This window comes from Candidatus Pantoea gossypiicola, assembly GCF_008632075.1.
In the GTDB taxonomy this organism is placed as follows: Bacteria; Pseudomonadota; Gammaproteobacteria; order Enterobacterales; family Enterobacteriaceae; genus Pantoea; species Pantoea gossypiicola.
The window spans coordinates 114,060-171,730 of sequence record NZ_VWVM01000007.1 but is presented as its reverse complement, the minus strand read 5'-3'; the positions used below and the strand labels follow the sequence as shown (position 1 = coordinate 171,730).

General features: G+C 55.0%; 51 protein-coding genes (2 of these 51 cut by a window edge). 28 read left to right on the top strand and 23 right to left on the bottom strand.

The window, feature by feature from the left end:
• The 6 genes from F3I20_RS11400 to rsmJ all read left to right on the top strand — a co-directional run.
• Positions 1–357 carry the 3' end of an MrpH family fimbial adhesin gene (locus F3I20_RS11400; RefSeq protein ID WP_150011249.1) on the top strand. 486 nt of this gene lie to the left of the window's left edge, so the window shows 357 of its 843 coding nt (coding positions 487–843); the start codon falls outside the window, past its left edge; its stop codon occupies positions 355–357.
• Entirely contained in the window at positions 296–2,410 is a 2,115-nt protein-coding gene (locus F3I20_RS11395) for a PglL family O-oligosaccharyltransferase (RefSeq protein ID WP_150037567.1), read from the top strand. Before F3I20_RS11400 ends, F3I20_RS11395 begins: the two co-directional genes overlap by 62 nt.
• 95 nt (positions 2,411–2,505) lie before the next feature.
• The gene (locus tag F3I20_RS11390; protein WP_150037566.1) at positions 2,506–3,063 is read left to right on the top strand and encodes a YuaE family lipoprotein; all 558 of its coding nucleotides are present in this window, start codon (positions 2,506–2,508) and stop codon (positions 3,061–3,063) included.
• Positions 3,060–4,550, top strand: a complete 1,491-nt coding sequence (locus F3I20_RS11385; protein WP_150037565.1) for an FKBP-type peptidyl-prolyl cis-trans isomerase — start codon at positions 3,060–3,062, stop codon at positions 4,548–4,550. Before F3I20_RS11390 ends, F3I20_RS11385 begins: the two co-directional genes overlap by 4 nt.
• A gap of 257 nt (positions 4,551–4,807) precedes the next feature.
• Positions 4,808–6,850: an oligopeptidase A gene (gene prlC, locus F3I20_RS11380; RefSeq protein WP_150011241.1), complete on the top strand. Its 2,043-nt coding sequence runs from the start codon at positions 4,808–4,810 to the stop codon at positions 6,848–6,850.
• Positions 6,851–6,858: 8 nt separating this feature from the next.
• The gene (rsmJ, locus tag F3I20_RS11375; protein WP_150011239.1) at positions 6,859–7,617 is read left to right on the top strand and encodes a 16S rRNA (guanine(1516)-N(2))-methyltransferase RsmJ; all 759 of its coding nucleotides are present in this window, start codon (positions 6,859–6,861) and stop codon (positions 7,615–7,617) included.
• 189 nt (positions 7,618–7,806) lie between these two features.
• Here the strand turns inward: rsmJ and F3I20_RS11370 are convergent, their stop codons facing one another.
• Both F3I20_RS11370 and uspA read right to left on the bottom strand, forming a co-directional pair.
• Entirely contained in the window at positions 7,807–8,049 is a 243-nt protein-coding gene (locus F3I20_RS11370) for a hypothetical protein (RefSeq protein ID WP_147789622.1), read from the bottom strand.
• A 434-nt stretch (positions 8,050–8,483) separates the two neighbouring features.
• Positions 8,484–8,921: a universal stress protein UspA gene (uspA, locus tag F3I20_RS11365; protein ID WP_003852123.1), complete on the bottom strand. Its 438-nt coding sequence runs from the start codon at positions 8,919–8,921 to the stop codon at positions 8,484–8,486.
• A gap of 415 nt (positions 8,922–9,336) precedes the next feature.
• Between uspA and uspB the strand changes: the two genes are divergently transcribed.
• Entirely contained in the window at positions 9,337–9,672 is a 336-nt protein-coding gene (gene uspB / locus F3I20_RS11360) for a universal stress protein UspB (protein ID WP_150011237.1), read from the top strand.
• Between the two features lie 37 nt (positions 9,673–9,709).
• On the opposite strand, the gene pitA is transcribed toward uspB, so the two are convergent.
• Positions 9,710–11,212 (bottom strand): inorganic phosphate transporter PitA, encoded by a 1,503-nt coding sequence (pitA, locus tag F3I20_RS11355; RefSeq protein WP_150011381.1) that lies wholly within the window; start codon positions 11,210–11,212, stop codon positions 9,710–9,712.
• Between the two features lie 243 nt (positions 11,213–11,455).
• On the opposite strand from pitA, the gene F3I20_RS11350 reads away from it, so the two are divergent.
• A complete protein-coding gene (locus F3I20_RS11350; protein WP_150011235.1) occupies positions 11,456–12,640 on the top strand; it encodes a BaiN/RdsA family NAD(P)/FAD-dependent oxidoreductase in 1,185 nt (394 codons plus the stop codon).
• Between the two features lie 7 nt (positions 12,641–12,647).
• On the opposite strand, the gene F3I20_RS11345 is transcribed toward F3I20_RS11350, so the two are convergent.
• Positions 12,648–13,634 (bottom strand): aldo/keto reductase, encoded by a 987-nt coding sequence (locus F3I20_RS11345; protein WP_150011233.1) that lies wholly within the window; start codon positions 13,632–13,634, stop codon positions 12,648–12,650.
• Between the two features lie 293 nt (positions 13,635–13,927).
• Here F3I20_RS11345 and F3I20_RS11340 point away from each other — a divergent pair, with 293 nt between their 5' ends.
• On the top strand, positions 13,928–14,125 hold the full coding sequence (locus tag F3I20_RS11340) for a hypothetical protein (protein WP_013359382.1): 198 nt from the start codon (positions 13,928–13,930) through the stop codon (positions 14,123–14,125).
• A gap of 1 nt (position 14,126) precedes the next feature.
• Positions 14,127–14,951, top strand: coding sequence for a hypothetical protein (locus tag F3I20_RS11335; protein ID WP_150011231.1), 825 nt, complete (start codon positions 14,127–14,129; stop codon positions 14,949–14,951).
• A 57-nt stretch (positions 14,952–15,008) separates the two neighbouring features.
• On the opposite strand, the gene F3I20_RS11330 is transcribed toward F3I20_RS11335, so the two are convergent.
• A complete protein-coding gene (locus F3I20_RS11330) occupies positions 15,009–16,028 on the bottom strand; it encodes a LacI family DNA-binding transcriptional regulator (protein WP_150011229.1) in 1,020 nt (339 codons plus the stop codon).
• 227 nt (positions 16,029–16,255) lie between these two features.
• Between F3I20_RS11330 and F3I20_RS11325 the strand changes: the two genes are divergently transcribed.
• Positions 16,256–16,933: an SDR family oxidoreductase gene (locus F3I20_RS11325; protein ID WP_150011227.1), complete on the top strand. Its 678-nt coding sequence runs from the start codon at positions 16,256–16,258 to the stop codon at positions 16,931–16,933.
• Positions 16,934–16,948: 15 nt separating this feature from the next.
• On the opposite strand, the gene F3I20_RS11320 is transcribed toward F3I20_RS11325, so the two are convergent.
• Positions 16,949–18,337 (bottom strand): sugar porter family MFS transporter, encoded by a 1,389-nt coding sequence (locus F3I20_RS11320; protein ID WP_150037564.1) that lies wholly within the window; start codon positions 18,335–18,337, stop codon positions 16,949–16,951.
• Between the two features lie 271 nt (positions 18,338–18,608).
• On the opposite strand from F3I20_RS11320, the gene F3I20_RS11315 reads away from it, so the two are divergent.
• Positions 18,609–19,268, top strand: coding sequence for an epoxyqueuosine reductase QueH (locus F3I20_RS11315; RefSeq protein WP_150011223.1), 660 nt, complete (start codon positions 18,609–18,611; stop codon positions 19,266–19,268).
• Here the strand turns inward: F3I20_RS11315 and F3I20_RS11310 are convergent, their stop codons facing one another.
• The gene (locus F3I20_RS11310; RefSeq protein ID WP_150037563.1) at positions 19,269–19,769 is read right to left on the bottom strand and encodes a helix-turn-helix domain-containing protein; all 501 of its coding nucleotides are present in this window, start codon (positions 19,767–19,769) and stop codon (positions 19,269–19,271) included.
• A gap of 345 nt (positions 19,770–20,114) precedes the next feature.
• On the opposite strand from F3I20_RS11310, the gene F3I20_RS11305 reads away from it, so the two are divergent.
• A complete protein-coding gene (locus F3I20_RS11305) occupies positions 20,115–21,137 on the top strand; it encodes an alpha/beta fold hydrolase (protein ID WP_150037562.1) in 1,023 nt (340 codons plus the stop codon).
• Positions 21,138–21,163: 26 nt separating this feature from the next.
• On the opposite strand, the gene F3I20_RS11300 is transcribed toward F3I20_RS11305, so the two are convergent.
• The 5 genes from F3I20_RS11300 to uxuA form a co-directional block, all read right to left on the bottom strand.
• Complete coding sequence (locus F3I20_RS11300; protein WP_150011217.1) at positions 21,164–22,132, bottom strand: GGDEF domain-containing protein; 969 nt, start codon at positions 22,130–22,132, stop codon at positions 21,164–21,166.
• A 103-nt stretch (positions 22,133–22,235) separates the two neighbouring features.
• Positions 22,236–23,213 carry a porphobilinogen synthase gene (gene hemB / locus F3I20_RS11295; protein ID WP_033734324.1) on the bottom strand — a complete coding sequence of 326 codons (978 nt, stop codon included), beginning with the start codon at positions 23,211–23,213 and terminating at the stop codon, positions 22,236–22,238.
• Positions 23,214–23,340: 127 nt separating this feature from the next.
• Positions 23,341–24,846, bottom strand: a complete 1,506-nt coding sequence (gene proP, locus F3I20_RS11290) for a glycine betaine/L-proline transporter ProP (RefSeq protein WP_150037561.1) — start codon at positions 24,844–24,846, stop codon at positions 23,341–23,343.
• 424 nt (positions 24,847–25,270) lie between these two features.
• The gene (locus F3I20_RS11285; RefSeq protein WP_150037560.1) at positions 25,271–26,878 is read right to left on the bottom strand and encodes an EAL domain-containing protein; all 1,608 of its coding nucleotides are present in this window, start codon (positions 26,876–26,878) and stop codon (positions 25,271–25,273) included.
• A 286-nt stretch (positions 26,879–27,164) separates the two neighbouring features.
• Positions 27,165–28,349: a mannonate dehydratase gene (gene uxuA, locus F3I20_RS11280; RefSeq protein WP_150037559.1), complete on the bottom strand. Its 1,185-nt coding sequence runs from the start codon at positions 28,347–28,349 to the stop codon at positions 27,165–27,167.
• Positions 28,350–28,496: 147 nt separating this feature from the next.
• On the opposite strand from uxuA, the gene F3I20_RS11275 reads away from it, so the two are divergent.
• Entirely contained in the window at positions 28,497–29,180 is a 684-nt protein-coding gene (locus F3I20_RS11275; RefSeq protein ID WP_150037558.1) for a FadR/GntR family transcriptional regulator, read from the top strand.
• Here the strand turns inward: F3I20_RS11275 and F3I20_RS11270 are convergent.
• Positions 29,169–30,224 (bottom strand): AI-2E family transporter, encoded by a 1,056-nt coding sequence (locus F3I20_RS11270; protein WP_150011207.1) that lies wholly within the window; start codon positions 30,222–30,224, stop codon positions 29,169–29,171. The genes F3I20_RS11275 and F3I20_RS11270 overlap by 12 nt on opposite strands.
• 276 nt (positions 30,225–30,500) lie before the next feature.
• On the opposite strand from F3I20_RS11270, the gene F3I20_RS11265 reads away from it, so the two are divergent.
• Positions 30,501–31,724, top strand: a complete 1,224-nt coding sequence (locus F3I20_RS11265) for an MFS transporter (protein ID WP_150011205.1) — start codon at positions 30,501–30,503, stop codon at positions 31,722–31,724.
• Positions 31,725–31,799: 75 nt separating this feature from the next.
• Here F3I20_RS11265 and F3I20_RS11260 read toward each other — a convergent pair whose 3' ends face one another.
• Entirely contained in the window at positions 31,800–32,615 is an 816-nt protein-coding gene (locus F3I20_RS11260) for a TIM barrel protein (RefSeq protein ID WP_150011203.1), read from the bottom strand.
• A gap of 420 nt (positions 32,616–33,035) precedes the next feature.
• On the opposite strand from F3I20_RS11260, the gene F3I20_RS11255 reads away from it, so the two are divergent.
• Positions 33,036–34,541 carry a CoA-acylating methylmalonate-semialdehyde dehydrogenase gene (locus F3I20_RS11255; RefSeq protein WP_150037557.1) on the top strand — a complete coding sequence of 502 codons (1,506 nt, stop codon included), beginning with the start codon at positions 33,036–33,038 and terminating at the stop codon, positions 34,539–34,541.
• Positions 34,542–34,653: 112 nt separating this feature from the next.
• Complete coding sequence (gene iolB, locus F3I20_RS11250) at positions 34,654–35,472, top strand: 5-deoxy-glucuronate isomerase (protein ID WP_150011198.1); 819 nt, start codon at positions 34,654–34,656, stop codon at positions 35,470–35,472.
• 74 nt (positions 35,473–35,546) lie between these two features.
• Here the strand turns inward: iolB and F3I20_RS11245 are convergent, their stop codons facing one another.
• Positions 35,547–36,389 carry a MurR/RpiR family transcriptional regulator gene (locus F3I20_RS11245; protein WP_010253340.1) on the bottom strand — a complete coding sequence of 281 codons (843 nt, stop codon included), beginning with the start codon at positions 36,387–36,389 and terminating at the stop codon, positions 35,547–35,549.
• A 561-nt stretch (positions 36,390–36,950) separates the two neighbouring features.
• Positions 36,951–38,864, bottom strand: coding sequence for a bifunctional 5-dehydro-2-deoxygluconokinase/5-dehydro-2-deoxyphosphogluconate aldolase (locus tag F3I20_RS11240; RefSeq protein ID WP_150037556.1), 1,914 nt, complete (start codon positions 38,862–38,864; stop codon positions 36,951–36,953).
• 544 nt (positions 38,865–39,408) lie between these two features.
• On the opposite strand from F3I20_RS11240, the gene iolD reads away from it, so the two are divergent.
• From iolD to iolE, 3 genes are all read left to right on the top strand, one after another.
• Positions 39,409–41,349 (top strand): 3D-(3,5/4)-trihydroxycyclohexane-1,2-dione acylhydrolase (decyclizing), encoded by a 1,941-nt coding sequence (iolD, locus tag F3I20_RS11235; protein ID WP_098052131.1) that lies wholly within the window; start codon positions 39,409–39,411, stop codon positions 41,347–41,349.
• Positions 41,350–41,411: 62 nt separating this feature from the next.
• Positions 41,412–42,422: a bifunctional inositol 2-dehydrogenase/D-chiro-inositol 1-dehydrogenase gene (iolG, locus tag F3I20_RS11230; protein ID WP_150037555.1), complete on the top strand. Its 1,011-nt coding sequence runs from the start codon at positions 41,412–41,414 to the stop codon at positions 42,420–42,422.
• A 46-nt stretch (positions 42,423–42,468) separates the two neighbouring features.
• On the top strand, positions 42,469–43,365 hold the full coding sequence (iolE, locus tag F3I20_RS11225) for a myo-inosose-2 dehydratase (protein WP_150011190.1): 897 nt from the start codon (positions 42,469–42,471) through the stop codon (positions 43,363–43,365).
• A 307-nt stretch (positions 43,366–43,672) separates the two neighbouring features.
• Here the strand turns inward: iolE and F3I20_RS11220 are convergent, their stop codons facing one another.
• The gene (locus tag F3I20_RS11220) at positions 43,673–44,227 is read right to left on the bottom strand and encodes a DcrB family lipoprotein (protein WP_033734745.1); all 555 of its coding nucleotides are present in this window, start codon (positions 44,225–44,227) and stop codon (positions 43,673–43,675) included.
• A 262-nt stretch (positions 44,228–44,489) separates the two neighbouring features.
• Positions 44,490–45,155: a 7-cyano-7-deazaguanine/7-aminomethyl-7-deazaguanine transporter gene (locus tag F3I20_RS11215; protein WP_150037554.1), complete on the bottom strand. Its 666-nt coding sequence runs from the start codon at positions 45,153–45,155 to the stop codon at positions 44,490–44,492.
• A 204-nt stretch (positions 45,156–45,359) separates the two neighbouring features.
• Here F3I20_RS11215 and tusA point away from each other — a divergent pair, with 204 nt between their 5' ends.
• Positions 45,360–45,611, top strand: a complete 252-nt coding sequence (gene tusA / locus F3I20_RS11210; RefSeq protein WP_010253330.1) for a sulfurtransferase TusA — start codon at positions 45,360–45,362, stop codon at positions 45,609–45,611.
• A gap of 52 nt (positions 45,612–45,663) precedes the next feature.
• Here tusA and F3I20_RS11205 read toward each other — a convergent pair whose 3' ends face one another.
• Together F3I20_RS11205 and F3I20_RS11200 are read right to left on the bottom strand one after the other, a co-directional pair.
• Positions 45,664–47,940 (bottom strand): zinc/cadmium/mercury/lead-transporting ATPase, encoded by a 2,277-nt coding sequence (locus F3I20_RS11205; RefSeq protein WP_150037553.1) that lies wholly within the window; start codon positions 47,938–47,940, stop codon positions 45,664–45,666.
• A gap of 93 nt (positions 47,941–48,033) precedes the next feature.
• On the bottom strand, positions 48,034–48,663 hold the full coding sequence (locus F3I20_RS11200; RefSeq protein ID WP_150011184.1) for a lysoplasmalogenase: 630 nt from the start codon (positions 48,661–48,663) through the stop codon (positions 48,034–48,036).
• A gap of 136 nt (positions 48,664–48,799) precedes the next feature.
• On the opposite strand from F3I20_RS11200, the gene F3I20_RS11195 reads away from it, so the two are divergent.
• Positions 48,800–49,156 (top strand): DUF2500 domain-containing protein, encoded by a 357-nt coding sequence (locus tag F3I20_RS11195; protein WP_150011182.1) that lies wholly within the window; start codon positions 48,800–48,802, stop codon positions 49,154–49,156.
• A gap of 24 nt (positions 49,157–49,180) precedes the next feature.
• Here F3I20_RS11195 and F3I20_RS11190 read toward each other — a convergent pair whose 3' ends face one another.
• Together F3I20_RS11190 and rsmD are read right to left on the bottom strand one after the other, a co-directional pair.
• Positions 49,181–49,453, bottom strand: a complete 273-nt coding sequence (locus tag F3I20_RS11190) for a DUF1145 family protein (RefSeq protein ID WP_003852192.1) — start codon at positions 49,451–49,453, stop codon at positions 49,181–49,183.
• A complete protein-coding gene (gene rsmD / locus F3I20_RS11185; protein WP_150011180.1) occupies positions 49,443–50,042 on the bottom strand; it encodes a 16S rRNA (guanine(966)-N(2))-methyltransferase in 600 nt (199 codons plus the stop codon). The genes F3I20_RS11190 and rsmD overlap by 11 nt, the downstream gene beginning before the upstream one ends.
• Before the next feature lie 231 nt (positions 50,043–50,273).
• Here rsmD and ftsY point away from each other — a divergent pair, with 231 nt between their 5' ends.
• The 4 genes from ftsY to rpoH all read left to right on the top strand — a co-directional run bounded on the left by ftsY (position 50,274) and on the right by rpoH (position 54,710).
• Positions 50,274–51,959: a signal recognition particle-docking protein FtsY gene (ftsY, locus tag F3I20_RS11180; protein WP_150037610.1), complete on the top strand. Its 1,686-nt coding sequence runs from the start codon at positions 50,274–50,276 to the stop codon at positions 51,957–51,959.
• A 5-nt stretch (positions 51,960–51,964) separates the two neighbouring features.
• On the top strand, positions 51,965–52,633 hold the full coding sequence (gene ftsE / locus F3I20_RS11175; protein ID WP_128086063.1) for a cell division ATP-binding protein FtsE: 669 nt from the start codon (positions 51,965–51,967) through the stop codon (positions 52,631–52,633).
• Positions 52,623–53,612 carry a permease-like cell division protein FtsX gene (ftsX, locus tag F3I20_RS11170; protein WP_150011178.1) on the top strand — a complete coding sequence of 330 codons (990 nt, stop codon included), beginning with the start codon at positions 52,623–52,625 and terminating at the stop codon, positions 53,610–53,612. Before ftsE ends, ftsX begins: the two co-directional genes overlap by 11 nt.
• A 240-nt stretch (positions 53,613–53,852) precedes the next feature.
• Positions 53,853–54,710, top strand: coding sequence for an RNA polymerase sigma factor RpoH (gene rpoH / locus F3I20_RS11165; RefSeq protein ID WP_003852201.1), 858 nt, complete (start codon positions 53,853–53,855; stop codon positions 54,708–54,710).
• 60 nt (positions 54,711–54,770) lie between these two features.
• On the opposite strand, the gene panM is transcribed toward rpoH, so the two are convergent.
• Positions 54,771–55,166: an aspartate 1-decarboxylase autocleavage activator PanM gene (gene panM, locus F3I20_RS11160; protein ID WP_013359346.1), complete on the bottom strand. Its 396-nt coding sequence runs from the start codon at positions 55,164–55,166 to the stop codon at positions 54,771–54,773.
• Positions 55,167–55,561: 395 nt separating this feature from the next.
• Here panM and F3I20_RS11155 point away from each other — a divergent pair, with 395 nt between their 5' ends.
• Positions 55,562–56,674, top strand: coding sequence for a branched-chain amino acid ABC transporter substrate-binding protein (locus F3I20_RS11155; protein ID WP_150011174.1), 1,113 nt, complete (start codon positions 55,562–55,564; stop codon positions 56,672–56,674).
• A 134-nt stretch (positions 56,675–56,808) separates the two neighbouring features.
• Positions 56,809–57,671, top strand: the 5' portion of a protein-coding gene (gene livH, locus F3I20_RS11150) for a high-affinity branched-chain amino acid ABC transporter permease LivH (RefSeq protein ID WP_009087789.1). The gene runs 64 nt beyond the window's last position; 863 of the gene's 927 nt are visible here — the first part of the coding sequence; the start codon lies at positions 56,809–56,811; the stop codon falls past the right edge of the window.

The following is a 57,671-nucleotide window of genomic DNA, read 5'->3' as shown; positions in this document are numbered from 1 at the left end:
CCCACAACGATTGATTTTGGCACGCTCAACAGCTGGCAAGTTGCCGGGCAAAAGAAGACGATTACCGGCACGATTACCTGCAAGCTTTCCACAACGTTGCTTGTTACTGCAACGTCTAAAAATAGCCAAAAACCTGGCGTTGTTTCCTTCAGTCTGGATGGCGGAGGATCGTTTGTTGATTCACTGACAGGAAAGGCCGAAATAAATGGTAAGGATGCGTTCACCGGTGTTGAGGTGCCTATCACCGGAAAAAATATTGCAGATAGGTTCAATTTTTCAGTGACGCTGCAAAAAAATGGCCGCATCGATGCCGGGGATTACTCAGCGACTGAAATTATTATCGCCTCTTATGAATAAGCTAAGCCGCATCAGCAAAGGAACTGAACAGTTGACACCGAAAACATTCTCCAGCACGCAACATTACTGGGACCGTTTTTTAATTTTTACTTTAATTTTTATAGTGGCGGTGTATTTTCTTTTGCTGAACCATATTTATATTAAAAATATGGGAGGGTCCGGGCTATTATTACCCCTAAATATAATAACATGGAGTGTAATGTTACTGATAAGTGCATTGCTGATGCTAAGCACTGCACTGCGTAATAAAAAAATCCTGTTCAGTACACAAATCTGCACAGGGGTGCTGGCCGCGCTATTAATGACGCTGCCCTTATGCTGGACGCCAGCCGTTAATTACAGCAATGCCATACCGCGGCTGGCGGCAATCTGGGGGGCGTTAATTTTCAGTTTGTCGCTGTATCAGATACATCTGAGTACTCATGCAAAGCGCGCAATATTGATGCTGATTATAGTTTCCGCACTGCTGGAGTGCCTGTTAAGTTTATTTCAGTGGGGCTGGCCGTCGCTGGCACAGCAATTAATGGAATACAATATCAGCCGTGTGGCGGGTAAACCCTACGGTATTTTTCAGCAATCTAATTTGCTAGCCAGTTACGTTGCCACAGGATATGCGGTAACAGTTTACTTTTTTTATCGACAGGTAAAGCTATACCGTTGGTCGGCTGCCCTTTTATTGTTCCTGCAGGGTGTCATGTTGTGGGTATTACTGCTGTCGGGAAGTCGTGTCGGCCTGTATGGCGCATTGCTGGCGCTTTTCCTGCTGAGTGCATTAACCCCTGAATTACGACAACGCAATGATCACGCTCCGCTGACTTTCCGAAAATACCTGTCGGTACCGATTCGCTGGCTGGTGCTCCTGCTATTAATCCTTATGGGTTTGATGGTCAATGTTACCGGTGGATTAATGCAACGAGCGGGAAGTACCATGACTGCCTCATTATTTCTGATCGCGAGCGGCATGCTGTGGTGCCTGCTGATAACGAATAAAGATCGAGCCGCACTGATCAGACAAGTATGTTGTTTTATGGTGATAATTGTCTGTGCTGCAGGGTTCTTTTTACCACTAACGTTCTTCTCCCCTGTCGCGTCCGTTGCTGCTGACACTCTGCATCAAACGGGTGTATCCGGGCCGGATTTACTTCATGCTGGCTCAAGCTCTGAGCGTTTAAATATGTTAAAGGGATCTTTATCGCTGATCCTTCAGCATCCCTGGACAGGCGTTGGGTTAGGCGGTTTTGAAGCGTCTTTTGCGGCAGTACGCCAAAACTTTGGCACCGGCATCGCCAGCTATACCATCCGGCACCCACATAATGAATTGCTGTATGTGCTGGTTGAGGGCGGACCGCTGGCACTGAGCGGCTTATTGCTTGCCGCTGTAGCCTGCTTCTTACCGGCTTTAAACGTACTGAGAGCAAGTAAAAAAAGGCATATGACTGCGCTGACCAATGAGCACACTCCCACACTCGCTGTGGCTGTACTCTTACTGCCCATTAGCCTGCACGTCCTGCTGGAGTATCCCTTCTATCAATCAGCATCTCATCTGCTCGTATTTTTATTGCTGGTCAGAATTAGCCAGCCTGAAATGCTGTATCAGCACCGGACGATCTTTGTTCAGCCTCGTCGGATGTGTGTCATTAAGGTTTTGCTGATTGTTTTATCTGTCGGGTTATTACTGACAGCCTGTGATTTTCTGGCCGGGCTAAAGATTCAGCAGCAATTAACCTTAGCAGAACGTTACAATCTGCAGTCAATACCACCAGCTTTACCTTTGAGCATGTCGCTGACGCAGTATGAACGTTATGACTTCGATCGTCATACTCAGGAGTTATTAAGATACAACCGGGATCATAATTCACAACTTCTGGAGGAATATGCGCGTTGGGCGCAGGCTTATCTGGCGGTTCATAATGATGCCGGTGTCTACGATTCGGCTATTCGTATTGCTCGTTACCAGGGCAATCAGACGCTGGCAAATAAACTATCCGATCAGGCGCGCTTAAGTTTTTATGCTGACAGTCGTTTCAAACCTAAGCAGGTAAACCTGGAATAACGTCCTGTCAGTTCCGGGTGGAACCGGCTGTTATTCAGCCGTCATTTTGCCCTTCTTCGGGGATATTTCGTTAATTGAGTGATGAGGCTGACATAATGAAATTATTTAATAAAAAAGAGCGAGAGACTAGATTCGTTTTGTTATTTTCTTTTCTTCAGATGCTGATTGTCAGAAAAATAGTTGCAGTCAATATTTCCGCTAAAAAGAGTGACAAGAGCCCCGCAGGTCAGTTTCTTATATGCAGCATGATGATTGCTGCAGGAGTCATTTTGACAGGATGTCAGAGTATCAGGTCAGAACGAATGAGCAGTTATAGCGGAGCAAAAAAGGAACTAGCCGTAAATGTGCAGGATTCATCCAGGTCTGTTAATGCCGTCCAGCCTGTAATTAAAACAGAGGGTCCGGTAGAGCAGTGCCAGCGCGAGTTGATCGCTCTGGGGAAAATCAATGCCGCTATGTATGAAAAAAGACGTGTTGCATTTTCCGGGCTACTGAAGAATGCCTCACTTTATAGCTCACTACGTCAGGATATTAATAGTCAGACAAAAGAGACGGTCGATGCACTTTATAAATATAAAACGCAAAAGCTTTGCCATGATATTGAACAGGATCTTCAGCAGGCTCTGATTAGTTACGGAGAAAATCTCCAGTGAAGAGCGATGGTTTAAAACTTATCTCTTTAACTCTGCTGATTATGTCAGGTATCAGTACAAACAAGTATGCGGAAGCGAATGAGCAGGAAGCGATGGCTTCTCTCGATGCGATTATCAGGACGAACAAACCAGACGCCTGGCTGAACCCTGTCGGCGATGAAGGTTTACCACCAGCTATGATTGTGCCCCAGCAAAAAGTGAGTCATGCAGCCAATGCATTTCAACAGCATGATCATCGGGTAAAGGCTGCAATCAAAAAGCCGGGTGGCCATCTTTTTCATCGTGAACCCGCTGATGCAAACCCGTCCGTTGAGAAAAAAAGTAAAATGGCCACTGTATCACCCGTATTGTGTCCTCATCTCTTGCCCGTGCCTCTTTCATTAGCAGGAACAGCGCAGAATAAGGATCAGGTAACGTCAGCTGAAAACAAAATAATCGGCGATCAATCTGCCACGGTGATCCAGAAAAAAGCTGAAAAGCTTCAGCAGGCACTATTAAAAAGCCAGGATGATATCGTCGCATTAACCGCGAAACTGACGACTGTCGATCAGGAAGCGGATATGCGCATAAAAGAAATCAATACATTACAGCAAAAGGTTAATGAGAGTGAGCGGCTGCTGGCTGACTGGAGAGTAAAAAAAAGCGAGGCTGATAAAGAACTGGCCGTTAAAGATGAGAAGCTGGCTGCTATCGATCGGGAAGCGGATGTGCGGATAAAGGAAATTAACGCGTTGCAGCAAAAGCTCATGGAGAGTCAAAAGCTGCTGACTGACCTGAGAGTGAAGAAAAGCGAAGCCGATAAAGAAATAGCAGCTAAAAATGAGAAAATTGCGACGCTTTTGTCCAGCCGTAATACCCCAGCCGCTTTTACCCCAAAAAGCGCAGATGAAATCAGAGATTATGCCGTTGGCGCTTACTGGGGGCAGGAAATGGAAGGCATGATTAGCAAAAAGGCCGCCGACGGCTACCACCTTGCATGGCCAGTGGTACTGCGTGGAGCCAGCGACATGATGAATAATCAGTTAACGGTCAAAAAAGAGAAACTGGCTGCAGTGCTTTATCAGCTCTATGCAATGTCAGAAAAAAAGACCGATAATTCCTCTACAGACCAGGATGAAGGTAATCGCTTCCTTAAACGCTTCTCAAAAGAACCCGGTGTTAAACGCAGTGCCATGGGGTACTACTATAAAGTGCTGGAAAAAGGCGCGGGTAAAATCAGCGAAGGAGATACAGTTGCCGTGGTTATCCGTGAAAGCTTGTGGAATGGAACAGTTATTAATGACATGAATGAAAAAGGTAAGGTATTGGTACTGCCACTCAACAAATATCCTGCATTATTTAAATCGATTATCCGTTCGATGAATAATCATGGCATAGAGCAGGTTGCTGTGCCTCCTGAACTTGCCTATGGGCAGAAAGGACGCCCGCCGTTAATACCCGCGAATGCAGTGATGTTATATCAGATAAAAGTTGTCAATGTGACGTAATGGAACGACCCGTGGAATACGCGCGGTACGGCTGATAAGTCTGCTACGGCCGGATGCGCATTCTGCAAATCAGTGACGGCTTGGTATCTGTTGCTTCAGGCCGGTGCTGTTCACCTCACTCGTCTGGCTTATCCGGTTACGCGCGTTTCTTCCCCATCTCGTCCTGACCCCATTGATTTTCACTACACTAAGCCGCATGTTACTTAGATTGCGTTGCGCGACCCGCTGCGCCCCATACATCGATAAAGGACTGCGCTATGACCAATCCGCTACTGACATCTTTTACGCTTCCCCCTTTTTCTGCCATCCAGCCTGAACATGTGGTGCCTGCTGTGACGGAAGTGCTGACCCAGTGCCGCGCAGAAGTTGAAAAAGTTGTGGCGCAGGGTGCGCCCTACACCTGGGATAACCTGGTTCAGCCACTGGCTGAAACGGATGACCGCCTGAGCCGTATTTTCTCCCCGGTCAGCCATCTTAATTCGGTAAAAAACAGCCCGGAGCTGCGTGAAGCCTATGAACAGACGCTGCCGCTGCTCTCTGAGTACAGCACCTGGGTCGGTCAGCATGAAGGGCTGTATCAGGCGTATCGCAACCTGAAAGAGGGCGATCAATACGCGGCACTGGATCTGGCGCAGAAGAAAGCGGTCGATAACGCCCTGCGTGATTTTGAACTCTCTGGCATCGGTCTGCCAAAAGATAAACAGCAGCGCTATGGCGAAATCGCCGCGCGCCTTTCTGAGCTGGGCTCGGCTTACAGCAACAACGTGCTCGATGCCACTATGGGATGGAGCAAGCTGATCACCGATGAAAGCGAGCTGGCCGGTATGCCGGAAAGCGCGCTGGCAGCGGCAAAAGCCCAGGCTGAAGCCAAAGAGCAGGAGGGCTGGCTGCTGACGCTGGACATCCCAAGCTATCTGCCTGTCATGACTTACTGCGACAACGCGGCACTGCGCGAAGAGATGTATCGCGCCTATGCGACACGCGCCTCCGATCAGGGTCCGAACGCCGGTAAATGGGACAACGGCCCCATCATGGCGGAAGAGCTGGCGCTGCGTCACGAGCTGGCTCAGCTGCTGGGCTTCGACTCCTACGCGGATAAATCGCTGGCGACCAAAATGGCGCAAAGCCCGTCTCAGGTCATCGACTTCCTGAATGATCTGGCTGAACGCGCACGTCCGCAGGGTGAAAAAGAGCTGGAGCAGCTGCGCGCCTTCGCGCAGAAAGAGCATGGCGTTGAGCAGCTTAATCCGTGGGATCTCACTTATTACGGTGAAAAGCAGAAGCAGCATCTCTACACCATCAGCGATGAGCAGCTGCGTCCTTACTTCCCTGAAGAGCGTGCGGTCGCTGGTCTGTTCGAAGTGGTGAAACGCATTTACGGTATCACTGCGAAGCAGCGTACCGACGTTGAGGTTTATCATCCTGACGTGAAGTTCTTTGATCTGTTTGATGAAACCGGTGAACTGCGCGGCAGCTTCTATCTCGACCTTTACGCCCGTGAGCACAAACGTGGTGGTGCCTGGATGGATGACTGCGTGGGCCAGATGCGTAAAGCCGATGGCAGCCTGCAGAAGCCCGTTGCCTACCTGACCTGTAATTTTAACCGTCCGGTGAAAGGCAAACCTGCGCTGTTTACCCATGACGAAGTGATTACCCTGTTCCATGAGTTTGGTCACGGCCTGCACCATATGCTGACCCGCATCGAAGCGCCTGGCGTTTCCGGTATCAGCGGTGTGCCATGGGATGCGGTCGAACTGCCAAGCCAGTTCATGGAAAACTGGTGCTGGGAGCCGGACGCGCTGGCATTTATCTCGGGTCATTTTGAGACCGGCGAACCGCTGCCGAAAGCGCTACTGGATAAAATGCTGGCGGCGAAAAACTATCAGGCCGCGCTGTTTATCCTGCGTCAGCTGGAGTTCGGCCTGTTCGATTTCCGTCTGCATACCGAGTTTAATCCGGAGAAAGGCGCGCAGATTCTGGAAACCCTGCGCGAAGTGAAAAGCCGCGTGGCGGTCGTTCCGAGTCCGGAGTGGGGCCGTTTCCCACACGCCTTCAGCCACATCTTTGCCGGTGGCTATGCAGCGGGTTACTACAGCTATCTGTGGGCGGACGTGCTGGCGGCGGATGCTTACTCCCGCTTCGAGGAAGAGGGCATATTTAACCGTGAAACTGGTCAGTCATTCCTGGATAACATCCTGACGCGTGGCGGTTCTGAAGAGCCGATGGAGCTGTTCAAACGCTTCCGTGGCCGTGAGCCGCAGCTCGATGCGATGCTGGAACATTACGGCATTCAGGGATAAGTCGGTTCGTGAAAATCTGTTTGCTCGATGAGTCAGGCGCCGGAGACGGCGCCTTATCACGTTTAGCGCAGCGCTGGCAGCTGGAGCACGATGAAGATGCGCTACTGGCACTGGTGCAGACACCGACGCACCTTGAGCTTCGCAAGCGTGATGAGCCAAAGCTGGGCGGTATTTTTGTTGATTTTGTCACCGGAGCAATGGCACATCGCCGTCGCTTCGGCGGTGGACGCGGCGAAGCTGTTGCCAAAGCGGTCGGCATCAAAGGCGGCTATCTGCCGGATGTAGTGGATGCGACGGCCGGATTGGGACGTGATGCGTTTGTACTGGCGGCCCTGGGCTGCCGGGTGCGAATGCTGGAACGTCATCCGGTGGTGGCTGCACTGCTGGAAGATGGCCTGCAGCGCGGTTATCAGGATGCGGAAATTGGTCCCTGGCTGCGCGAACGCCTGACGCTGATTCATGCAGCCAGTGCGCAGGCGCTGGGCGATATCACGCCGCAGCCGGATGTGGTCTATCTTGACCCGATGTATCCCCATCGCCAGAAAAGTGCGCTGGTGAAAAAGGAGATGCGGGTCTTTCAGTCGCTGGTGGGGCCGGATGAAGATGCGGATGCGCTACTGGAACCGGCCCGGCGGCTGGCGAAGAAACGTATCGTGGTTAAACGGCCAGACTATGCACCGCCGCTGGCGGGCGTAGTGACGCAGGCGGCTGTGGTGACGAAAAGCCATCGTTTTGATATTTATCCGCCGCTGGTCAGTACGCTTTAGACGAATGACGATCTGAAGCGATTGTTTCAGGTCATAATAATTTTCCTGCCGCTTATCTCCGTATGCCCGGTCTGAAAGCGACCTGGCATAATATTTTTGCTAAATAAAAAAGCCTGTCTGAAGTATTATCAGGCAGGCTTTAATTATCCGCACGCGCATTGTCGCGTTAATGCGGTGCTACTGATTCGGTCAGGCCGCTAATTTAGTCAGGAAGCCTGAAAATGCGTTCAAAAAGCTTTTGGCGAAGTTCAGGCCAATCGCTTTGTAAGTCAGACCCAGAGTCTGGCCCAGATCAGTGCTTTCCTTGATTGATGCGACGGTGGTGTCATATAAACCTGATACTTCAGTCAGTGCGGTGTTAACCTCACCCAGAAATTCAGTCAGGCCCGCGCCGCTAACGGCAGCAATTTCTGTCTGATTAATCTCTCTCATTTTTAATATCCTTATTGGTTTTTTAAATAATGGGAATCATTATTCTGCTTTATCCGTTGCCTGCGCAGCAGATAAGCCAGCGAAAGATAACGGATAAATTAACCTTCTCCTATAGTAAGATTTTGATAAGTTACGCTTTGCTATTAATAAAGTTTCTATCATTTTCGACTGGATGAATGAGCAATGTAACGATGGCTTTGGATTTATGTATGGAACTGTAATTACAGCGCTAAAAGGAGGTAATATAAACAGAGATCAGAAATGATAAAGCAGCGGATATTTAGTTTTGTGTAAAGTCAGGCTGGCAGATATCTTTATTAATAAAAAGCAATCCAGGTGGCGTTGCCGGGGAATCAGGCGCTTAAATAGCAGGCCAGAATAACGCTATTCAGCCCGATAAAAAAGCCGGCTTGCACCGGCTTTAATCACAGCGGTTACGCTTCATCTTCATCGCGTAACGGCACAATCAGCATGTCGATGTGCACGGTGTTGATCAACTGACGGGCTGAAGACATCAGCTTGCTCCAGAAATCCTGGTGATGACCACACACCACCAGGTCAACGTCATATTTTTTGATCGCGTCAACCAGCACCTGGCCGAGATCACCACTGCCGCTCAGCGTTTCACTGATTGGATACCCTGCGGCATCTGATAATCCTTTCAGTGCCGCATGCGTCTCTTCAGAGATACGCTTCTGCATATCCCCTAAGTTGACATCAATCAGGCCGGTGTAGAGGTCGGAGTAATTCACATCAACGTGAATCAGGGAAATTCTGGCATCGTACGGTCGAGCCAGCGAGACGGCCTTATCCACCAGTAACTGACTTTCGGGAGAAAGGTCTACTGCAATCAGGATGTGTTTATAAGCCATGATAAAACTCCTTTCACGAGATTAAGGATGGCATCCGGTGTTCCTGCCGCGTCACAGCTTAGCGAAATCCTTTGCGCGAGCGGGCGATGAGCGCCACCAAAGTGTCTACCTGCATTGCAGGTGATGATGTTGTTATGTTCTGAGTATAGCCTTCTCTCACGGCAAATGCTGCCGTTGCCGCCTGGCTTATGAATAAGATCAAGGCTATGACAGATTTACTCGCGCTGAACGAAAATCATCGTTGGAAAAAATGTAAAGAATTCTCCTACACTGAAAAAAGGCGGTCCGGTTCGCAGCCGCTCAGGGGGTCGAAAATTTTCGCAGTCCGGTGATTCAGTGGCTGGTTTTTTCTGCAGGCGGATACAGTGTCTGACGCTGGGTCTGTTGCTGCGATGCCAGCCGGGAGGGGGAGAATATGATCAGCACTATTGCGCTTTTTTGGGCTCTTTGTGTCGTGTGTATCGTGAATATGGCGCGCTATTTTTCATCGCTGCGTGCGCTGCTGGCGGTATTACGGGGTTGTGATCCGCTGCTGTATCAGTATGTCGATGGAGCGGGATTCTTCACCTCTCACGGTCAGCCGAGCAAGCAGGTGCGGCTGGTCACTTATATCTGGGCAAAGCGCTATCTTGATCATCATGACGATGAGTTTATCCGGCGCTGCGAGCGGGTGCGGGGGCAGTTTCTTCTGACCAGTGCACTGTGCGGACTGGTAGTGATCAGTCTGGTGGCGCTGGCGATCTGGCATTAAAAAAGGGCGACTTACGTCGCCCTTTTGTCTGCTGGTATCACACCAGTTTTAAGGCTATCCAGTAGAGCGAACCTGACAGCAGAATACAGACCGGCAGGGTGAAGATCCACGCCATGGCGATATTCTTGATGGTCCGGCTCTGCAGTCCGCCCCCGTCCACCAGCATCGTACCGGCTACGGATGAAGAGAGGATATGCGTAGTGGAGACGGGCATGCCGGTATAGCTGGCGACGCCAATCGACAGCGCGGCTGTCACCTGTGCTGACATGCCCTGTGCGTAGGTCATGCCTTTTTTACCAATCTTCTCACCAATGGTGGTGGCAACACGACGCCAGCCAATCATGGTGCCGATGCCCAGCGCCAGCGCGACGGCCACAATAATCCAGATCGGCGCATACTCAATGGTGCCAAGCAGGTCGCTTTTCAGCTTATTGAGGAAACGCTTGTCATCTGGCGAGGTCTCTTCCAGACGGGCCGCTTTATCAGCGGTATCTGAGATACACAGCAGCAGACGACGCATCTGACCGCGCTGATCAACCGTCAGCTGGTCGTAGCTCTGCAGGTTGTTCAGCAACACCTGAGCACGCTGAACTGCCTGCAGCGCGCGCGCGCTGTCACAGTGAAACTCCTGCGGGCTGGTCGCTGGCACTTCTTCCGGCGTTGGCAGCTTAGGCGGTGCCATCTGGATGATGTGCGTCAGCGAGGCATTATGCTGCTGGTAATACTGCTCCAGGTGATTGACCGCATCGCGGGTACGCGTGATGTCATAACCGGAGGCATTCATATTCACCACGAAACCGGCCGGAGCCACGCCAATCAGGACCAGCATGATCAGGCCAATGCCTTTCTGACCGTCATTCGCGCCGTGCGAATAGCTCACGCCAATTGCCGAAACAATCAAGGCGATGCGGGTCCAGAACGGCGGCTTTTTCTTGCCGTCGATCTTCTCGCGGTCAGCAGGCGTCATATGAATACGCGCACGCTTTTTAGTATTGCTCCAGTAGCGACGCAGAATGAAGATTAAGCCGCCTGCGATCACCAGGCCAACAATCGGCGACAGGATCAGAGAAAGGAAGATGTTCAGGACTTTCGGGATATTGAGCGCATCAACCACCGAGGTTCCGCTCATCAGGGCGTTGGTCAGACCGATACCGATAATGGCACCGATCAGCGTATGGGAGCTGGAGGCCGGCAGACCGAGATACCAGGTGCCGAGGTTCCAGATAATCGCCGCCAGCAGCATAGAAAACACCATGGCGAGACCGTGAGCCGATCCAACATTCAACAACAGATCGGTGGGAAGCATATGAACAATAGCGTAAGCAACACTCAATCCACCGAGTAGCACGCCAAGGAAGTTGAATACACCCGCCATCACCACAGCAAGCTGGGCACGCATGGCACGCGTATAGATGACCGTCGCAACTGCGTTGGCCGTGTCGTGGAAACCGTTGATCGCTTCGTAAAACAATACAAACAGCAGGGCAAGAACCAATAACAGGCTAGTACTGAGGTCTAGACCAGCAAACAGATGTAGCATAAACGTTACGCCATTTTTGGAGGACATGAACGCGGCGCATTATCCGCGACAACGTGCTGTATGGGAAAGGAAAATATAGCGTTAATTTGACCTTTCGTCGTAAGGCTGAAGGGTAACTCAGCTAAAAAGGGTTAGATATTAAGCAGATACAATATGACACATTTACGGCAATTTTTTGACGCTGGCGTCTCAGTGAGCAGATCACTACAATCTGCGCCTTTCCAGTTAAGTGAGTGAACCGCAGTGGAACAGTTTGACGTTATCATCATTGGTGCCGGTGCCGCCGGTCTGTTCTGTGCCGCCCAGGCCGGACAGCGGGGTCGCTGCGTGTTACTGCTGGATAACGGCAAAAAGCCGGGACGTAAGATTCTGATGTCTGGCGGTGGCCGGTGCAACTTCACCAACCTCTATACCGAACCAGCGGCCTATCTGTCGCACAATCCCCATTTCTGTAAATCGGCGCTGGCGCGTTATACCCAGTGGGATTTTATCGATCTGGTCAATCGTCACGGGATTGCCTGGCATGAGAAAACCCTGGGTCAGCTCTTCTGTGATGACTCGGCTCAGCAGATTGTCGATCTGCTGCTGGCCGAATGTGACAAGGGCAATGTCACCCTGCGGCTGCGCAGTGAAGTGCTTAGTGTGGCGCGCGATGAAAGCGGCTACACCCTGCAACTCAACGGCAGCACGGTTCAGGCGGAGAAGCTGGTCATCGCCAGCGGCGGTCTGTCAATGCCGGGCCTGGGCGCTTCGCCGTTTGGCTACAAAATTGCAGAGCAGTTCGGCCTGAGCGTCTTTCCGACCCGGGCGGCGCTGGTGCCCTTTACCCTGCACAAGCCATTGCTGGAGCAGTTGCAGACGCTGTCAGGCGTCGCGCTGGAAACCACGATTGACGCGCAGGATGGCACCCGCTTCAAAGAGGCGATGCTCTTTACCCATCGCGGCCTGTCCGGTCCGGCGGTGTTGCAAATCTCCAGCTACTGGCAGCCGGGTGAATTCGTCACTATCGATCTGTCGCCCGCCACGCCGCTTGAGGCGTTTCTGACGGCACAGCGTGAAGCACATCCGAATCTCAGCCTGAAAAACAGTCTGGCGAAAATTCTGCCGAAGCGCCTGGTGGAAGTCTTACAGGCGCTGAAGGTGGTACCGGATATCACTCTGAAGCAGCTCAACAGCAAACAGCAGACCGAACTGGCGCAGACACTGCACGCCTGGCGCATCCAGCCGAATGGCACAGAGGGCTATCGTACAGCGGAAGTGACGCTGGGCGGGGTGGATACGACGCAGCTCTCATCAAAAACCATGGAGGCGCGTGCAGTGCCGGGGCTTTACTTTATTGGTGAAGTGGCCGATGTCACCGGCTGGCTGGGCGGCTATAACTTCCAGTGGGCGTGGAGTTCTGCCTGGGCCTGTGCCCAGGCGTTGTAACGCGCGATTACCAGCGCTGGTGGACGTGAGGCGCGATCTTCTCCTGATAGATCTGCTTCAGCGCCGCCATCGTCTCATCAGAGAGCGCATCGACATCGCTGGCGCGGGCATTGGCTTCAGCCTGTTCACGGTTTTTCGCACCAGGGATAACCACGCTGACATCCTCGTTCATCAGGATCCAGCGCAATGCAAACATCGCCATGGTGGTGTCACCTGTGACAAAGCGGCGAATCTCCTCAACCGCTTCCAGCGCCACCTCGAACGGCACGCCGGAGAAAGTCTCGCCCTTATCAAACGCTTCGCCATTACGGTTAAAGGCGCGATGGTCGTCAGCGGCAAACACGCTGTCGGCACGCATTTTGCCGGTCAGCAGGCCTGAAGCCAGCGGCACGCGGGCGATAATCGCCACATCCCGACGTTTCGCCTCATGCAGCAGCAGTTCTGCCGGACGCTGGCGGAAGATGTTGTAGATCAGCTGAATTGACGAGACATTGGGAAATTCCAGCGCTTTGAGGCCTTCTTCGACTTTCTCAACGGAAACGCCGTAGTGACGGATTTTACCGGCCGCCACCATCTCATCCATTACCGCAAACACATCCGGGTTGTAATAGACTTCGGTTGGCGGGCAGTGCAGCTGCACCAGATCCAGCGTTTCGGTCTGCAGATTTTCCCGTGAGCGTTCGATAAAGGCGTTGAGGTTTTCGGCGTTGTAGCCTTCAGCCACGTGCGGTGAAAGGCGACGCCCCAGCTTGGTCGCCACAAACGGGCGTTCCCCGCCGCGCTGATTCAGCACCTCTGCGATGATCTTTTCGGAGCGGCCATCGCCATAGACATCGGCGGTATCAATAAAGGTGATGCCTGCATCCAGCGCAGCGTTCAACGCGGCTTTGGCATCCTCCATACTCACTTCTCCCCAGGTCCCGCCAATGGCCCATGCGCCAAAGCCAATTTCAGAGACGCGCTGACCGGTACGGCCCAGTGTTCGTAATTTCATGCAAACCTTCCTCGATGCGTTTCAGACAGGGTGACAGAAAAGGGCTAACCATTGAGCTTAGCGCTTACCGGCGGAGAGGCGATTCGGCGTTGCTGCATACCAGACCGGTATAAACAGGCGGCTTTTTGCGGCAGGCTGCTGGTTACGTTGAAGATTTCTGCAAAAAACAGGCCAGGCTGGGTGAATACCGCTTCGCTAATTAATTGATTTTAAGAAATTTCACCTGAAATTAAACAGGCGAGAGTGTGGATTCGGTCACATACTTCAATTTTCAGGCCAACAATGGGATCGCTATGTTCAAATTTGTTAAGTCGGTCTTTGCCAGCCCCGAGAAGTTTCTGCAGATCATGACCCGTCAGGATATCAACGACTCCATCGCGGAAGGTGAGCGCATCATTATTGATGAGAACGGCAATATCTCGGTCAATACGCTGAGTGAGGAAGTCCACGAAGATTTTGCCCGCCATGTGAATACGTTAAAGGGAGTGTAAGGTGGGTACCGCAATATTTATGGTGTTGATGGTCAGTGGTTACTGGTACACCAGCCGTGATTTAAACAGCCGCTTTAAAATCCGCCGCTCGTCAGGCTGGGATGTCTATTTTCTGGTCGCGCTCTACGGCTGTATTTTTGTTCTGCAGGGCGTATTCGCCACCGGCATCGTCTGGCTGCTGCTGCTCTGTATGTCCGGTATCGCCAATGCCCTGCAGATGATCCCCGGCGTGCACCTGAAGTGGCAGGTGGAGTTCATGAACTGGAGTTTCCTGGGCATTCAGGCACCGGTTGTCATTATGCTCGCCTTCGCCATTCTGCTCTGCCTCTATCGCTCAAACTGGGCGGGCAGTGCACGCCTGAATGTATCAGGGCGTAAAGACCTCTATCAGCGGCTGTCACGCTCCAACGGCGTGGAACAACTGCTGTTTCAGTGCATGGAAGAGGGCGAACTGGCGTGGATTACGCTGAAGTCGCGCCGCATTTACATCGGCATGGTGCATGCCTCGACCTTTGAATATGAGAGCACGAAAAACATCGTGTTGATCCCGATGCTGAGCGGCTATCGCGACAGCAAAACGCTGAAGCTGGCGGTAGAGCATAACTACAGCAAGTGGTACGCCGAGCATGAGATCACGCTCGACTCGCAGCCCAAAGATGCGATGTCGTTCCGTAAAGTGATCATGGTTGACCAGATTGAGAGTCTGTCACTGTTTGATCCGGCCAGCGCCACAGCACTTTCGATGGGCCATCCGCAGGAAGTAGAGAAGAGTCAGGGTAATGATGACGACAGCCCGGACACGAAAAGCCGGGACACGCAGGATTAAAAAGCCCGATCGGTTTCCCCTGATGATGTGACTTCATCAGGGGAAACCAATCCCCCGTCACTCGATATTTTCCGCCGTAAACAGCCTGAATGCGACTTTACCCGCCTGATACACATCCGGTTGAAAGCCGGTTTCCAGATGACTCAGCATCAGATCGATCGCTAACCGGGCATGCTGCCGGGCATGCTGATCCAGGGTAAACGCGACTTCATCGTTCAGCAGTAGCTGACGAGTCACATCATACAGCTCATGGGTGATGTAGGTGCATTTACCCAGCAGTTGATGAGCGCGCAGGGTATCGCTGACGTCCGTGTTGCCCATGCCGGTGTTATAGACCCCGGCAATTGCCTGTGACGAACGCAGGTTGCGGGCCAGCTCACTGCGGATGGTTTCCCGCTGATCCTGACCCGATAGCACCTCACGCAGATGACGCTGCGGCGCACGCTGCTCCATAGCTTCACGGAAGCCGGCGATACGCTGACGATGAGCGCGATAATCAAAGCGGCCGCTGACCATCAGAATGTCGCCGGGCTGGTTCAGGGTTTTACTCATCAGCAGGCCCGCGGTACGGCCTGCCTGATACTGGTCGATGCCAACATGACACAGGCGGTCGGCGTCGGGCAGATCGGTGACGATGGTGATCACCGGCACATTGCGGCTGCGGCACAGTGCCAGTGCCCGGTAGATGGGCGGTGAGTCATGTGCAAACACAATGATGCCGTCGCGGGTGCTGCTGCGGGCGACAATGCTCTGTGCCAGCTGCTCGGGCTGCGCTTCGGCCACCAGGGTTTTGTGCAGCTTCAGGCGACGATAGCCAAGCTGACTGGCGATCTCACTGAAACAGGTGGTGAGCTGCTGAAAAAAGGATGAGCCGTTGTTGCTGAGGAAGACTTCGATTTGCCACGGATGCTGATACTCCTCTGGCAGCAGACGCCGGAGTCCCGCTTCGCGCGCGGCCTTCAGGACTTTGCGGCTGGTCTCCAGCGAGACGCCGCCGCGCTCATTCAGCACCCGGTCAACCGTCGCAATCCCGACGCCCGCCATTTTTGCCACCACCTCTAAGGTGAGCTTTTTCATTCAGACTCCACGCGTCAATGGCGATTAGCTGCTGCCTGTCAGACTGTTTATCTCTTCTAACCGGTTAAAAGTAAAAGATAAAGCGATTTTATGATGGAAAACCATCAACGGCATTGCGCCATGGGTTTTTACCCTCAGTGCGATCGTCAGGTTAAAAAGCATAGCGGGTCGCTGTCCGGGCGGAAATACCGTTAAGCTTGTAGCGAGACAATTAACGAGGAGTGAATATGGCGCAGCAAAAAGAAGTTCTGATTATTGGTGCTTCACGCGGTATCGGTCTGGCGGTCGTGCAGGCGTTTGCCGGTGAGGGCTGGCAGGTTACGGCCACCCATCGCAGTGGCGTTCCGGAGCAGGGAAACAGGCCCGGTATCGACTGGCAGGCGCTGGATATGACCGACGCAGCGGCGGTTCAGCAGCTTGCCGGCCAGCTCAGTGGCAAAGCGTTCGATGCGATTCTGATCAATGCCGGAATTTCCGGGCCTTCGCACCAGAAGGTGTCGCAGAGTGACGATCAGGAGCTGGCGCATCTGTTCCTGACGAATGCGATAGCACCGGTTCGCAGCGCAGAGATTCTGCTGCCGCTGCTGAAGCCAGAGGGCGTACTGGCGCTGACCTCATCCCAGCTCGGCAGCCTGAATGAAAATCCGGACGCACAGATGCCGATTTACTCGGCCAGCAAAGCCGCACTGAATATGCTGAGCCGCACGCTGACCCCCGCCGTTGAAGCTCAGAACGGGACGCTGCTGACGCTGCATCCCGGCTGGGTGAAAACGGATATGGGCGGCGAGAGTGCGCCGCTGACGGCAGAGGAGAGTGCGGCCGGTATCGTCCGGCAGTTAACCCAGTGGCGCGGACGCGGGGGTCATCACTACGTCGATTACGCCGGCCACCAGCTGCAATGGTAAGCTGAAACGGGGCGGTTACGCCCCGATGTCCCGCAGTGCCTTACCCTTCATCAGGTTGCGTTCAATGTGCTCCAGCGTCACATGTTTGGTCTCAGGTACCAGCATCATCGTCAGCACGATAAACACCAGATTGAGCGCGCCGTATAACCAGAAGGTGTTGGCATTACCCAGTTGATCCAGCATCGTCAGGAAAGTGGCTCCCACTATCATGTTGCCGACCCAGTTGGTGGTGGTGGAAGCAGTAATGCCGAAGTCACGCCCTTTCAGCGGCTGAATCTCTGAACAGAGCAGCCAGATGACCGGTCCGGCCGCCATTGCAAAGCCAACGATAAACATCAGCAGCATCGCGACCGCAAAGTATTTGCGGAAATCCGTTTCAACGCCGATGTGCAGCAGAGTGCCCAGCACGCCCATGCCCACCGCCATCACCAGAAAACTGGTGGTCAGCATCGGCTTGCGACCCCAGCGATCGACAAAAAAGATGGCAATGAGCGTGGCCAGCATGTTGACCAGCCCGACAATTACCGTGCCCCACATCTGCTCACTGGTGCTGGAAAAACCGGCAATATTGAAGATTTTAGGGGCGTAATACATCACCACATTCATCCCGGTAAACTGCTGCATTACCTGTAGCAGCATCCCCAGCCAGACCGCGCGGCGAAAATTGCCATTAGAGCGGAACAGCGACCAGCCGCGCTGTTTTACCTGCAGACTTTCGCGGATCTCTTCCAGCTCCTCCCGCGCCTGCTCGCTGCTGTTACGCAGCCGATCCAGCACGCGCTGCGCTTCGTTGAAACGTCCGTGCGCTGCCAGCCAGCGCGGACTGTTGGGCAAAAACAGCACGCCGATAAACAGGATCACCGCCGGAATAGCGATCACGCCGAGCATTCCGCGCCAGTTGCCGCTGTAGCTGAACGCGGTGTCGGAGAGATAAGCGACCACGATGCCGGTAGTCAGCATCAGCTGGTACATCGAAATCATTGAGCCACGAATACGTTCCGGCGCAATCTCCGCCAGATAGAGCGGCGCGGTGTAAGAGGCGATACCTACCGCCAGCCCCAGCATCACACGGGCACAGATCAGCGACTCTACATCGGGTGAAAAGGCAGACCAGAGCGAACCAATGATGAACAGCGTTGCGCCCGCCAGCATACTTTTTTTACGTCCCAGCGTTGAGGACATCCAGCCCGCCGCCAGCGCACCCAGCGCCGCACCAAACATCATTGAGCTCACCACCCACTCCTGCTGATGGTTAGTAATCTGCAAATCCTTCGCCAGGAATGGTAAGGCACCTGCGATGACGCCGATATCCAGACCAAACAGCAGGCCGGACAGCGCCGCCATAAAACAGACGAACCAGGTAAAACGGTTCTGGTGATTTCCCGATTTTTTAGCCGCGGCCATGCGAGTCTCCTTGCGGTTTTTCAGTGTCAATATTGTTAATGTTATGTAAACATAGTCGATATCAATGTGGGTCCGATCACACTTCCGTTTATCGCCGGGGTCGCAAAGTATGGCTGCGAAAAGAAAGCATCAGAGATCAGCAGGTTGGTGCGGAAACGGGAAACCGCGGCAGAGGCACGAATACGCAAAGCCGCTTGCTGCAGGTCAGATTTTGCAACTGACCGCCTGCGGCATTACACTTCCGCCTTTCTGCTATTGATTGAAGGTGCTTATGTCTGAACCTTTCCAGCGTCAGCCGCTGCCCTTGCCGGGTGGTCATAAAAAAGTTTTACTGCACTCCTGCTGCGCACCCTGTTCGGGGGAAGTGATGGAAGCGATGCTGGCCTCCGGCATTGAATACACTATCTATTTCTACAACCCGAATATTCATCCGCTCAAAGAGTATGAGCTGCGCAAAGAGGAAAATATTCGCTTTGCTGAGAAATTTGGCGTGCCGTTTGTTGATGCGGATTACGACCGGGATAATTGGTTTGAGCGGGCGCGCGGGCTGGAGTGGTCACCGGAACGGGGTGAACGCTGCACCATGTGCTTTGATATGCGCTTTGAGCGCACGGCACTTTATGCCCATGAGAATGGATTCCCGGTAATGACCAGTTGTCTGGGTATTTCACGCTGGAAAGATATGAAGCAGATTAATAGCTGTGGTGTCCGTGCAGCGGCTGCGTATCCGGATCTGATGTACTGGGATTTTAACTGGCGTAAAGGTGGCGGATCGGCGCGCATGATTGAAATCAGTAAGCGCGAGAGTTTCTATCAGCAGGAATATTGCGGCTGCGTCTATTCACTGCGCGACACCAATCGTCATCGCGTCACCCAGGGACGTGAGCGTATTAAGATTGGTGTGCAATATTATCAGCCGGATGAATCCTGATTAACTGATATCGCAGTAAGCATCTGCCTGCGCATAGCCGCGCGCTGAGCGCGTAACAGGCCGGACTGTTACGCCACAGCTCTGCTTAATGCTGCCTGGCCGGACGTAGCTGCAGAGCGCGCAGGGGTCGTCAACGTCAGCCATCTGCTGCTTCGCTTCTTCACTCATCAGACGTTTACGGCAGGCGCTTGGCGTGCAGCCCATAATCTGCTTAAACGAGCGGGTAAAAGATTGCTGGCTTTCAAAATGGTATTTCAGCGCCAGGCTGATGATTGGCGTGCGGCTGTTTTTTAAATCATTTACACTGGCATTAAGTTTTTTCTTGCGAATATAACGCGCCAGCGTTTCATTATGATAACGGGCAAAGAGTTTCTGTAAATACCATTTCGAATACCCGGCTTTTTCTGCAATATCATCCACGCTTAAACGCTGGTCGAGATTATTATTGATCCACTCAGTGATAGAGACGATTACACTTTCGTTATATCTGTTTTCTTTCATGGCTGTTCTCCCCTGTTTAATTCACAGGGACTATAGATTATTTATCTTAACGTGCTTATTCTTTGCGTAAAGTTCTTTCAGTATTTGAATCGTTATCTCTGAAGATATTCATATGAACAGTAGTTTTTAATAAAAAGGATGAGTTGTAATTGGTTTGTTGTTAATTATAAGGGGAGTCATTGACCCAGGTCGGATAACGATAAGCGCGAGCATATTATTTCGCTTTCGGCCTCGCAGCTAACGCTGCCAGCGTCTATGACTTCAACGGCATAGCACGGACCATCAATAGATTTTCTGCCGCGACATGCCAGGCTTACGACTCACCTTTAACCTGGAGAACCCCGGATGAGCCCGACATACGTGTTGAAAAAACCGCTTGCCGCTTTGCTCACCTCGCTGGCTTTATTTGCGCATGCCCCCGCCAGTGCCGCGCCAGTTTATGGCGAACAGCTGGAAGGATTTCATTACCCCTATCCTCTGCAGCATTTCGATTTTCAGTCCCAGCAGCAACCGCTGAGTATGGGCTATATGGATGTGAAACCGGTGCAACAGGCCAATGGCAAAACGGTGGTGCTGATGCACGGTAAAAACTTCTGTGGCGCAACGTGGGAAGAGACCATTCGCGCGCTGACTCAGCAGGGCTATCGCGTTATCGCGCCCGACCAGATTGGCTTCTGCAGCTCGACCAAGCCCGCCAGCTATCAATACAGCTTTCAACAGCTGGCTGAAAATACTCATCAGTTGCTTGCCCGGCTGGGCGTGGAGAAGGCGGTGATCATCGGTCACTCCACGGGCGGAATGCTGGCAACGCGTTATGCGCTGATGTACCCGGAACAGACGCAGAAGCTGGTGCTGGTCAATCCGATTGGGCTGGAGGACTGGAAAGCCAAAGGCGCACCGTGGCGTTCGGTGGATCAGTGGTATCAGCGCGAACTGAAGCTCAGCGCGGAGGGCATTAAGAAGTATGAGCAGCAGACCTACTATGTCGGGCGCTGGAAACCTGACTATGACAAGTGGGTTGATATGCTGGCCGGGCTCAACAGCGGGCCGGGCCATCAGAAGGTGGCGTGGAACTCTGCCCTCATCTACGACATGATCTTCACGCAGCCGGTATTTTATGAATTCGGCGATCTGAAGGTGCCCACCACACTGATGATCGGCACCTCAGACACCACGGCCATCGGCAGTGATATCGCTTCTGCAGACGTGAAAGCCCGGCTGGGGAATTATGCGGTGCTGGGGAAAGAGACCGCAAAACGTATTCCGGGCGCGCGCTTAATTGAATTTCCCGGTATGGGACACGCGCCGCAAATGGAAGAACCGGCAAAGTTTAATCAGGCGCTGCTCGACGATCTGGCGCGGCGATGAACAGTCAGGCGCTGTGGTGCCTGATCTCAAACCGCTACGCGTTTCTGCTTTTTCCTGAGGTACATCTGCTTATCGCTGTCGTGCAGCAACTGCTCCAGCGACTGTGGATGCGCCGCGTCAAACTCCACCACGCCGGACGAGAATTGCAGGCGGTAACGACGATTCAGGCTGACTGACTGCTGTTGCAGATAACGGTCAAACTGTGCGAGCAATGCTTCGCTCTGCTGCTGCTGCAGGCCGTTAAACAGCACCACGAACTCGTCGCCGCCCAGACGGGCAAACAGATCGGAGTGTTTAAACACCACCTTCATCGCATCGGCAAAGTCCATCAGCGCGCGGTCGCCTTCACGGTGGCCTAGCGTGTCGTTAATCTGCTTAAACTTGTCGAGATCGAGAAAGGTCAGGCAGGCGGGCCGGTTTTTCATCAGGCACTCATTCAGTACCATCTGCCCCAGCGTCATAAAGCCGCGGCGATTGGTAATCTGGGTCAGCTCATCACAGGTGGCGGTCTGAAAGGCGACCAGTTCCGCTTCAGCCATCGCGGCCAGGTCACGCATGGTGGCCTGATCCTCTTCAGTAAACTGGCGCGGTTCACGGCCAATAATACAGAGCGTGCCCATTTTGGCACCGCCCGGCGCACGCAGTGGACAGCCGGCATAAAAGCGAATGTGCGGCTCGCCGGTCACCAGCGGATTATCATAAAAACGCGCATCTTTTTGCGCATCTTCAACGATCATGATCTCATCCTGAAGAATGGCGTGGCCGCAAAATGAGATGTTGCGGGGCGATCCTTTAGGTTCATAGCCCTGAGCGGATTTAAACCACTGATGGTCAGCTTCCAGCAGGCTGACTAATGCGATAGGAACGTCATACAGGCGGCGCGCCAGGCGGGTTAAACGATCAAACCGCTCCTCCGCTGGCGTGTTCATTATGTTCAGCGCACGCAACTGCGATAAACGTTGTGCCTCGTCGGCAGGAATTTCAGGTGCTTTCATCTCAGAGACCTTTATTGTTTTAGCTGAAGCCAGGTTCTGGTGTTTGCCTTACGGCGAAGAAGAAGAGCGTGACATAGCAACCACGCTCTTTATGAGGAGGGGATCAGAGCACTTTTTGTTCTGCGAGATCAAGGGCGAAATAGCTGAAAATCAGGTCCGCACCGGCGCGTTTAATCGCACCCAGACTTTCCAGCACCACATTGCGCTCATCAATGGCACCGGCCTGCGCGGCAAATTTGATCATCGCGTATTCGCCACTCACCTGATACGCCGCCAGCGGCAGTTCGGTGCGTTCACGAATGTCGCGCAGGATATCCAGATAGGCACCTGCCGGCTTCACCATTAATGAATCCGCGCCCTGGGCCGCATCAAGCAGCGATTCACGGATCGCTTCACGACGGTTCATCGGGTTCATCTGGTAGGTTTTACGGTCGCCTTTCAGCGCCGTGCCGGCGGCTTCACGGAACGGGCCGTAAAACGATGAAGCGAATTTGGTGGAGTAGGACATGATGGCGGTCTGGGTAAAGCCCGCCGCGTCCAGTGCCCGGCGAATCGCCTCAACCTGACCATCCATCGCTGCTGACGGGGCAATGAAATCCGCACCGGCTGCGGCGGCAACCACCGCCTGCTTACCCAGATTGGCCAGGGTTGCATCGTTATCGACGCCATGATCGCAGAGCACGCCACAGTGACCGTGGCTGGTGTATTCGCAGAAGCAGGTGTCAGACATCACGATCATTTCCGGCACGGTGTCTTTGCAGATGCGGGACATGCGTGCCACCAGACCGTTTTCGTTCCAGGCATCGCTGCCGGTCGCGTCGGTATGGTGCGAAATACCAAAGGTCATCACCGAGCGAATGCCCGCTTTGGCGATACGCTCAATCTCATAAGCAAGGCGTTTTTCCGGAATACGCATCACGCCAGGCATCGCCTGAATCGCTTTGTAATCGTCGACTTCTTCCTCAACAAAAATAGGCAGAGCCAGATCGTTCAGGCTCAGGGAAGACTCCTGAAACATTTCACGCATTGAAGCGCTGGCGCGCAATCGTCTTGGGCGCTGGATAAGGGAATAATCAGACATTTTCATTCTTACGCAGGTGAAAAAAGTGGCTACAGTTTACTCTCTTTGTCTGCGAGGCATGAAGGTTTGTGTGCGGTAATAAGAGGGGAAAAGAACTCTCCCGCCGCCCGGCGGGAGAGCAGAACGATTACTCGTTGATATCCGGATGCTGCTGCACCAGATTTTTACGTTTCGCTTCCAGGCGGGCAATCTCTTCGTCGATATCTTCGATTTTGTGCTCGATGTTATCGTGATGCTCCTGCAGGATTTCGCGCGCTTCTTCCATGTCTGAGGCGGCTGGCGTGGCACCTTTCAGTGGCTTGTTCGCCGTCTCTTTCATGAACAGGCCGGTAATCAGACCAATCACCGCGACCACCATCAGATAGTAGGCTGGCATGTAGAGGTTGTTGGTGGTTTCTACCAGCCAGGCGGCCAGCGTTGGCGTCAGACCGGCAACCAGTACCGAGATGTTAAACGCACTCGCCAGCGCACTGTAGCGGATGTGCGTCGGGAACATCGCAGGCAGTGAGGAGGCCATCACACCGGTAAAGGCGTTGAGGATCACCGCCATCAGCAGCAGACCGGCAAAAATCAGGCCCAGCACGCCACTGTTGATCATCATGAAGGCGGGAATCGCGAAGACCAGCAGGGCGATACTGCCGATGATGACAAACGGACGGCGGCCGAAACGGTCACTCATCATGCCGATCATCGGCTGAACAAACAGCATACCAATCATGATGGCGATGATAATCATCACGCCGTGATCTTCGCTGTAATGCAGGTTGTGCGACAGGTAGCTCGGCATGTACGTCAGCAACATGTAGTAGGTGACGTTCGTGGCGATAACCAGACCGATACAGGAGAGCAGGCTGCGCCAGTGTTTGGTCGCAATCTCTTTAAATGAAACCTGCGGACCATCCTGCAGACCTTCACGGTCGCCCTGTTCCAGTTTGTCCACGTGCTGCTGGAATGCCGGCGTCTCTTCCAGCGCATGACGCAGGTAAAGACCGATAATGCCCAGCGGCAGCGCGACGAAGAACGGCAGACGCCAGCCCCACTCAAGGAAGTTCGCTTCCCCGATAATAGAGGAAATCAGCACGACCAGGCCCGCGCCGAGCACGAAGCCCGCAATCGAACCAAAGTCGAGCCAGCTGCCCATAAAGCCGCGTTTACGGTCAGGCGAATATTCGGCCACAAAGATAGACGCGCCGGTATATTCACCGCCTACCGAGAAGCCCTGCGCCATCTTGGCTAACAGCAGCAGAATCGGTGCCCAGATGCCGATGGAGGCATAGGAGGGTATCAGGCCGATACAGAACGTACTAACCGACATGATGATGATGGTGATAGAGAGAATTTTCTGACGACCATATTTGTCGCCCAGCATACCGAAGAACAGACCACCCAGCGGACGGATCAGGAAGGGGACAGAGAAGGTACCCAGCGCGGCGATCATCTGCACACCTGGTGATGCATCCGGGAAGAAAACCTTACCCAGTGCATAGGCCACAAAGCCATAAACACCGAAGTCGAACCACTCCATCGCGTTCCCCAAAGAGGCCGCGGTGATGGCTTTACGTAAACGGGCATCATCGATGATGGTCACATCATCGATCCCAATTGGTTTTACACGCTTCCTACGCAATTTCATAGAATTACCCTGTAATGGAACACGAAAGTCCTCAACGGCGCGAGCCGCGGTGAGTCATCAGACCGCTGCGTTGAGAAATTTAAGCATAGCTTCAAATAAGCGCGGTTTACGCGCCCACTGACACAATAATTACTGTTGTGATTATTGCGAACAGCGACAGAGTATACCGTTTTTGTGTGATATCTGTCATGTTTGGGCTACATACAGGCTATTTTTACCACTGATACGGCTAATTAGCTGCGCAAAAAAATTATCACGCTGCGTGACGACCGGCGTTTTTTTCAGCAGATTGAGGGTGATGAGCGGCGATACCGACGCCGCAGGGGGGGCGCTTTACAGTGCAGGATGGCAGTAAGCCCGGCGGCTTAACAAAGAGGCTCAGACGCCGATATTGCGTGGTGAGCCTGTTAAGTTCAGGTGCGGTTCAGAGGCTGACGGTCTGATGAGTCTCAGAGGCGTGATTCGCTTTAACCGGCTGTTCGCCCTGTCTGGCGAGCCAGGTGATCAACGCCGCGTTGTCCATCGGGCGGGCATAATAATAGCCCTGGATAAAGACTACGCCGCGTCGTTGCAGATAGCTGAACTGCAATGCGCTCTCGACGCCTTCCCCCAGGACTTCAAGCTCAAGCTCATGACTGAGCTGAATGATTGCATCCAGCACCGGTGTTCTGCCCTCCAGCGATTCAATCGCGTTGATAAAGCCGCGATCGATCTTCAGATAATCCATCGTGAAGGTCTGTAAATAACTCAGCGAACAGTGACCGGTACCAAAATCATCAATCGCGACTTTCATTCCGCAACCGCGCAGCTGCTCCAGTTTGCGTGCCACCTCAACGCCGTCTTTGATCAGGCTGCGCTCGGTCAGCTCCAGCGTAATCAGGAACTGCTTATCTTTAACCCGGTCAGCAAAGTGCAGCATATCGTCGACAAAATCCGGATGCTGCAGATGATCGGCCGCCACGTTGATAGCCAGATGAAAGCCTGGCTCAACCTGCCACGCCTGCACATCCTCTGCAATTAAATCGAGCAGATGACGGGTCAGCGGCACAATCATGCCTTCCGCTTCAGCGGCACCGATAAAAATATCGGGCCGGATGCCGTTACCGTCCGGTGTTGTCCAGCGCAGCAGCGCTTCTGCGCCGCTACAGCGCTGCTGCCGGTTGTCATAGACGGGCTGATAGTGCGCTCTGAACTGGCCGCTGGCGATGGCCCGTCGAATCTCATCGCGCCAGGAGATACGCCGTTGCAGCCAGTTCGCCATCAGCATCATTAGCAGAATAGAGAAAATTATCGCCACCGGCATGATGATCAACATCACCTGACGCCAGGCCGAGATCAGCTCAGAGGGTGAGGCAATAAGGGTGACAGAGAGCGGATATCGACTGGAGCTGGCCTGATAAATCAACGGTTGAAACCAGCCGGACAGAGCGATTTGCGGATCGCCAAACGAGATCGGCGCGCCGTTGTTAAACTCCATGCTGAAATGATAGAGATGGGTACTGCTGATGGCGCGCATAAAATCGATCAGATACTGGCCATCAATCACAGCCCAGAACCCCTCACCATCGGGCAGATCGCGCATAAAAATCACTGCCGGACGATCCGGTACTCCCGCGGTTCCTGCAATCGACAGGCTCCACCACGCTTTTCCGGTGACCGGCGCGTCACGCATGATCATATCGCTCAGAGAACCAGGCTTTGTACCATAGGCTGAAGAGCAGGCAATTCTGTTTTCTTCCATCTTACCGACGGCGCGAAAATAGGGATTCAGCGAACCGATGCGCTGCAACTGGTTTTCAATCTGGCTGCATGACTGATGCTGAAACTGGCGCAGCTCAGTGATCATATTCCACGCGCTGTCGCTCATTCTCTCGGCCTGAGATAACAGGGTGTTTGCTGCGCTCACCTGCTGCTGCCGCACGGTGTGTCGCGCATCAAGGGCGGTGAAAAAAATGCCAATAATCAGAGGCAGCACGCCGGAGATAATAATCACCAGCCTGGCGTAGTCGCGTTTTCGTTTCAGTAGCGGCACCGCTAAATCCTCTGGATATTATTGGTATTATATGGAGGGGCTAATCAGTGGCGCAGCATAGCATTTCTCCGGGCGGTGCAGATTAGCGTTTTTGCCATCAGCTGAACTGATTCAGGTCAATTATCGACCAGACTTTGCATTTAATGACAGGTTGTTTTGCCTTCATTGGCATTCAGCAAAAAAATCTGATGAGAAGGAGCGACAGGCGCGGCAAAAGGGCGAATCACTGCGGGAGCCAGGGGAGACCCTGGCCCGCCTGAGAGCGGGCGCAGGGTAAATGTGTTTCTCACTCAGCAAAATAGATCTGTTTCAGCGCCACTTCAACGCCACGCAGTTCAGCCAGTCCTTTCAGCCGGCCAATGGCAGAATAGCCGGGATTGGTATGCTTATGCAGATCATCCAGCATCTGATGGCCATGATCGGGGCGCATCGGAATCGCTCGCGGATTGCCTGCCTGGCGACGGCGCTGCTCTTCCGCCAGAATGACCCTGATGACACCGACCATATCGACGTCGCCCGCCAGGTGCGCGGCTTCATGGAAGCTGTTGGGGTTATCCTCGCGTTTTGTGGCGCGCAGGTGGACAAAGTTAATGCGGTCGGCATAGGTTTCCGCCATCTCAACCAGCGCATTGTCGGTACGCACGCCATAGGAACCCGTACAGAAACAGAAACCATTGTGCAGACTGTCCACGGTTTCCTTCAGCCACTGCATATCTTCCTGGGTAGAGATAATGCGTGGCAGGCCCAGAATCGGGCGCGGTGGATCGTCCGGATGCACCGCCAGTTTAATACCCACCTCTTCGGCAACCGGCACAATGGCGCGCAGGAAGGTCGCCATATGCTCGCGTAGTGTTGCTTTGTCGATGCCGTCATACTGCGCCAGCTGTGCCTGGAACTGCTCCAGCGTATAGCCCTCTTCAGCACCAGGCAGACCGGCGATAATATTGCGCACCAGCGTGCTTTTATCTTCAGCGCTCATGGCGGCAAAGCGCTGAGCGGCAGCCTGCTGTTCAGCCGCGCTGTAATCCTGTTCCGCACCCGGACGCTGCAGCAGATAAAGTTCGAAGGCGGCGAAAGCATCGGCGTCGAAGCGTAGCGCTTTTGCGCCATCCGGCAGCGTCCAGGCGAGATCGGTGCGCGTCCAGTCCAGCACCGGCATGAAGTTGTAGCAGACGGTATCAATGCCGCAGGCGGCCAGATTGCGTATCGACTGCTGATAGCTGGCGATATAGCGAAGGTAGTCACCGCGCTGGGTTTTGATCGCCTCATGAACCGGAATGCTCTCCACAACCGACCAGACCAGACCTTTTTCCGCCAGCAGCGCCTGACGCGCTTTAATCTCCTCAACCGGCCACACTTCGCCGTTAGGGATATGGTGCAGCGCCGTCACAATACCGGTTGCGCCCGCCTGACGGGCATCATCCAGGGAGACCGGGTCGTTCGGGCCGTACCATCGCCATGTATGTTCCATTTTTACTCCTCAACTGTGATGTGGCCCAGTGGTCAGGCCGCTGGGCCAAGAGTATGATAGTGAGCAAAACAGGGCCGTGATCCGGATCGCAGCATGACAAACTGTATCCGGCAAGTGAGCGGTTTATGCGGAATAAAGGAGAAGGTAATGAGCCTGCCAGTTATCAAAACGGAGCGCCTGTACCGTCAGATCGCAAACGCTATTATGGCCGGCATCACGCGCGGTGATTTTGTGGCGGGAGGCCTGCTGCCACCCGAACGCGAGCTGGCAAAACAGCTGGGTGTCAGCCGTTCGTCAGTGCGTGAAGCATTGATTGCGCTGGAGATGACCGGCTGGGTCGATATCCGTACCGGCAACGGTGTTTACGTCGCTCAGCCGCTGCCGCAGGCCGCAATCCCGCAGGAGAGTGAAACCTGCAGCCTGCAGGACCTTTTGCAGGCGCGTGAAGCCTTTGAAGGCATGCTGGCAGGATTTGCCGCCCGTCACGGCACCGCCGGACAGCGGGAGGCACTGCTGGCGCTGACCGCTGAACTGCAGCAGTACAATGAAAACGACGCGGCGTTTCTGGAGCAGGACAAGCGCTTCCACCTGCTGATCGGCGAAATGAGTGGCAATGACGTGTTACGCGACCTGCTGGAGCAGCTCTGGAACCGGCGTCACAGCCCACACGTGCAGCGGCTGGAACGCCATTATGCCGATAACAGCTTCGCGCAGGCGATGAACGCTGACCATCAGCAGATCGCCGACGCGATTGTGGCGGGCGATGAAGCCGCGGCTCGCCAGGCGATGGAGAGCCATCTGCAGCACGTCCAGCAGCGGCTACTTGGTTAATCCCCGAACGCGTTTAGGTCGTCCGGTGCCCAGCATAATCGCCAGACGGCTGCCGCCCGGCGTTGTCTCCATCAGGATTTTGGTGATGCTGGTCAGCGGCACCGAGAGCAGCATGCCAACCGGTCCGAGCAGCCAGCCCCAGAAGACCAGTGACAGGAACACCACCAGCGTTGATAAGCCCAGGCCGCGCCCCATCAGGCGCGGTTCCAGCATGTTGCCGAATACCATATGAATCGCAGTAAACAGCGCTGCCACCATCGCGGCATCAAACAGGCTGTTCAGTAACAGCGCCTGCAGGAAGGGCGGAATGCCGGCAATTATCGGGCCGATATTCGGAATATAGTTGAGGATAAATGCCACGACACCCCACAGCAGCGCGAACTTTACATCCAGCAGATAGAGACTCAGCCAGACAGCGATGCCGGTGATGAGACTCACCAGGGTTTTCAGCGCCAGATAGTGCGTCACGCCTTTCAGCGCCTTATGCAGCCCGGCGATGCGAATTTTGGGATTTACCAGCGCATTACGCATTTTGTAAGGCAGGTGATGAACCTCAAACAGCATAAAGACCACGGTCAGCACCAGCAGCACGGTATTGGTCATCGCACCCGAAAAGCCGCTGAGCGCCACGCTCGCCAGGTTCATCATGGTATTCGGGTCGAAACGCTGTACCAGCGCGTTGGTAGAAATATTGAGATGAAAGCCCGCCGCCAGATGTTGCAGCACCGTCATTTTCTGCTCCATGGTGGCGCGCAGTTGCGGGTAAAGGTCAGAAAACTCACTCATTGAGCTGGCGATGATGGCACCCAGCAGCAGAATACCGCAGAAGATCACGGTAATGACCAGTCCAATCGCCAGCCCACGGCGGAAGCCACGACGCATCAGCATCGTCACCAGCGGGTTGAGCACAATGGCAAAGAACGCCGCCAGCAGAAGCGGGACCAGAATATCGGACGCGGCCCGAACCCCGGCAAGAATGATGACCAGCATCGCCAGTTTTATCAGAATGTTTTGTCCGATCTTTTCCCGTTGCAGCTCGCTCATTGCCTCTCCCGTGACGTAATCTGGCTGTTGGAAGTGTAGCTGAAAGAAAATTAACAATCTGATTTATCAGAGAAACGGTAAAGCGCGGCGGCATAACAGCGAGATAATCAGCGCCATCGCACTCAGCTATGACGGCAGGGCTGTGACCTCCTGCTGTTCCTGTTTTTGCGCCGCTTTCTCCTGCCCGATAACCGTGCCAGTGTGATGCGCCAGTGGCGAAAGCGGGTATAGTTAAAGGATAAACCTTATCATTCAGCCAACTACGCGCGAGAACCTATGCCTGAACAGCCTGCAGCGGAACAGAACGCCCCATCCGGAAGCCTGAATATCTCGCTGCTCATCCTCTCTATCGTCGCCTACAACTTTGCCAGCTATCTCACCATTGGTCTGCCGCTGGCGGTCCTGCCTGGCTGGGTGCATGACCAGCTGGGCTTCAGCGCATTCTGGGCGGGCGTAGTGATCAGTCTGCAATATGTGGCGACGCTGCTGAGCCGGCCACATGCCGGGCGCTATGCCGATCTCTGGGGACCAAAGAAAGTGGTGGTGACCGGTCTGGTGGGCTGTCTGATTAGCGGGTTGTGTATTCTGCTGGCGGCGCTGATCGCATCCCCGCTGGGGAGCCTGATACTGCTCTGCGTGGGCCGGTTAATTCTGGGGGTAGGTCAGAGCTTTACTGGCACCGGCACCTCGTTGTGGGGGGTGGCGCGGGTGGGGTCACTGCACATTGGCCGCGTGATTTCCTGGAACGGTATCGTCACCTATGGTGCGATGGCGATAGGCGCGCCGCTGGGCGTAGTGATCTTCCGGGCGGGTGGGCTGTTGTGGCTGTCACTGGTGATTGTGACCATCTGCGTGGTCGGCATCGTCTGCGCGGTCCCGCGTCCGGCGGTAAAAGCCAGCCGCGCCAGACCGCTGCCGTTTCGGGCGGTACTGGGGAAAATTGCTGGCTTTGGCGCAATTCTGGCGATGGGATCGGCAGGTTTCGGCGTGATTGCCACCTTTATCACGCTGTTCTATCAGGATAAAGGCTGGGAAGGGGCCGCCTTTGCGCTCTCCCTGTTCAGCGGTGCTTTCGTCGGAGCGCGCCTGCTGTTCCCGAATGCGATTAACCGCCACGGTGGCCTTCGGGTCGCCAGCGTTTGTCTGGCGGTTGAGGCTGCCGGACTCTTTCTGGTCGCCGCAGCGGGTGATCCCTGGATGGCAAAAGCGGGCGCGTTTCTGACCGGTGCCGGGTTTTCACTGGTGTTTCCGGCACTCGGCGTGGTGGCGGTTAAGGTGGTGCCGCAGCAGAATCAGGGCAGCGCCCTGGCGACCTACACCGCTTTTATGGATCTGTCGCTGGGAGTAACCGGGCCGCTGGCCGGATTCATCATGAATTATGCAGATGTTTCACGCGTCTATCTGCTCACGGGATTGCTGGTCTGTATCGCGTTTTTCTGCACGCTGCGTTTGCAGCGGCGTCAGGCTTCAGAGCCCGTAACCGGGGATTCGTCAGGATAAAAAAAATGGCCCAGCAGCGGGCCATAACGTCTTTTCAGACACAGATAAACGTATAAATTATGGCTGCAACAGGCTTCAGGCCTGCAGCAGTTCAATACTGTGGCGAATCTGGCGCTCAATCTCCGCCGGGGTCCAGCTGTTGAGCTGACCGGAGAACGGCTCAAAGGCGTAGACGCCCTTGTAGCCGAGCATTTCCAGCCGTTTAACCTGCACCACGCTCTTCAGCACATCGTTGTCACTCAACATGATCCGTTCGTCGTCGGTCAGTTCGGCAGTCGGACGCCGATCTTCCACGCCTGAAAGATGCACCAGCCCAATCTGGTCAATATCGATACCTGCCGGAAATTCCTGTTCAGCCTGTTCATAGAGATGATGATGAAAGGTATCCAGTAGCAGCCTGAAGGGCACGCCTGCCTCTGCGATCAATTCCTGCGCCTGTACGATCGAACGCAGTGAGCTGACCGGAAACCCCAGCGGTTCTACCAGCCCCTGAATGCCATAGTGGGCAAAGCGCGGCACCAGCGCCTGCATCGCCGCCTGCGTCTGCTGAGGCGACACGGTCATCCCCTCATTCAGTGGACACATCACCAGTGCCTTTGCGCCGATCTGTTGTGCTGTCTGTAACAGCGACTCGGCCCGCGTCAGCAGCGCGTCATCAATGCGGTTAAAGGGATAGAGCGCATTAATCGTGACGATATCGATGTGATACTTATCGGCCAGGGCGCGCAGCTGATCGGTGCTGAGATCATCGGTGACGCTGCCGCCCGGCATGTCATTACGCAGTTCGACCTTGCTCAGCCCCAGACGCTGAACCAGCTGAAAGAAGGCCTCCAGCGAGAGCCGGGGCGCAATTTTGCGGTTGATACAGAAACGGGTGGGATCGATGGCCATGCGCTGACTCCGGGACAGGAGAAGGATGGACTAAAGAAAACATTTATTTCATTAATAGTGAATTATGAAATGCAAATTATTAGATCGGTCTCGCATTAATTTCATATTCCGTTTCAGTCTGATGCATAAACATTGGATCAACTTCGCAGGGATACCCGCTCTATCCGCCTCTGCTGTTCCCCTGTCAGGCTAAGGCTGAGCGCGAGTAAACGCCTCCGGCCATCGGGACGTTTTCAAACGCTGGAAAGCGGCAAAAATGCGATCCGTGCCGCTAAAAGCAAATTTTCCAAAAAGAACTATTTGAAAAATTTATTCCACTGTAATAGCTTCATAGCACGCTTTCAGGTTTGCCTGGTCAGGCAGTGTGGCAGGCCACAGGGTCCGTCTGCAGGGAACTTAACCATCTTAAGAGGCAACATCATGACAATCATAGGTAACTTTATTGGCGGTAAAACGACGTTCAGCGCCAGCAACGAAACCATTCCTGTTTACGATCCGGCAACCGGCAAAGTGGTACGTGAACTGACGCAAAGTACCGCTGATGAAGTGGCCCAGGCGATTGGTGTCGCGCATGACGCATTTGCTGCCTGGTCAAAAACCTCGCCGCTGCGTCGCGCCCGCGTTCTGTTCAACTTTAAAGCCCTGATGGAGCAGCATCGTGATGAGATGGCGGCGCTGATTGTCTCTGAGCATGGCAAAGTCTGGTCTGATGCGTTAGGGGAACTGACGCGCGGCATTGAAGTCATTGAGTTTGCCTGCGGTATTCCCCATCTGCTTAAAGGTGAATATTCCCCGAACGTCGGCGGCGGCGTTGACAGCTTTTCGCTGATGCAGCCGGTTGGCGTCGTGGCAGGCATTACGCCGTTTAACTTCCCCGCAATGGTGCCGCTGTGGATGTTCCCGATCGCCCTGGCCTGCGGTAATACCTTTGTTCTGAAACCACCGGCGCTGGATCCCTCTGCGGCCGTGCGCATGGCCGAGCTGCTGACGGAAGCGGGTCTGCCGGATGGCGTATTCAACGTGGTTCACAGCTCTAACGAAGATGCTGAGCAGCTCTATAAAGATCCGCGCATCGCTGCGGTGAGCTTCGTCGGCTCATCCGGCGTGGCTGAGCATATCTATAAAACCGCCAGCGCCCACGGCAAGCGGGTGCAGGCGTTTGGCGCGGCGAAAAACCACGCTATCGTTATGCCGGATGCCGATCTGGATGCCACCGTTAACGCGATTATGGGCGGTGCGTTTGGCTCGGCCGGTGAACGCTGCATGGCGCTGCCGGTTGTTGTCGCGGTGGGCGATGACACTGCTGACAAGCTGATTGCCCGTCTGACGCCGCTGGTGAAAGCGCTGCGTATTGGCCCGGGAATCAATCAGGGTGCCGATGAAAATGAGATGGGACCGGTTGTCTCAGCCGCACACCAGAAGAAGGTGCTGGGTTACATCGACAAAGGCGAGCAGGAAGGCGCGAAGCTGGTGGTTGATGGCCGTAACGTGCAGGTTGCGGGTCACGCCGAAGGTTACTACGTTGGCGGCACGCTGTTTGATAACGTCACCTCTGACATGGTGATCTGGCGTGAAGAGATTTTTGGGCCAGTGCTGAGCATCATGCGCGCACCGGACTACGACAGCGCGCTGCAACTGGTCAACAGCCATGAGTTTGGTAACGGCAGCGCCATTTTCACCAGCAACGGTCACACCGCGCGTGAGTTTGTGCAGAACGTTGAAGCGGGCATGGTCGGTGTTAACGTGCCGGTTCCGGTGCCGATGGCATTCCACAGCTTCGGTGGCTGGAAACGTTCGGTGTTTGGCGCGCTCAATGTTCACGGGCCGGATGGGGTGCGCTTCTATACCCGTATGAAAACCGCCACCGTGCGCTGGCCGTCCGGTCAGCAGACCGTGTCTGAATTCAGTATGCCAACCTTAGGCTGATCTATTTCAACGCTGATCGCGACCGGCAGGAGAGTCTGCCGGTCGCTTTGTTCGCTGGCACCTCGCCCGCGAGCCTGACGCAGCGTCAATCGTGACAGAGAGGAGGATCAGGATGTCTTTACTGTCGAAAGCACAGGCCCCTGACGCACAGGGGCGTATCCAGCATGTGACGCCTGAGCGCGCTGGCTGGCGTTATGTTGGTTTTGATGCTTATCTGCTGAAAAAAGGGGAAACCCTGCGCCTGACCAGCGGTGATAAAGAGCTGTGTCTGGTGCTGGTGGCCGGGCTGGCCTCGGTGAAAACACGCCATGCTGAGTTTCCCGGGATCGGTAAGCGCATGTCGCCTTTCGAACGCGTGCCGCCGTATTCCGTGTATGTGCCGCATGACGATGAAGTGGAAGTTTATGCTGACAGCGATCTTGAGCTGGCCGTCTGTAACGCGCCCGGTCAGGGCAATTTGCCTGCAAGACTGATTGCGCCAGCCGATGTCGGCGTTGAGCATCGCGGAAAAGGGCGCAACCAGCGTCTGGTGCATAATATCCTGCCTGATACTGAACCTGCTGACAGCCTGCTGGTGGTGGAGGTTTATACCAATGAAGGCGATACCAGCTCCTATCCCAGCCACAAGCATGATCAGGAGGAGAGTGAAAACGAAACCTACCTGGAAGAGACCTACTATCACCGTTTCGATCCGGAACCTGGCTTTGCGATGCAGCGCGTCTACACCGACGACCGCTCACTGGATGCCTGTATGGCACCCTATAATCGCGACGTCGTGATGGTGCCGCGCGGCTATCATCCGGTGGCGACGCTGGCGGGCTACAACAACTACTATCTGAACGTGATGGCAGGGCCGGTACGGTTGTGGAAATTCAGCTGGGAAAAAGATCACGCCTGGGTGAACAGCGACAGCTATCCACGAACAGAATAAGGCTCAGCGGTTTTATCCGCGAATGCCTGTAATAAAGGGCAGCCAATCGGGCTGCCCTTTTTGTTGTTTGCAACTCAGGACGTTTTGGCGTTGTTTAGCGCCAGTGACACCGCCAGCGTCTGTGCCAGGCAGAGTGAGGCGACCTGCGAACGGAAGCCATCGACCTGCGCTTCGCGTACCACAAAGCAGACATCGCTGAAGGCAGCCAGCGGGCTGACCTGGCTATCGGTAATGGCGATCTGATGCGCGCCACGCTTGGCCCCCATTTCGACGACCTCGACCGCTTCACGCGCATAGGGCGAGTAGCTGATCGCAATCACCACATCTTTCGGGTTAACCAGACTGAGCTGCTCGGTAAACATCCCGCCCAGACCATCGATCAGAAAAGCACGCCGCTCCAGATGGCGCAGCGCGTAGACCAGATAGGAGGCGACGCTGAACGAGCGACGCAGGCCAATTACATAGATGTTCTCAGCCTCATTCAGCAGTTTCACTGCTTTGTTCAGCTGTTCAGGATTCACCTGCATCGCCAGCTGCTGCAGCGCCTGGCTGTTCACCATGGTAAAGACGTTGAGGATCTCCGCCGGGCTCTCAGGCGCACTGGCGCTGTCGTCCGTTGAGGTCTGACGGAACAGACGTGCGCGCTCGGTATAGTTGACCGTCTCTTCCATCAGGTGCTGACGAAAAACCTGTTTCATTTCGTTGAAGCCGCTGAAGCCAAACGCATTTGCAAAACGGATCAGCGTCGACGGCGGCACATCGGCCTGTTGGGCAATCGAGGCGACGGTGTCGAAAGCAATACTGTTACTGTTATCAAGGATGTAGCGCGCAACCTGTTTAAGACGCTTGCTCAGCGTTTCATAGCGGCGACGAATATCGTCCTGCAAGAGAGAAAGTTGGGTGGGATTATTGTTCATCACTTCTGCCCGTATCATTAGAATAATGGCTGCATAATGAGCGCTATAGTATCAGATGGATGGAAAATTTCATTTGTTTGCGTCAACGATGCGGTTTATTTCATGGCTTTATGAAATGGTTCACAGATTGGCTTTAGCGCGCCCAGGCGGGCAATGACAGGGTGAAAAACGGGATGAAATGACAGAAGGGGAGAGGGGTAACCAGTAAAACGCCATCCCGGTTGGGATGGCATGATATTACTAAAAAGTCTGTCTCTGCCTGCTATGAGTCCGCACAGGCTCAGGTAACACGGTCAGATCGGAAAGTCGCTCAAGCCATCCATGGCCGCTCGGCCCGCGCGATTACACACCTCATCCATGAGGTGCGCCCGTTGCCGGGCCAACGCTTCGCGTTGTTCAAAAACGCTCCCGGCGTTTTTTTCCGGGCGGCGGGACGCTTTCCTCTTCTGACCGTGTTACCTGCGCGTTGAGCTTATTCGTTGCTGCAACATTCACCCTGATTTGAGTGAGTCAGCAGTCTGAGGCCATCGCGGTTGAGACAGCCTTTGGCAGAGCAGCAAATCACGCGCGGGCAGCGCGCCAGTACGCAATCAGCCGCAGATAGTTGCCTTTTACGGTCTCAATCAGCGCCTGATCGTCCAGTTCACCCTGCAACCACTGGCGCGAAGGCTGACCAAAGATGGTGCGACCCACCGCAAAACCTTTCACCCATGGCGCGTTGGCCGCCGCAGCGAAGCCCGCTTTAAGCTTCTCTTCGGGCGCATCCAGACCCAGCAACAGAATGCCGCGACAGTGAGGATCCTGCTCCTCAATCAGACGACTGATCGCCTGCCAGCTCTCTGCGGATAGCGGAGGCAGTTTCCACCAGTCCGGCTGAATACCCAGACTGTAGAAATGGCTCAATATATCAAGGTAATAGGCTTCATTCTTATCCGGATTGCTCTCGGGAAGAATCACTTCCAGCAGCAGCTCATGGCCACTTTTGTTACAGCCTTTCCAGACGTCGAGCACCAGATCATCCTGCTCTTTGCGCAGTTCAGCACTGTCATGCGGATGATAGAAGATCAGACATTTCACGACATGTTCGGCGGGCCAGTCGATTAGCTGCGAGCCGATATTGCCATGCTCCAGTCGCAGTGGACGTGAGCTGGGTAGCTCGATCGGGCGGCCAATCCACCACTTCTTACCCGTGATGGCATTCAGGGCTTTCTGACCATAGGTGGTATCCGCCAGAATGCCGCTTTTGTTCTCTAATCCCGCCTCACTGGCCGCCTGCTGAGCAGCTTCCAGCAGCAGCAGTTTAAGCTGTGGAATACGGCTCTCATCAACGCCCGCTTCCTGCGCCATATCGGCCAGTTGTTTGCGATGGTCAAAGGCGAACACGTTCAGCTCCGGCCACTGCTGCTTACGGGTGGTCACACGGTGCAGATGGTTCAGACGACTGTCGAGATCGGGACGTTTCACCTCTGTGTCGCGGCTCAGGAAATCATCCAGCTCCGCTTTGGTTGGCATGGCAGGGGCACAGCCGTGGCGCGACACGACCAGCGCGCCACAGGCATTGGCATAACGGCACGCCTGCTCCCAGCCTTCATCATTCAGCCAGCCGCGCAGCAGGCCAGACATGAAGGCATCGCCCGCGCCCAGCACGTTGAGCACGTCGACGCGTACGCCAGTGTGCAGCTGAGTCTGTTCCCAGCTATCCGGAATTTCACCTTCAAACACCACACAACCCAGCGGACCGCGTTTGCAGACCAGCGTCGCCTGGCTCGCCTGACGCACGTTCTTCAGCGCAGTCAGGGTATCGGTGCTGCCACCGGCAATATGAAACTCCTCTTCGGTGCCGACGATCAAATCGAAATAGTGCACCACTTCCTGTAACTGCTGCGTGACCTGAGAGGACTCAATGAAACGCGTTTCACCATCGCCCAGAGAGGTCAGTCCCCACAACACCGGGCGGTAATCAATATCCAGCGCCGTGCGCAGGCCATTGCGGCGGGCGATATCCAGCGCTTTCAGCACCGCTTCACGGGTCTGCGGATGGGATAAGTGCGTGCCGGTGACCGCTACCGCGCGGGCCGAAGTAATAAAGGCTTCGTCGATATCGTCCGGCACCAGGCCCATATCAGCACAGTTATCACGGTAGAAAATCAGCGGAAAAGTCTCTTCATCTTTAATCCCCAGGATCACCATGCCAGTCAGGCGTTTTGCATCGGTGATCAGGGCATCGGTGTTACAGCCTACGCGCTGTAATTCCTCACGCAGAAAGCGACCATTATGCTCATCCCCCACCCGCGCCAGCATCGCCGATTTCAGCCCCTGAATCGCGGTGCCATAAGCGACGTTGCCCGACGATCCGCCGAGATATTTAGCAAAAGAGGTGACATCTTCCAGCCGTGCTCCAATCTGCTGGCCATAAAAATCAACGGCGATGCGCCCGATACAAATCACATCAAGCGGCTTCTGTTGTGTACTCATACCTGTGGTTTCCTTCTGTGATTCGCAGAGCTGGCGGGCGAAAAGACCGATCCAGGCAGGCTCTGCTTCCGGGTCTGTGGGTATCTGACTGGCTATGAGGGGAGTATGAGGAATAAAAATTCCATATTCAATATGAAATGAAATATCCATCGCAATTTTGTGAACCAGGTAAAACTCCTGATTGCCACCCGCCTGCGTGGTCTCCACTGCCAGGATGTACGGTATGTCAGGGTTGTGAGGGGGATCGCAGGAATTCGTACACCAGTCAGGCAAGCTGCTGCGTTGAAATGAATTTTTTCATCCTGAATGACTCTCTGCTAAACGTTCCAGATTTCCCCGTCGTGATCGCCCGCCAGCCCTGTTGCCATCATTAAATTTGATCTCACTCGCAAAATGAAATGTTTCTTCTGTAATCGTATTTTATGAAAAATATATTTGTTTATAATCGCCTCACGTTTCAGTTATTCCGGCCGCTTTTCCGCCAATGACAACGCCTGGCGCGCTGTCGCGGAAGTCGGGGTCCACCAGCATGTAAGGAAGAAACATGGGCACAATCAGACTGACCACGGCACAGGCGCTGGTTAAATTTCTTGATAATCAATTCATCGATGTTGATGGCACTGAGACGAAGTTCGTCAAAGGCATCTTCGCGATTTTCGGCCATGGCAACGTGCTGGGGCTGGGCCAGGCGCTGGAACAGGATAGCGGCGATCTGGTGGTCTGGCAGGGGCGTAATGAGCAAGGCATGGCCCATGCTGCCACTGGCTTTGCCCGTCAGTCGCTGCGCCGTCAGATTATCGCCTGCAGTTCGTCTGTAGGACCGGGTGCGGCCAACATGATTACTGCCGCCGCCACTGCGACCGCTAACCGCATTCCTCTGCTGCTGCTGCCTGGCGACGTCTTCGCCACCCGTCAGCCCGACCCGGTGCTGCAACAGATTGAGCAGAGCTACGATCTCAGCATCAGCACCAACGACGCCTTCCGCGCCGTCAGCAAATACTGGGATCGCGTCAGCCGCCCTGAGCAGCTGATGTCCGCCTGTATTAATGCCATGCGCGTGCTGACCGATCCGGCCGAAACCGGCGCAGTCACGCTGTCGCTGCCGCAGGATGTGCAGGGCGAAGCCTGGGATTACCCTGACTACTTCTTCCAGAAACGCGTGCACCGTCTGGATCGCCGCCTGCCGGTCGCGGCGCAGCTGGCGGATGCTCTGACGCTGATTAACCGTAAGCGCAAGCCGATAATTATCTGTGGCGGCGGAGTGAAATACTCTGAAGCGGGCGAGGCGCTGCGCCAGTTTGCCGAGCGCTATCAGATCCCCTTTGCCGAGACGCAGGCGGGCAAGGGCACGCTGGTCTCTGACCATCCGCTGAATGTCGGCGGCGTAGGCGAAACCGGCTGTCTGGCCGCTAACCTGCTGGCGAAAGAGGCCGATTTAGTCATCGGCATCGGCACCCGCTACACCGACTTCACCACCGCATCCAAATGGATTTTCCAGCATCCCGATGTCAGCTTCCTGAACATCAACGTCAGCAACTTCGACAGTTACAAGCTTGATGGCGTGCAGCTGCTGGCCGATGCCCGTGAAGGGCTGACCGCGCTCACCGCTGCGCTGGCCTCACAGCACTACAGCAATGACTGGGGCAACCAGATTGAGCAGGCGCAGAGCCAGCTGCTGAAAGAGACGCAGCGCGTCTATCAGGTGGAATATCACGATGGCGACTTTGTGCCGGAGATTGCTGACCATCTCGACCGCGAAGCGGTGTTCGCTGAATTTAACCGCCTGACTCAGTCACTGCTGACGCAAAGCAGCGTGCTCGGCACCTTAAACGAGCAACTGCCGAAAGATGCGGTCGTGGTAGCCGCCGCAGGCAGCCTGCCGGGCGACCTGCAGCGCGTCTGGCGCACCAAAGATTACAACGCCTACCACGTCGAATATGGCTACTCCTGCATGGGCTATGAAGTCAATGCCGCGCTGGGGGCAAAACTGGCGCAGCCGCAACGCGAGGTCTATGCGCTGGTCGGCGACGGCTCCTTTATGATGCTGCACTCTGAACTGGTCACCTCGATTCAGGAAGGGGCGAAGATCAACGTCGTGCTGCTGGATAACATGACTAACGGCTGTATCAACAACCTGCAGATGGAACACGGTATGGACAGCTTCACCACCGAGTTCCGTTTCCGTAACGCGGAAAGCGGCAGGCTGGACGGTGGCTTTATCCCGGTCGACTTCGCGGCCATTGCTGCCGGTTATGGCTGCAAAACTTATCGCGTTACCAGCCTGGAACAGCTTAAAGCGGCGCTGGAAGATGCCCGCACCCAGACGGTTTCCACCCTTATCGACATCAAAGTGCTGCCAAAAACCATGATCCACAAATATTTCAGCTGGTGGCACGTCGGCGTGGCGCAGGCGTCGAAAACCGAACGCGCTCAGGCGGTGGCGGACAAGCTCAACAGCCATCTGGATCAGGCGCGCAAATACTGATTTCCGGGCCGTGCTGCGGCCCGTTTTCCTCTTCTCCGTACGAACCCTACACAGGTGTAATTATGACTTTGAAACTTGGCGTCATCGGTACAGGTGCAATTGGTCAGGAACATATTCGCCGCTGCAGTCATGTGCTGCAGGGGGCTCAGGTGGTTGCCGTCTCTGACATCAATGTCGACGGCGCGCGGGCTGCACTGCAACGCCTTAACATTGAGGCGGAGGTGTTTGAAAATGGTCACGATGTGATTCACTCTCCCAACGTCGATGCGGTGCTGGTCACCTCATGGGATCCGACCCACGAAGAGTTCACCTTAGCGGCGATTGCCGCCGGTAAACCGGTCTTTTGTGAGAAGCCGCTGGCGATGAGCGCCGAGGGCTGCCGCCGGGTGGTGGATGCAGAGATTCAGGCGGGTAAACGCCTGGTGCAGGTTGGCTTTATGCGTCCGTACGATGCGGGCTATCGCGCCCTGAAAAAAGTGATCACCGATGGCGATATCGGTGAGCCGCTGATGCTGCACTGCGCACACCGTAACCCGACCGTGCCAGAGAGCTACACCACGCCGATGGCGATCACGAATACCCTGATCCACGAGCTGGATGTGCTGCGCTGGCTGACCAGTGACGACTATAAAACGGTGCAGGTGATCTTCCCGCGCGTGACGTCGAAGACCCATGGTCAGCTGAAAGACCCGCAGATCGTCCTGTTCGAAACCCACAAAGGGGTTCGCATCGACGTCGAGATCTTCGTTAACTGCGCTTATGGCTATGACATTCAGTGTGAAGTGGTCGGTGAAGAGGGCATTGCCCGCCTGCCAGAGCCTTCTTCGGTGCAGCTGCGCAAGGATGCCCGCCTGTCGAATACCATTCTGGTGGACTGGAAAGATCGCTTTATCGAAGCGTATGACGTTGAGCTGCAGGCGTTTATCAACGACATCAAAGCGGGTCAGCTTACCGGTCCTTCTGCCTGGGATGGCTTTGCTGCCTCGGTGGCCGCCGATGCCTGCATCAAAGCACAGAGCAGTGGTGCGATTGAGCCGGTAGAGATGCCGCCGCGTCCTGCTTTCTATAACTGATCAGCCCTCTATGCGGCTTTGCCGCTCTCCGCCTGGGAATAAGAAGATGAACAAAGAGAACGTAAAACTGGCGATCGCGCCGATCGGCTGGACCAACGATGACATGCCGGATCTCGGCAGTGAGAACACCTTCCAGCAGACCGTCAGTGAGATGGCGCTGGCGGGCTTTACCGGCAGCGAAGTGGGCAGTAAATACCCGCGCGATCCGGCGATTCTGAAACCGATGCTTGACATTCGCGGCATCGAAATCTGCAACGCCTGGTTCAGCACCTTTTTCGCTAATGGCGACAAAGAGAAAACCATTGAACAGTTCATCGAGCACATGAACTTCCTGCATGCGATGGGCGCACGGGTGATTGGCTGTTCTGAGCAGAGTAAAAGTATTCAGGGCACCACGCTGGCGGTATTCGAAGAGAAAGCGATTTTCAGCGATGAAGAGTGGCGGTTAACCGCAGAGGGCTATAACGAACTGGCCCGCATCGCAGCAGAGAAGGGGATGCGCGTGACGCTGCACCACCACATGGGCACTGGTATTCAGACCACGGAAGAGATCGACCGGTTTATGGCGATGACCGACGAGCAGGTCGGTTTGCTCTATGACACCGGCCACGTCTACTACTCCGAAGGCTCCCAGCAGAAGATGCTGGCGGTACTGGAAAAATATCTGCCGCGCATCTTCCATGTACATCTTAAAGATGTGCGTGATGAGGTGGTCGCCGACGTACGCGAGAATCATCTCTCGTTCCTGGAAGGGGTGAAAAAGGGCACCTTTACCGTGCCGGGCGATGGTGTGATCGACTTTAAGCCGGTGTTTAAAATCCTGGACGATTACGGCTACAAAGGCTGGATGGTGGTGGAAGCGGAGCAGGATCCGGCACTGGCCAATCCGTTTGAGTATGCGGTGAAAGCGCGGAAATATATCCGGGAAAATGCAGGGTTATAACGTGCTCTGAACAAAGGCTGGCTTCCCGGTGGGATGCCAGCCTTGAGATTTTTGACAAAGTCCAGCTCGGTAGCGGTAAGACCGAGCCTGCGAAGGGAACACGGTCAGATCGGAAAGACGCAAAAACCGCCATCCATGGCATGCTCGGCCCGCGCCGTCCCTGCCGCGGGACGCTTTCCTCCTCTGACCGTGTTCCCTGCGCATTGAGCTTATTCATTGCTGCCAGACTCACCCTGATGTGGGTTTGTCAGCAGTCTGAGGCTGGCTTCCCGGTGGGATGCCAGCCTTGTGTTTTACTTCAGCTGTTTTACTTCAGCGTAATGCTTTTCACAATGCTGTCAGCATCGCTCTGCGCCTGCTGCTGATTATCGCCTGGCAGCGTAATTTGCAGCGTCACCAGCTTGCCATCCACTTTTGCCAGAACCACAGAAGACCATGAGGTCTGGTTGTTGGCAGAAATCACGGTATCCAGCTGCTGTGCGGGCTGATCCTTCAGCGTCACAGATTTGTTCGACACCACCTGCAGCTGCGGGTCGCGGTTACGCTGCTGCTGTTCCATGCGCTTCGACAGCACATCCAGCCCATCACTGGTCGGGTCACCGGCAATCACAATAATGGCGCGGGCACCGGTTTCATCCGCATAAACGTGCATGTTCGTGGTCTGCGAACCCAGTTTACCGCTTTTATCTGACATGCCTGGTGGCAGTGAGAAGCTCAGTTTGCCATCCATCAGCGTGACGGTCTGCGCCGACTGACTGGCGCTGACGCCATTGTCGTTCGCCGCTTCATCTTTCTTCTGGTCACAGGCCGCCAGGCCAAGTACCAGTAACCCCATTCCTACATATTTCACCAGGTTGCGCATCAGAATCCCTTTTTTAAGTTTCCAGTCAGGCATTAATACAACAGGAATCAGGTTGCAAACGCAACCTGATGATTGTCAGAAGATCTTAGCGGAAAATAGTGGAAACCGTATGGGCTATTAGAGCCTGGCCAATCAGACTATTTTATTTGTCATTCTGAACATGGGCAGTGCTCACAATCCTCACGTACTACGTGTACGCTCCGGTTGTTCCGCGCTGTCCGTGTCCAGACTGCCTGCAACAATAACGCCTGATAAACCAGGCTCAGCCGAAATTGACCTGGCGGGTGGTCTGGCGTTCAGCCAGACGTTTCAGCGCGGCATTGAGCAGTACGCCGTAGGCGGGCAGGAAGAAGACCATGCAGATCAGCACTTTGAAGCTGTAATCTACCAGGGCAATCTCGACCCAGTGCTGCGCCATAAACGCATCGGGACTTTTATAGAAGGCGATAAAGAAGAAGGCCAGCGTATCGCTGATATTCCCCAGGAACATGGCACAGCCGGGTGCTATCCACCACTGAGGCAGACGACGCAGACGGTTGAAGACATGAACGTCGAGGATCTGACCCAGCGCATAAGCCATAAAGCTGGCGCAGGCGATACGGGCAACAAACAGGTTCATCACTTCCAGTGCCTGCCAGCCCTGCCATTCCCCCTGATAGAACAGCGCCGAGACACCGTAAGAGATAAACAGCGCCGGGATCATCACGGCCAGAATAATGCGTCGGGCCAGCGGTGCGCCAAAAATACGCACGGTGAGATCGGTCGCCAGGAAGATAAACGGGAAGCTGAACGCACCCCAGGTGGTGTGGAAGCCAAAGATGGAGATTGGCAACTGGACCAGGTAGTTACTGGAGGTGATCACCAGCAGGTGAAACAGCGATAACCAGAAAAGCGCATGCATGCGCTGCCGTGAAGAAAATGCGAGCATATTCAACCTTTTTAATGTTGGGGTGAGGGAACCCATTGCGGGACGCCGTTCGGGCAGCGCCTGGCAGTTTTATGAGCAAAAAGCGGCGGCATATTACCGCGTTGTGCTTTTTATGCAATGGTTAATTTTACCGCAATCGTTATCGCCTTGCTTCACCGCCAGCACGCGCTAGAATGAGCGCCCCTTACCTGAACCGAGTTGATTATGAGCGATGCCTTTTCCTCTGCCGACCATCAGCTGGACGCCCGTGGCCTGCGTTGCCCGGAACCGGTGATGATGGTGCGCAAAACCGTACGCAGCCTGCAGGATGGCGAGACGTTACTGATCATCGCCGATGATCCGGCAACGACCCGCGATATTCCCGGCTTCTGCCGCTTTATGGAGCATGGCCTGCTGGCGCAGCAGACCGACACGCTGCCCTATCAGTTTCTGATCCGCAAAGGTATGGCCGGTTAACAGCCGCCGTTCCGGCCGCCGTTAACCGCACTCTTCAGACAGAGCCTCTGACTCAGGCGCGACGACGCAGTAACCGCAGCGCGTTGGCGGTGACCAGCGCGGTCGCACCGGAATCTGCCAGCACCGCCAGCCAGAGTCCGGTCAGACCCAGCAGGGTGGTGACCAGGAAAATCGCCTTCAGCCCCAGCGCAATGCCGATATTCTGGCGGATGATGCGCCGCGTACGACGCGCCAGCGCAATCATTGGTGCCAGATTGCTGAGCTGATTACGCGTCAGGGCTGCATCGGCCGCTTCCAGCGCGACATCGGTGCCGCTACCCATCGCAATGCCCAGCGTCGCCGCTTTCATCGCCGGCGCGTCGTTAATACCATCTCCGACCATCGCCAGCGGCTGCTGCTGACTCAGTTCACGAATCGCCGCGACTTTATCGGCAGGAAGCAGACTGGCGCGATAATCAATATCCAGCTGGCGGGCAATCGTTGCTGCGGCGCGCGGGTTATCGCCGGTCAGCATCAGGCTCTCAATACCCAGCTTTTTCAGCGCCCTTAACGCCTCCACGGCATCGTCACGCAGCTGATCGCGCAGGGCCAGCGCACCGAGCGCCTCACCATCGCGCATTAATACCACCAGCGTTTCACCTTCAGCTTCCTGCTGCGCAATCTGCGCGCTTTGTTCCGGCGTCAGACCGGGCGTATGGCCTGGCGTCAGTAGCTGAATCTGCTGGCCTGAGACCTGCGCACAGATGCCGCGTCCCGCCTGCACCTGCTGATCCTGCGCGTCAGGAATCACCAGGTTACGTGCCTGCGCGGCCGACACAATAGCGCTGGCCAGCGGATGGGTCGCACCCTGTTCCGCAGCGGCGCTTAACACCAGCATCTCTGACTCGCTGGCTGGGCCAAACCGCAGGATCTGCGTCAGCTGCGGCTTACCCAGCGTCAGCGTGCCGGTTTTATCAAAGGCCATCCTGCGCAGCGAACTCAGGCGTTCCAGCGCCGCACCACCTTTAATCAGCGCCCCCTGACGCGCTGCCGCAGCCAGCCCGGAGGTAATCGCGGCTGGCACAGAGATCACCAGTGCGCAGGGGCAGCCAATCAGCAGCAGGGTCAGTCCTTTATAGATCCACGGCTGCCAGTCGCCTGCGAAGAGCAGGGGTGGCACGACCATCACCAGCAGCGACAGCAGCATCACCAGCGGCGTGTAGATGCGGCTGAACTGGTCGATAAAGCGTTCAACCGGCGCACGGTGCGTTTCCGCTTCCTCAATCAGCTGCAGGATACGGTCAATCGCGCTTTCCCCCGGTTTCGATACCACCTCCAGCGTTACCAGCCGGTCAACGCTGGTGGCACCGGCCATGATTTCTTCACCGCTGGCGCGGGTGACCGGCAGTGACTCACCGGTCAGTGCACTCTCATCGAAACTGGCGAGCGGGCTGATTAAACGGCCATCGACTGGCAAACGGCTGCCCGCCGCGACTTCAATCACATCACCCGGTTGCAGCGCCGCCAGTGGCACCTCACTGCGTTTGCCCTGTTCCAGGCGAATCGCCGATTCAGGCCGCAACGCCATCAGGCTGGTGACGCCGCTGCGTGCCCTGGAGGCAGCATAGCTTTCCAGCTGTTCACCCAGTTGAAACAGCACCAGCACCATGGCGGCTTCAGCATGTGCGCCAATGATTAGCGCGCCTGCCGACGCCAGCGTCATTAATGTCTCAATGGTAAAAGGCGATCCGCTGCGCAGACGCTGCCAGGCACCGCGCGCGACCGGGACCAGGCCGACCAGGGTGGTCAGTACAAACAGCCGATCGCCCCAGGCGGGTGCGAAGTGGCTGAGTACGCTGCTGGCGAGCACCAGCAGCGCCAGTAACATCAGTATCCGGTTCTGCTGCCCGCGCGAGCTTGCGGACGGCGTCTCCGAGGGTGTAACAAGCTGGAAACCGGCTTTTTTTACCGCCTGTTCAACGGCGCTTTGTACATCGTTATCAGCGTTAACCACCAGCTTCTCGCTGCTGAACAGCACACGTGCGTCGGTTATGCCGCTTATCTGGCGTACGGCGGTTTCAATGGTGCGGGCGCAGCCCGGACAATCCATGCCGCTGACCTGCCAGCTAAAGTGACAGGAACCTCGCCGGTCGCTTTCCTCAGCAGTGTTGGCCTCATTGCCAGGGCTGCTGTTGCCGTCACAGCAGCAGCCTGCCGTATCCGCCGTCACGGGCGTAGCAGCATGAATAGAAAGAGAGAGTGGACGGGCCTGACGAACCTGGCACAGCGGTTTTGCTGCGGCGTGGCTGGCACGCGGTTTGCCGCAGCCACAGGCGTGATGTTGATGCATATGACCTCCGGAGTGTAAGAGTCGCGGGATGAGCAACGCTGCCCATCCCTTATCCTACACTCTGGAGTGAACTCCAGAGTCAAGACTAATTTCTCAGACGACCCACAGTGAACGCACGATCATAAAGTGACCGGCAAAGTAGCAGGCGGCCACAATCGCGCTGTCAGCACTGAAGCGACGACGATAGTGCGAGATAAACCAGACCGCGTTGGCCAGCAGCAGCAGACCGGCACCGACCATGATAGAGAAGCTGTAATCGGTCGGGCGGAAGAAGTACTGCTCGGTCGCTATCCAGGTCATCACTACCGTCATGCCAATAAAGGTGCAGACAGGCCAGCGCAGATCCTCCAGTCGGCTCCAGATGATGCCAACCAGGGCGGCACCGATGATGAGCAGCGTCAGCGGAATCGGCCAGAAGAAGGTCATGGTCATACTGGCGGCGAAGCAGAGCGTATAGAGCAGGTGCGACAGGAAGAACGCCCCGACGGCATAGAGCATCTGCTGACGTGGCAGCAGCGTTAACGCATCACCGACCAGCGTCGCAACCAGACCGGCCAGAATCAGATAGTCCGTGGTTTGCAGCACCGGAGCCTGCCAGGCGAGTCCGACCAGCAGCAGCAGCGTGACGGGCTTAAACAGCCAGCGTTGCCACTGAGGGCCGCGATAGGTGGCATCGACATAGAGCCAGCCGGAGAAAAGTACAGCGAGGAAAGACCAGAGCATTGTTTCTCCCTTTTTTATTCAAATGGTAAAAGATCCCAAAATATCACTTCCAGTTTAGGTTAAGCCTCTGAGATGTGACAATCAGGCAACTCTGGTTGTATGCTTTGCCGCCTGATTTAACAGGCATGAGAGCGCTATGAGCAAACCACCGTTAATCTTTATCATCGTTCTGGCGATTATTGCCGTGCTGGCGAGTCGTCAGTTCATTAAGCAACGGCGTGAGGCTGCGGTGAATGACGCTTCCCCCACGCGTGCTCTGCAGGCTGAGGTCAAAACCAAACGTGAGTTTCCTTCACCCAATCGTCGATCACGGCAGCGTGAAGTCATCGCCGGGGAAGAGATGCGGTATGAGGTGTTGTTTCATCCGCTGAACGGTGACAGCGACATTAAAGTGCAGCTTAAAGAGGGGGAGTATCATCAGCTGGATAAAGGCGCGAGAGGGGAGCTGAAGATGCAGGGCACGCGCTTTATCAGCTTCACGCCCATGCAGTAAGGCGGGCGTTGCGCCCGCCCGACACTACTTTTTGCGTGGGAAGTTTTTCTTCTGCCAGGCAACCAGTTCAAACACGCCAAACAGAAACACTTTCGCCTGAGTCACGCGGTCAATAGGCGGTGCATCTTTGGTCTGCGTCGTGCGCAGTAATACCAGTTGCAGACCATGCATCAGGATCATGAAGATCAGTGCAACGTTGATAAAATAAGTCAGTGGCTTCGGGTAGGGATGGACCAGATTAGCCAGTAAAAATCCCCACACGCATAGCATCAACAGACGCCCTAAATTAAGTAACATCCTGCGTCTCCTGTTGACGTTGATACAAACGATAAGCCACTTGTCCGGCTATTTTCTCGCGATAAAGATCCCACTCAGGCGGCACCGGTGGTGCGCCATTTTCCACTTCACTTTCGACGTAAATCAGCGCCTGATCGGCCAGCCAGTTATTCTGCTCCAGCAGCTGTAGCGTCTGCTCCAGCAATCCCTGACGAAACGGGGGATCAATAAACACCACATCAAAGGGTGTACCCGCCTGTGCCAGCCAGTTTAGCGTATTGGTCTGAACCACGGTGCCATTCGTGGCGCGCAGCGTCTGCAGATTTTTTGTTAACTGCTGTGCCACCGGACGTTCCAGTTCCAGTAGCGTCGCCGATCCCGCGTAACGCGACAGCGCTTCCAGTCCTAATGCGCCGCTACCGGCAAAGCAATCAAGGCAGCGCGCCTCTGGCAGCACCGGGGCCAGCCAGTTAAACAGCGTCTCACGTACCCGATCGGTGGTGGGGCGCAGTCCGGCGCTGTCTGGCACCGGCAATTTGCGTCCGCGCCACTGACCGCCAATGATTCGAATCTGCCCGGCACCGCCTGTACTGCGGGGGTTTTTATTCATCTTGCTCACAACTCGTCATAATTTGTTGCGTAGTTTAACGGGCGAATCGGTGAGAAGAAACGTTAAAAAAGGGTGCTGTGGTGAGCTGGCTGGAAAGTGTTAGACTACTGAGTTGCTGAAGTCATGCATTATTCTGCGGTTTACGCCGGTCTGGCGCTGACCAATTTCATTGATTTACCCCTGGAAACCACGCGCGACCGGGACAAAGCCATCGAGGAGTGTCGTCACACAATGGCAAAAGAGAAAAAACGTGGCTTTTTTTCCTGGCTGGGATTTGGCAAAGAGGAAGAGAAACAACCTGCAGCGGAGGAGCAGTCATCCGAGGTCGCTGAACCCGCACAGCAGCAGACAGAACAGGAAGCCCCGGCATTAAGCCAGGCTGAAGCACAAGCGGAAGAGACTGTCGTCATCACCGAAACGGTGGCCGGACAGCAGCGTGAGGCGGAAGTCACTGCGGCAGCGCCGCATGAGTCAGCACCTGCGGTGCTGGATGAGGCTGAGCCGATTGAGGCCGACCCTGAAGCGTTACTGGAGGTTGCCGCACCTGAACATGACGCGACGCCGGTCATTGACGCCGACGATGTGGTCACGCCGATCGCTGACGCGGAACCCGCAGACGCGCCGTTAAGTGAAGAGGAACTGACGGCACTGGCGCTCGGTGACGCAGAGATCGTTGACATTCCGCACAGCGAAACCGATGCACCGTTAAGCGAAGAGGAGCTGACGGCGCTGGCGCTAGGCGATGCAGAGATCGTCGAAACCCCGCACAGCGAAGCATCGTCAAGCAGCGAAGTGCTTACGCCACAGGTACGGGATGACGCAGCGATCGCTGAAACGCAGGATAGCGAAGCAGACGCGCCGCTGACTGAGGAAGAGCTGACCGCACTGGCACTGGATGACGCTGAAGCAGAACAGGCAGACACAGTATCCGACACCGTCAGCGATCTGCCGCTGGCCGCCGCGCCGCTCATCGTGCAGGAGCAGGAGCGTCCCGGCAAAGAGGGTTTCTTTGCCCGCCTGAAGCGCAGCCTGGTCAAAACCCGTCAGAACCTCGGTTCCGGTTTTGTCAGCCTGTTCCGTGGCAAAAAGATTGATGATGACCTGTTTGACGAGCTGGAAGAGCAGTTGCTGATTGCTGATGTGGGCGTGGATACCACGCGCCGCATCATCACCAACCTCACCCAGCAGGCAAACCGCAAGCAGTTGCGTGACGCGGAAGCGCTCTATGGCCTGCTGAAAGCAGAGATGGCCTCGATTCTGGCGAAAGTGGATGCACCACTGGATGTCTCAGGCAAAACGCCGTTTGTCATCCTGATGGTGGGCGTCAATGGCGTGGGTAAAACCACCACCATCGGTAAGCTGGCACGCCAGTATCAGGCCGAGGGCAAGTCCGTGATGTTAGCGGCCGGTGATACCTTCCGCGCCGCGGCGGTTGAGCAGCTGCAGGTGTGGGGCCAGCGTAATAATATTCCGGTGATTGCGCAGCACACCGGCGCAGATTCCGCTTCGGTGATCTTCGATGCCATTCAGGCCGCGAAGTCGCGTGGCGTTGACGTGCTGATTGCGGATACTGCTGGTCGTCTGCAGAACAAATCGCACCTGATGGAAGAGCTGAAAAAAATCACCCGCGTGATGAAAAAGCTGGACGATTCCGCGCCTCACGAAGTGATGCTGACGCTGGATGCCAGCACCGGACAGAATGCGGTCAGCCAGGCCCGACTGTTTAATGAAGCCGTCGGCCTGACCGGTATTGCGCTCACCAAGCTGGATGGCACCGCCAAAGGCGGCGTGATCTTCTCGGTGGCCGACCAGTTCGGTATTCCGATTCGCTACATCGGCGTTGGTGAAGGCATTGAAGATTTACGGCCGTTTAAGGCGGAAGATTTTATTGAGGCACTGTTTGCCCGAGAGGACTAATTAGGATGATTCGCTTTGAAGAGGTCAGTAAGGCATATCTCGGCGGACGTCAGGCGCTGCAGGGGGTAGATTTTCATCTGCGTCCCGGCGAAATGGCGTTTCTGACCGGCCACTCCGGTGCCGGTAAAAGTACCTTGCTGAAGCTGATTTGTGGCATTGAGCGCCCAAGTGCCGGAAAAATCTGGTTCAGCGGTCATGACATTTCCCGGCTGCGTAACAGTGAGGTGCCTTTCCTGCGTCGTCAGATTGGCATGATCTTCCAGGATCACCACCTGCTGATGGATCGGTCAGTTTATGACAATGTGGCGATCCCGCTGATTATTTCCGGTGCCAGCGGCGAGGATATCCGTCGTCGCGTCTCGGCGGCGCTGGATAAAGTGGGCCTGCTCGACAAAGCAAAAAGTTTTCCGATTCAGCTTTCGGGCGGTGAACAGCAGCGTGTGGGCATCGCCCGTGCGGTGGTGAACAAGCCGGCCGTGCTGCTGGCCGATGAACCGACCGGTAACCTTGACGACGCGCTGTCAGAAGACATTCTGCGCCTGTTCGAAGAGTTCAACCGCGTCGGCGTCACCGTCCTGATGGCAACGCATGACAGCGGCCTGATCGCCCGACGCAACTATCGGATGATGACGCTGAATCAGGGTCGTCTGCACGGAGGCCACGATGGTCAATAAACGTATTAAACGTCCGGCTGCACCGAAAGCGAAGCAGCCGTCGAAGTCAAAAAGTAAAGCGCTGAAAGGCGGCTGGCAGGAGCAGTGGCGCTATGCGCTGCGCGGAACGCTTTCTGATATGTGGCGTCAGCCGCTGGCGACGCTGCTGACGGTGATGGTCATCGCCATTTCCCTGACGTTGCCCAGCGTCTGCTACATGGTGTGGAAAAACGTCAGCCAGGCGGCCACGCAGTGGTATCCGGCACCGCAGTTGACCGTTTATCTCTCTAAAACGCTGGATGACACGGCGGCAGAAAACGTGGTGGCACAGCTCAGGCAGGTTGAAGGCGTGGATAACGTCAACTACCTGACGCGGGAAGAGGCGCTGAACGAATTCCGTAACTGGTCAGGCTTTGGTGGCGCAATGGATATGCTGGAGCAGAATCCGCTGCCTGCGGTGGCCATCATCACGCCTAAGCTCAACTTCCAGAACTCAGACACCATGCAGAGCCTGCGCGATCGGGTGAGCAAAGTGCAGGGCGTGGATGAAGTGCGAATGGATGACAGCTGGTTTGCGCGGCTGGCGGCCCTGACCGGGCTGGTGGGGCAGATTGCCTCAATGATTGGCGTGCTGATGATTGTGGCGGTGTTCCTGGTGATCGGTAACAGCGTCCGCCTCAGCATCTTTGCCCGACGCGACACCATTAATGTGCAGAAGCTGATTGGTGCCACCGATGGCTTTATCCTGCGTCCGTTCCTCTACGGCGGGGCGCTGCTGGGCTTCAGTGGGGCGGTGCTGTCGCTGCTGCTGTCGGAAGTGCTGGTGCTGCGTCTGCAGTCGGTCGTTGCCAGTGTGGCAACGGTATTCGGTACCACCTTCTCGCTGGAAGGCTTCTCCTGGGATGAAGCATTACTGCTGCTGATGATTGCGGCCATCATCGGTTGGGTGGCTGCCTGGCTGGCGACGGTACAACATTTACGTCGATTTACGCCGCAGTAAACGCCTGCAACATTTTTTTGTTATAATGGTCCTCTGCTACCGATGGTGGGTGCAGAGGATTTTCCCCCTCTTCCCTTCCTGTCATCTGTGTGTAAAATATTCACTGCTATAATTGAACTTGTGGATAACTTTATCACTCTAAGTAGCACAGATTGCTTTCGGATCTCGCGCGACGTTGACGTAATGTATCGTCTGCGCAGGGAAATGTGCGGCAATTCCACTGAATTTGTGAGGGTTTGAATGACCAAAGAAATGCAAACTTTAGCTATTGCTCCTCTTGGCAACCTGGAGTCTTACGTCCGGGCTGCGAATACCTGGCCGATGCTCTCGGCTGAAGAGGAAAAAGCGTTGGCTGAACGGCTGCATTACCAGGGCGATCTGGAAGCAGCAAAGACGCTGATCCTGTCACACCTACGCTTTGTAGTTCATATCGCTCGTAATTACTCCGGCTACGGTCTGCCACAGGCTGACCTGGTCCAGGAAGGTAACATCGGCCTGATGAAAGCGGTACGTCGCTTCAACCCTGAAGTGGGCGTGCGTCTGGTTTCATTCGCCGTGCACTGGATTAAAGCGGAGATTCACGAATACGTGTTGCGTAACTGGCGTATCGTGAAAGTCGCGACCACCAAAGCACAGCGTAAGCTGTTCTTTAACCTGCGTAAAACCAAGCAGCGTCTGGGCTGGTTCAATCAGGACGAAGTCGAGATGGTTGCGCGCGAGCTGGGCGTAAGCAGCAAAGACGTACGCGAAATGGAATCGCGTATGGCCGCGCAGGATATGACCTTTGATATGTCTGCCGACGACGAGAGCAGCGAAGGCCGTTCTATGGCACCGGTGCTGTATCTGCAGGATAAAACCTCTGACTTTGCCGATGGCATCGAAGAGGACAACTGGGATGCGCACGCGGCTGACAAGCTGAGCTATGCGATGGAAGGTCTGGATGAGCGCAGCCAGCACATCATTCGCGCCCGCTGGCTGGACGAAGACAATAAAACCACGCTGCAGGAGCTGGCCGATCAATACGGCGTATCCGCCGAACGTGTCCGACAGCTGGAAAAGAACGCCATGAAGAAACTGCGTATGGCGATTGAAGCGTAATGCACTTCAACACCTTAAGGGGCGACAGATGATGTCGCCCTTTTTGTTTTCTGCGTCTGGCTAATCTGCCGCCCGTATCCAGCCGTCACTCTGCGCCCTGAAGCCACATGCCTGCATAAATGCCGCGCGTACCTGCTGATCGTCACTGCCATCATCGGCAATCCACCAGTCCGCGATTGAACCATTTTGTCTGATCGTTTCTTCCAGCAAATATTGTCCTACCCCGCGTCGCCGGGTGACATCACGCACCGCCAGCCGGTGAACCTTGCCGTGGATGCCGGAGATTTCCAGCTGCAAACCCGCCAGCAGACGGTCGTTAAAACGCGCCGCGTAAAGACGGTGAGACTCACTTAAACCCTGTTCCAGTTTTTCCATCTCCAGATCCGGCCAGACTTTGCCAAGATCAATGCGGTCCTGCGGCGTCAGCGCGGTCAGGCGCTGGATAGTGAGCTTCATAACAAAAACCTCTAAAAAAGGGGAAAGTGTAGCGAAAGTATACAACCAGAGTGCCACCACATTTTCAGCAATAAAACAGGTCAAAAGATGGCCCGGGTGCCAGGATAATAGGAGTAAACCGGGATGGCGGGCGATCAATCCAGCATAACACGCTGGCAAAGTGGTCATAAACCGGCCGTTGCATCCAGTGTATTATGCTGTTTAACCCGGTCAATTCTGAATGTGTCAGTTGATTTACAGAAGAAACTTCCTGTTTAATAACCTGAAAAATAAAGCCTTATTACTAATAAATGTCAGAAAAGTACGCTAACTCATTCATCATTAATCAGTTTTCGACTTTATCTGGCAACGCAAGCACTCACAACATACACGACAAAACAAATGGGGTAGTCAGGATGAAAATGAAAGGTCGCGCATTACTGGCGGGATGTGTAGCACTGGCGATGAGCCATGCGGCGCTGGCTGAAGATATCAAAGTGGCCATTGTCGGCGCAATGTCAGGTCCGGTAGCGCAGTACGGCGACATGCAGTTTGCCGGCGCAACGCAGGCGATTGAAGATATCAATGCCAAAGGTGGTGTTAACGGCAACAAGCTGGTGGCGGTGAAATATGACGACGCCTGTGACCCGAAACAGGCGGTTGCGGTCGCGAACAAGGTGATTAACGACGGCATTCATTACGTCATCGGCCACCTTTGTTCTTCTTCCACCCAGCCTGCGTCTGACATCTATGAAGATGAAGGCGTGCTGATGATCACCCCGGCCGCGACCGCACCTGACCTGACTTCCCGTGGCTATAAACTGATTATGCGTACCACTGGTCTCGACTCCGATCAGGGACCGACTGCCGCGAAATATGTAATGAGCGAGCTGAAACCGCAGCGTATCGCCGTGGTGCATGACAAACAGCAGTATGGCGAAGGTCTGGCGCGTTCCGTGCAGGAGAGCCTGAAAAAGCAGGGCGCGAACATCGTCATGTTTGAAGGGATCACCGCAGGTGACAAAGATTTCTCTACCCTGGTGGCGCGCTTTAAGAAAGAGAACGTCGATTTCGTCTATTTCGGCGGCTACTACCCGGAAATGGGCCAGATCGTGCGTCAGGCACGTGCTGCTGGCCTGAAAACCCAGTTTATGGGACCAGAAGGTGTGGGTAACGCCTCACTGTCGAACATCGCCGGTGCGGCTTCTGAAGGCATGCTGGTGACCCTGCCGAAACGCTACGACCAGGTTGAAACCAACAAACCGATCGTTGACGCGCTGAAAGCGAAGAAACTGGATCCAACCGGCCCGTTCGTCTGGACCACCTATGCAGCTCTGCAATCGCTGGCAACCGGTATGGAGCGCAGCAAGAGCGCGGAGCCGGACGCTATCGTGAAAAACCTCAAGGAAGGCGCAGCGGTGCCAACCGTGATGGGCAACCTGAACTGGGATGAGAAGGGCGATCTCAAGGGCTTTGAATTCGGCGTCTTCAAATGGCATGCCGATGGCACCTCGACCGCTGTGAAGTAAACCAGGCTGTTTTGTGGTGAGCGGGAAGCCGGATAACCGGTTTTCCCTGACCAGCGACACGAACGCCTGGTGCTCGTCTGCCAGGCGTTTTTTGTACCCCGATCGCCTGCGATCGGTTAAGTAAGGGTCAAGGTATGTCCGAGCAGTTCCTCTATTTTATTCAGCAGATGTTTAATGGTGTGACCCTGGGTAGCACCTACGCGCTGATCGCCATCGGTTACACCATGGTTTACGGCATTATCGGCATGATTAACTTCGCGCACGGCGAAGTCTACATGATCGGTAGCTATGTCTCCTTTATCGTGATTGCCGCCCTGATGATGATGGGCATCGACACCACCTGGCTGATGATTGCAGCTGGCTTCGTGATGGCGGTCATTATCTCCAGCGCCTACGGCTGGAGCATTGAGCGCGTCGCCTACCGGCCTGTGCGTTCATCCAAGCGTCTGATTGCGCTGATCTCCGCCATCGGGATGTCGATATTCCTGCAAAACTACGTCAGCCTGACACAGGGCTCACGCGACCTGGCGCTGCCGAGCCTGATCACCGGACAGTGGACGGTCGGTGAGAGCAACGGGTTTGCCGCCACCATTTCCACCATGCAGATCGTAATCTGGGTGGTGACCTTCCTGGCGATGCTGGCGCTGACAACCTTTATTCGTTACTCCCGCATGGGCCGCGCCTGTCGCGCCTGCGCGGAAGACCTGAAAATGGCCAGCCTGCTGGGCATTAACACCGACCGCGTGATCTCGCTGACCTTTGTGATCGGGGCCGCAATGGCGGCAGTCGCAGGCGTGCTGCTGGGCCAGTTCTACGGTTCGATCAACCCCTTCATTGGCTTTATGGCGGGCATGAAAGCCTTTACCGCCGCAGTGCTGGGCGGAATTGGCAGTATTCCTGGCGCGATGATTGGCGGACTGGTGCTGGGTATCGCTGAAGCGCTGACGTCAGCCTATCTCAGCACGGAATATAAAGATGTGGTTTCGTTTGCCCTGCT

Bases quoted from the DNA above. Each gene is read 5' to 3' on its own strand.
- F3I20_RS11395 (WP_150037567.1), top strand. From the start codon at position 296: ATGGCCGCATCGATGCCGGGGATTACTCAGCGACTGAAATTATTATCG.
- F3I20_RS11390 (WP_150037566.1), top strand. From the start codon at position 2,506: ATGAAATTATTTAATAAAAAAGAGCGAGAGACTAGATTCGTTTTGTTA.
- prlC (WP_150011241.1), top strand. From the start codon at position 4,808: ATGACCAATCCGCTACTGACATCTTTTACGCTTCCCCCTTTTTCTGCC.
- F3I20_RS11370 (WP_147789622.1), bottom strand. From the start codon at position 8,049: ATGAGAGAGATTAATCAGACAGAAATTGCTGCCGTTAGCGGCGCGGGC.
- uspA (WP_003852123.1), bottom strand. From the start codon at position 8,921: ATGGCTTATAAACACATCCTGATTGCAGTAGACCTTTCTCCCGAAAGT.
- uspB (WP_150011237.1), top strand. From the start codon at position 9,337: ATGATCAGCACTATTGCGCTTTTTTGGGCTCTTTGTGTCGTGTGTATC.
- pitA (WP_150011381.1), bottom strand. From the start codon at position 11,212: ATGCTACATCTGTTTGCTGGTCTAGACCTCAGTACTAGCCTGTTATTG.
- F3I20_RS11345 (WP_150011233.1), bottom strand. From the start codon at position 13,634: ATGAAATTACGAACACTGGGCCGTACCGGTCAGCGCGTCTCTGAAATT.
- F3I20_RS11340 (WP_013359382.1), top strand. From the start codon at position 13,928: ATGTTCAAATTTGTTAAGTCGGTCTTTGCCAGCCCCGAGAAGTTTCTG.
- F3I20_RS11330 (WP_150011229.1), bottom strand. From the start codon at position 16,028: ATGAAAAAGCTCACCTTAGAGGTGGTGGCAAAAATGGCGGGCGTCGGG.
- F3I20_RS11325 (WP_150011227.1), top strand. From the start codon at position 16,256: ATGGCGCAGCAAAAAGAAGTTCTGATTATTGGTGCTTCACGCGGTATC.
- F3I20_RS11320 (WP_150037564.1), bottom strand. From the start codon at position 18,337: ATGGCCGCGGCTAAAAAATCGGGAAATCACCAGAACCGTTTTACCTGG.
- F3I20_RS11315 (WP_150011223.1), top strand. From the start codon at position 18,609: ATGTCTGAACCTTTCCAGCGTCAGCCGCTGCCCTTGCCGGGTGGTCAT.
- F3I20_RS11310 (WP_150037563.1), bottom strand. From the start codon at position 19,769: ATGAAAGAAAACAGATATAACGAAAGTGTAATCGTCTCTATCACTGAG.
- F3I20_RS11305 (WP_150037562.1), top strand. From the start codon at position 20,115: ATGAGCCCGACATACGTGTTGAAAAAACCGCTTGCCGCTTTGCTCACC.
- F3I20_RS11300 (WP_150011217.1), bottom strand. From the start codon at position 22,132: ATGAAAGCACCTGAAATTCCTGCCGACGAGGCACAACGTTTATCGCAG.
- hemB (WP_033734324.1), bottom strand. From the start codon at position 23,213: ATGTCTGATTATTCCCTTATCCAGCGCCCAAGACGATTGCGCGCCAGC.
- proP (WP_150037561.1), bottom strand. From the start codon at position 24,846: ATGAAATTGCGTAGGAAGCGTGTAAAACCAATTGGGATCGATGATGTG.
- uxuA (WP_150037559.1), bottom strand. From the start codon at position 28,349: ATGGAACATACATGGCGATGGTACGGCCCGAACGACCCGGTCTCCCTG.
- F3I20_RS11275 (WP_150037558.1), top strand. From the start codon at position 28,497: ATGAGCCTGCCAGTTATCAAAACGGAGCGCCTGTACCGTCAGATCGCA.
- F3I20_RS11270 (WP_150011207.1), bottom strand. From the start codon at position 30,224: ATGAGCGAGCTGCAACGGGAAAAGATCGGACAAAACATTCTGATAAAA.
- F3I20_RS11265 (WP_150011205.1), top strand. From the start codon at position 30,501: ATGCCTGAACAGCCTGCAGCGGAACAGAACGCCCCATCCGGAAGCCTG.
- F3I20_RS11260 (WP_150011203.1), bottom strand. From the start codon at position 32,615: ATGGCCATCGATCCCACCCGTTTCTGTATCAACCGCAAAATTGCGCCC.
- F3I20_RS11255 (WP_150037557.1), top strand. From the start codon at position 33,036: ATGACAATCATAGGTAACTTTATTGGCGGTAAAACGACGTTCAGCGCC.
- iolB (WP_150011198.1), top strand. From the start codon at position 34,654: ATGTCTTTACTGTCGAAAGCACAGGCCCCTGACGCACAGGGGCGTATC.
- F3I20_RS11245 (WP_010253340.1), bottom strand. From the start codon at position 36,389: ATGAACAATAATCCCACCCAACTTTCTCTCTTGCAGGACGATATTCGT.
- F3I20_RS11240 (WP_150037556.1), bottom strand. From the start codon at position 38,864: ATGAGTACACAACAGAAGCCGCTTGATGTGATTTGTATCGGGCGCATC.
- iolD (WP_098052131.1), top strand. From the start codon at position 39,409: ATGGGCACAATCAGACTGACCACGGCACAGGCGCTGGTTAAATTTCTT.
- iolG (WP_150037555.1), top strand. From the start codon at position 41,412: ATGACTTTGAAACTTGGCGTCATCGGTACAGGTGCAATTGGTCAGGAA.
- iolE (WP_150011190.1), top strand. From the start codon at position 42,469: ATGAACAAAGAGAACGTAAAACTGGCGATCGCGCCGATCGGCTGGACC.
- F3I20_RS11220 (WP_033734745.1), bottom strand. From the start codon at position 44,227: ATGCGCAACCTGGTGAAATATGTAGGAATGGGGTTACTGGTACTTGGC.
- F3I20_RS11215 (WP_150037554.1), bottom strand. From the start codon at position 45,155: ATGCTCGCATTTTCTTCACGGCAGCGCATGCATGCGCTTTTCTGGTTA.
- tusA (WP_010253330.1), top strand. From the start codon at position 45,360: ATGAGCGATGCCTTTTCCTCTGCCGACCATCAGCTGGACGCCCGTGGC.
- F3I20_RS11205 (WP_150037553.1), bottom strand. From the start codon at position 47,940: ATGCATCAACATCACGCCTGTGGCTGCGGCAAACCGCGTGCCAGCCAC.
- F3I20_RS11200 (WP_150011184.1), bottom strand. From the start codon at position 48,663: ATGCTCTGGTCTTTCCTCGCTGTACTTTTCTCCGGCTGGCTCTATGTC.
- F3I20_RS11195 (WP_150011182.1), top strand. From the start codon at position 48,800: ATGAGCAAACCACCGTTAATCTTTATCATCGTTCTGGCGATTATTGCC.
- F3I20_RS11190 (WP_003852192.1), bottom strand. From the start codon at position 49,453: ATGTTACTTAATTTAGGGCGTCTGTTGATGCTATGCGTGTGGGGATTT.
- rsmD (WP_150011180.1), bottom strand. From the start codon at position 50,042: ATGAATAAAAACCCCCGCAGTACAGGCGGTGCCGGGCAGATTCGAATC.
- ftsY (WP_150037610.1), top strand. From the start codon at position 50,274: ATGGCAAAAGAGAAAAAACGTGGCTTTTTTTCCTGGCTGGGATTTGGC.
- ftsE (WP_128086063.1), top strand. From the start codon at position 51,965: ATGATTCGCTTTGAAGAGGTCAGTAAGGCATATCTCGGCGGACGTCAG.
- ftsX (WP_150011178.1), top strand. From the start codon at position 52,623: ATGGTCAATAAACGTATTAAACGTCCGGCTGCACCGAAAGCGAAGCAG.
- rpoH (WP_003852201.1), top strand. From the start codon at position 53,853: ATGACCAAAGAAATGCAAACTTTAGCTATTGCTCCTCTTGGCAACCTG.
- panM (WP_013359346.1), bottom strand. From the start codon at position 55,166: ATGAAGCTCACTATCCAGCGCCTGACCGCGCTGACGCCGCAGGACCGC.
- F3I20_RS11155 (WP_150011174.1), top strand. From the start codon at position 55,562: ATGAAAATGAAAGGTCGCGCATTACTGGCGGGATGTGTAGCACTGGCG.